Annotated in this window: 46 protein-coding genes and 1 pseudogene (1 of these 47 only partly in view); 23 read left to right on the top strand and 24 right to left on the bottom strand. The window is 72.3% G+C overall.

Translation table 11 applies throughout. The annotated features are described in order from the left end of the window. Nucleotides 1-260, bottom strand: partial view of an ACT domain-containing protein gene (locus AB0B76_RS44975; RefSeq protein ID WP_360387845.1) — the 5' portion only. It extends 265 nt beyond the left edge of the window; 260 of the gene's 525 nt are visible here — the first part of the coding sequence; its start codon is at nt 258-260; its stop codon lies off the left edge, out of view. Further along, nucleotides 257-1015: an amino acid-binding protein gene (locus AB0B76_RS44970; RefSeq protein ID WP_360387843.1), complete on the bottom strand. Its 759-nt coding sequence runs from the start codon at nt 1013-1015 to the stop codon at nt 257-259. Before AB0B76_RS44970 ends, AB0B76_RS44975 begins: the two co-directional genes overlap by 4 nt. Before the next feature lie 210 nt (nt 1016-1225). Between AB0B76_RS44970 and AB0B76_RS44965 the strand changes: the two genes are divergently transcribed. Then, nucleotides 1226-2248: a phosphotransferase family protein gene (locus tag AB0B76_RS44965; RefSeq protein WP_360387841.1), complete on the top strand. Its 1023-nt coding sequence runs from the start codon at nt 1226-1228 to the stop codon at nt 2246-2248. Continuing rightward, nucleotides 2248-3459 (top strand): acyl-CoA dehydrogenase family protein, encoded by a 1212-nt coding sequence (locus tag AB0B76_RS44960; RefSeq protein WP_360387838.1) that lies wholly within the window; start codon nt 2248-2250, stop codon nt 3457-3459. Before AB0B76_RS44965 ends, AB0B76_RS44960 begins: the two co-directional genes overlap by 1 nt. A 193-nt stretch (nt 3460-3652) precedes the next feature. Here AB0B76_RS44960 and AB0B76_RS44955 read toward each other — a convergent pair whose 3' ends face one another. From AB0B76_RS44955 to AB0B76_RS44915, 9 genes are all read right to left on the bottom strand, one after another. Next, nucleotides 3653-4135 (bottom strand): hypothetical protein, encoded by a 483-nt coding sequence (locus AB0B76_RS44955; RefSeq protein WP_360387835.1) that lies wholly within the window; start codon nt 4133-4135, stop codon nt 3653-3655. A gap of 57 nt (nt 4136-4192) precedes the next feature. After that, the gene (locus AB0B76_RS44950; RefSeq protein WP_360387874.1) at nt 4193-5260 is read right to left on the bottom strand and encodes a LacI family DNA-binding transcriptional regulator; all 1068 of its coding nucleotides are present in this window, start codon (nt 5258-5260) and stop codon (nt 4193-4195) included. 61 nt (nt 5261-5321) lie between these two features. Then, complete coding sequence (locus AB0B76_RS44945; protein WP_360387832.1) at nt 5322-7751, bottom strand: glycosyl transferase; 2430 nt, start codon at nt 7749-7751, stop codon at nt 5322-5324. Nucleotides 7752-7773: 22 nt separating this feature from the next. Further along, complete coding sequence (locus AB0B76_RS44940; RefSeq protein ID WP_360387829.1) at nt 7774-8811, bottom strand: LacI family DNA-binding transcriptional regulator; 1038 nt, start codon at nt 8809-8811, stop codon at nt 7774-7776. Between the two features lies 1 nt (nt 8812). Then, nucleotides 8813-10216, bottom strand: coding sequence for a GH1 family beta-glucosidase (locus tag AB0B76_RS44935; RefSeq protein WP_360387825.1), 1404 nt, complete (start codon nt 10214-10216; stop codon nt 8813-8815). Further along, on the bottom strand, nt 10213-11118 hold the full coding sequence (locus AB0B76_RS44930; protein ID WP_360387871.1) for a carbohydrate ABC transporter permease: 906 nt from the start codon (nt 11116-11118) through the stop codon (nt 10213-10215). The genes AB0B76_RS44935 and AB0B76_RS44930 overlap by 4 nt, the downstream gene beginning before the upstream one ends. Before the next feature lie 5 nt (nt 11119-11123). Then, a complete protein-coding gene (locus tag AB0B76_RS44925; RefSeq protein ID WP_360387822.1) occupies nt 11124-12101 on the bottom strand; it encodes a sugar ABC transporter permease in 978 nt (325 codons plus the stop codon). An 89-nt stretch (nt 12102-12190) separates the two neighbouring features. Then, entirely contained in the window at nt 12191-13504 is a 1314-nt protein-coding gene (locus AB0B76_RS44920) for an extracellular solute-binding protein (protein WP_360387819.1), read from the bottom strand. A gap of 1486 nt (nt 13505-14990) precedes the next feature. Beyond that, the gene (locus AB0B76_RS44915; protein ID WP_360387817.1) at nt 14991-15536 is read right to left on the bottom strand and encodes a plasmid pRiA4b ORF-3 family protein; all 546 of its coding nucleotides are present in this window, start codon (nt 15534-15536) and stop codon (nt 14991-14993) included. A gap of 183 nt (nt 15537-15719) precedes the next feature. Here AB0B76_RS44915 and AB0B76_RS44910 point away from each other — a divergent pair, with 183 nt between their 5' ends. The 8 genes from AB0B76_RS44910 to AB0B76_RS44875 all read left to right on the top strand — a co-directional run bounded on the left by AB0B76_RS44910 (nt 15720) and on the right by AB0B76_RS44875 (nt 26518). Continuing rightward, nucleotides 15720-16391 (top strand): pyrimidine reductase family protein, encoded by a 672-nt coding sequence (locus AB0B76_RS44910; protein ID WP_360387869.1) that lies wholly within the window; start codon nt 15720-15722, stop codon nt 16389-16391. Nucleotides 16392-16573: 182 nt separating this feature from the next. Beyond that, nucleotides 16574-18349, top strand: a complete 1776-nt coding sequence (locus tag AB0B76_RS44905; protein ID WP_360387815.1) for an ATP-binding protein — start codon at nt 16574-16576, stop codon at nt 18347-18349. A 13-nt stretch (nt 18350-18362) separates the two neighbouring features. Beyond that, nucleotides 18363-19508, top strand: a complete 1146-nt coding sequence (locus tag AB0B76_RS44900) for an exonuclease SbcCD subunit D (protein ID WP_360387812.1) — start codon at nt 18363-18365, stop codon at nt 19506-19508. Continuing rightward, a complete protein-coding gene (locus AB0B76_RS44895) occupies nt 19505-21982 on the top strand; it encodes an SMC family ATPase (RefSeq protein ID WP_360387809.1) in 2478 nt (825 codons plus the stop codon). Before AB0B76_RS44900 ends, AB0B76_RS44895 begins: the two co-directional genes overlap by 4 nt. Further along, complete coding sequence (locus tag AB0B76_RS44890; RefSeq protein WP_360387806.1) at nt 21979-22917, top strand: hypothetical protein; 939 nt, start codon at nt 21979-21981, stop codon at nt 22915-22917. The genes AB0B76_RS44895 and AB0B76_RS44890 overlap by 4 nt, the downstream gene beginning before the upstream one ends. A 41-nt stretch (nt 22918-22958) precedes the next feature. Continuing rightward, nucleotides 22959-23801 carry a DNA-3-methyladenine glycosylase 2 family protein gene (locus tag AB0B76_RS44885; protein WP_360387866.1) on the top strand — a complete coding sequence of 281 codons (843 nt, stop codon included), beginning with the start codon at nt 22959-22961 and terminating at the stop codon, nt 23799-23801. A 33-nt stretch (nt 23802-23834) separates the two neighbouring features. Continuing rightward, entirely contained in the window at nt 23835-24953 is a 1119-nt protein-coding gene (locus tag AB0B76_RS44880; protein WP_360387803.1) for an ATP-dependent DNA ligase, read from the top strand. Beyond that, the gene (locus tag AB0B76_RS44875; RefSeq protein WP_360387801.1) at nt 24950-26518 is read left to right on the top strand and encodes an alpha/beta hydrolase; all 1569 of its coding nucleotides are present in this window, start codon (nt 24950-24952) and stop codon (nt 26516-26518) included. The genes AB0B76_RS44880 and AB0B76_RS44875 overlap by 4 nt, the downstream gene beginning before the upstream one ends. Nucleotides 26519-28504: 1986 nt before the next feature. Here AB0B76_RS44875 and ligD read toward each other — a convergent pair. Beyond that, entirely contained in the window at nt 28505-29518 is a 1014-nt protein-coding gene (gene ligD, locus AB0B76_RS44870; RefSeq protein ID WP_360387799.1) for a non-homologous end-joining DNA ligase, read from the bottom strand. A gap of 434 nt (nt 29519-29952) precedes the next feature. Between ligD and msrB the strand changes: the two genes are divergently transcribed. Beyond that, nucleotides 29953-30360 (top strand): peptide-methionine (R)-S-oxide reductase MsrB, encoded by a 408-nt coding sequence (gene msrB, locus AB0B76_RS44865; protein ID WP_360387796.1) that lies wholly within the window; start codon nt 29953-29955, stop codon nt 30358-30360. Here msrB and AB0B76_RS44860 read toward each other — a convergent pair. The 6 genes from AB0B76_RS44860 to AB0B76_RS44835 all read right to left on the bottom strand — a co-directional run bounded on the left by AB0B76_RS44860 (nt 30338) and on the right by AB0B76_RS44835 (nt 35545). Then, nucleotides 30338-30775 carry a GNAT family N-acetyltransferase gene (locus AB0B76_RS44860; RefSeq protein ID WP_360387794.1) on the bottom strand — a complete coding sequence of 146 codons (438 nt, stop codon included), beginning with the start codon at nt 30773-30775 and terminating at the stop codon, nt 30338-30340. The genes msrB and AB0B76_RS44860 overlap by 23 nt on opposite strands. Continuing rightward, on the bottom strand, nt 30772-32133 hold the full coding sequence (locus AB0B76_RS44855) for an FAD-dependent oxidoreductase (protein ID WP_360387792.1): 1362 nt from the start codon (nt 32131-32133) through the stop codon (nt 30772-30774). The genes AB0B76_RS44860 and AB0B76_RS44855 overlap by 4 nt, the downstream gene beginning before the upstream one ends. Beyond that, nucleotides 32130-32597 carry a GNAT family N-acetyltransferase gene (locus AB0B76_RS44850; RefSeq protein WP_360387790.1) on the bottom strand — a complete coding sequence of 156 codons (468 nt, stop codon included), beginning with the start codon at nt 32595-32597 and terminating at the stop codon, nt 32130-32132. Before AB0B76_RS44850 ends, AB0B76_RS44855 begins: the two co-directional genes overlap by 4 nt. Nucleotides 32598-32602: 5 nt before the next feature. Then, the gene (dgt, locus tag AB0B76_RS44845) at nt 32603-34117 is read right to left on the bottom strand and encodes a dGTP triphosphohydrolase (RefSeq protein WP_360387787.1); all 1515 of its coding nucleotides are present in this window, start codon (nt 34115-34117) and stop codon (nt 32603-32605) included. 12 nt (nt 34118-34129) lie between these two features. Beyond that, nucleotides 34130-34720, bottom strand: a complete 591-nt coding sequence (locus AB0B76_RS44840) for a methyltransferase domain-containing protein (protein WP_360387785.1) — start codon at nt 34718-34720, stop codon at nt 34130-34132. Between the two features lie 78 nt (nt 34721-34798). Next, nucleotides 34799-35545: a TetR/AcrR family transcriptional regulator gene (locus AB0B76_RS44835; RefSeq protein WP_360387782.1), complete on the bottom strand. Its 747-nt coding sequence runs from the start codon at nt 35543-35545 to the stop codon at nt 34799-34801. Between the two features lie 35 nt (nt 35546-35580). Between AB0B76_RS44835 and AB0B76_RS44830 the strand changes: the two genes are divergently transcribed. The 3 genes and pseudogenes from AB0B76_RS44830 to AB0B76_RS44820 all read left to right on the top strand — a co-directional run. After that, the gene (locus tag AB0B76_RS44830; protein WP_360387779.1) at nt 35581-36552 is read left to right on the top strand and encodes an ATP-binding cassette domain-containing protein; all 972 of its coding nucleotides are present in this window, start codon (nt 35581-35583) and stop codon (nt 36550-36552) included. Continuing rightward, complete coding sequence (locus tag AB0B76_RS44825) at nt 36545-37306, top strand: ABC transporter permease (RefSeq protein ID WP_360387777.1); 762 nt, start codon at nt 36545-36547, stop codon at nt 37304-37306. Before AB0B76_RS44830 ends, AB0B76_RS44825 begins: the two co-directional genes overlap by 8 nt. A 15-nt stretch (nt 37307-37321) precedes the next feature. Beyond that, a pseudogene (locus AB0B76_RS44820) lies at nt 37322-37498 on the top strand (GH25 family lysozyme); the annotation flags it as partial. A 111-nt stretch (nt 37499-37609) separates the two neighbouring features. Here AB0B76_RS44820 and AB0B76_RS44815 read toward each other — a convergent pair. The 3 genes from AB0B76_RS44815 to hemG form a co-directional block, all read right to left on the bottom strand. Further along, entirely contained in the window at nt 37610-40816 is a 3207-nt protein-coding gene (locus AB0B76_RS44815) for a GH92 family glycosyl hydrolase (protein ID WP_360387774.1), read from the bottom strand. 84 nt (nt 40817-40900) lie between these two features. Then, on the bottom strand, nt 40901-41596 hold the full coding sequence (hemQ, locus tag AB0B76_RS44810) for a hydrogen peroxide-dependent heme synthase (protein ID WP_360387771.1): 696 nt from the start codon (nt 41594-41596) through the stop codon (nt 40901-40903). Between the two features lie 4 nt (nt 41597-41600). After that, complete coding sequence (gene hemG / locus AB0B76_RS44805; RefSeq protein WP_360387768.1) at nt 41601-42920, bottom strand: protoporphyrinogen oxidase; 1320 nt, start codon at nt 42918-42920, stop codon at nt 41601-41603. Between the two features lie 22 nt (nt 42921-42942). On the opposite strand from hemG, the gene AB0B76_RS44800 reads away from it, so the two are divergent. Both AB0B76_RS44800 and AB0B76_RS44795 read left to right on the top strand, forming a co-directional pair. Then, a complete protein-coding gene (locus tag AB0B76_RS44800) occupies nt 42943-43701 on the top strand; it encodes an SDR family oxidoreductase (protein WP_360387765.1) in 759 nt (252 codons plus the stop codon). A gap of 117 nt (nt 43702-43818) precedes the next feature. Next, nucleotides 43819-44886 carry a HEAT repeat domain-containing protein gene (locus tag AB0B76_RS44795; protein WP_360387763.1) on the top strand — a complete coding sequence of 356 codons (1068 nt, stop codon included), beginning with the start codon at nt 43819-43821 and terminating at the stop codon, nt 44884-44886. Here AB0B76_RS44795 and hemE read toward each other — a convergent pair. Then, entirely contained in the window at nt 44880-45887 is a 1008-nt protein-coding gene (gene hemE, locus AB0B76_RS44790; RefSeq protein WP_360387760.1) for a uroporphyrinogen decarboxylase, read from the bottom strand. The genes AB0B76_RS44795 and hemE overlap by 7 nt on opposite strands. 78 nt (nt 45888-45965) lie before the next feature. Here hemE and AB0B76_RS44785 point away from each other — a divergent pair, with 78 nt between their 5' ends. Continuing rightward, nucleotides 45966-46517 carry a DUF3000 domain-containing protein gene (locus tag AB0B76_RS44785; RefSeq protein ID WP_360387757.1) on the top strand — a complete coding sequence of 184 codons (552 nt, stop codon included), beginning with the start codon at nt 45966-45968 and terminating at the stop codon, nt 46515-46517. A 41-nt stretch (nt 46518-46558) separates the two neighbouring features. On the opposite strand, the gene AB0B76_RS44780 is transcribed toward AB0B76_RS44785, so the two are convergent. Both AB0B76_RS44780 and AB0B76_RS44775 read right to left on the bottom strand, forming a co-directional pair. Beyond that, nucleotides 46559-47506, bottom strand: coding sequence for an OmpH family outer membrane protein (locus AB0B76_RS44780; RefSeq protein WP_360387754.1), 948 nt, complete (start codon nt 47504-47506; stop codon nt 46559-46561). Between the two features lie 97 nt (nt 47507-47603). After that, a complete protein-coding gene (locus AB0B76_RS44775) occupies nt 47604-48644 on the bottom strand; it encodes a trypsin-like peptidase domain-containing protein (protein ID WP_360387751.1) in 1041 nt (346 codons plus the stop codon). Between the two features lie 277 nt (nt 48645-48921). Between AB0B76_RS44775 and AB0B76_RS44770 the strand changes: the two genes are divergently transcribed. From AB0B76_RS44770 to AB0B76_RS44745, 6 genes are all read left to right on the top strand, one after another. Then, entirely contained in the window at nt 48922-50190 is a 1269-nt protein-coding gene (locus AB0B76_RS44770; protein ID WP_360387749.1) for a ribonuclease D, read from the top strand. Between the two features lie 77 nt (nt 50191-50267). Continuing rightward, a complete protein-coding gene (locus tag AB0B76_RS44765; RefSeq protein ID WP_360387746.1) occupies nt 50268-51461 on the top strand; it encodes a thiolase family protein in 1194 nt (397 codons plus the stop codon). After that, nucleotides 51458-53530, top strand: a complete 2073-nt coding sequence (locus tag AB0B76_RS44760; RefSeq protein WP_360387744.1) for a 3-hydroxyacyl-CoA dehydrogenase NAD-binding domain-containing protein — start codon at nt 51458-51460, stop codon at nt 53528-53530. The genes AB0B76_RS44765 and AB0B76_RS44760 overlap by 4 nt, the downstream gene beginning before the upstream one ends. A gap of 126 nt (nt 53531-53656) precedes the next feature. After that, nucleotides 53657-54796, top strand: a complete 1140-nt coding sequence (locus AB0B76_RS44755) for a peptidoglycan DD-metalloendopeptidase family protein (RefSeq protein WP_360387742.1) — start codon at nt 53657-53659, stop codon at nt 54794-54796. Between the two features lie 308 nt (nt 54797-55104). Beyond that, on the top strand, nt 55105-55809 hold the full coding sequence (locus AB0B76_RS44750; RefSeq protein WP_360387740.1) for a Clp protease N-terminal domain-containing protein: 705 nt from the start codon (nt 55105-55107) through the stop codon (nt 55807-55809). After that, entirely contained in the window at nt 55806-57098 is a 1293-nt protein-coding gene (locus AB0B76_RS44745; RefSeq protein ID WP_360387738.1) for an asparaginase, read from the top strand. The genes AB0B76_RS44750 and AB0B76_RS44745 overlap by 4 nt, the downstream gene beginning before the upstream one ends. The last annotated feature ends 573 nt before the right edge of the window (nt 57099-57671 follow it).

Below are 57671 nucleotides of genomic sequence, written 5' to 3'. Positions count from 1 at the left end.
GTCGGTTCGTCGATCAGCCCGCGCACGTCGGCCGGGGCGATCCACGGGTCCCGCCCGCGGCCGCGCTGCACCGCGTCGGCCAGGTCGGCCCGGGTGAGCTCGTCGGGCGCCTCGACCAGGAAGTCGTCCACGGCGCCGGTCTCGGTGGTGTGGACCTGCACGGAGAGGATGTTGACCTTGCGCAGGGCCAGGCTCGCGGTGAGCACGGAGAGGAAACCCGGGCGGTCGTCCACCGTCGCCCGGATTCGCCAGAGTGTCATCTTGTGCCGGCGGGAGCGGGGGCCCCGGTAACGGAGCGCCCCGCCTCACCCGGTTCCGCCAAACCGGGCCCCGCCAGCTTTTCCCCCAGCACAGATGCGGTTGCACCGACCAGCTGCGCCAGCCGTTCCACCTCGGAACCGTGGAAGGGTGGTGCTCCCGCGTCGCCGTCCGCCCCGCCGCGGCCGACAACAAGGACCAGACCACCGCGCTGGAAAGGCGCGACAGCGAGATGAACGCCGTCAGCTGCACTCAACGCACGGGGCCGGAGTGGTGCGATGTCCACCTGTGGGGGGACATCCGGAGCTCGCCAGCTCGCGCTGACCACCGTTGAGCCGGACCAGGCCTGAGTGCGCGCGCCGCCGCCCGCCCAGTCCGATCCGACCAGGATCGCCACCGCCCAGTCCGCGCCGAACAGTGCGGGCGTCGCGTCCACGACCGTCGCGAGGCCGTGATCCGGGTTCGCCGCCACCTGTCCGATCAGCGCGACCTCGCGGCCGCTGCTCGGCTCCGACAACTCGGTGCCGCGCCACACACCGTCCACGCGAACGCCTGGGATCGCCGCGAGGCCGGTGAGTACGCGATCGACCGGGGCCGAAGCCGGCCATACCACGGTGAAGTCGTCCACCGCACGACCGCTGACGCGTTCCAGTACAACTACCGAAACGATGTCCGCGCCGACCACACCCAGCGTCCGGGCAACCTGCCCGAGTGAGCCGGGACGGTCGGGCAGCGCAACCCGCAGCCTGAGCAGCATGTGAGTCGACCTCCCGTTCGTCCTTGGCTTGAGGTGCACGCCGCCGTTGGTGTACGCCTTGCTCTCCGGTACTGCCAACAGGTTGCCGAGATCGAGTTTCCGCGCCGTTTCGCCGCGGTGTCGGCGCCGGAACGTTTCAGAGGGCGCCGAGACCGACAAATCGGACCAGGCGGCTTGACAGAGAACGTGTCTCAACCATGGACTGATCGGATGACCACCCCGCCCGGTCTCGACCTGCCCCGCCTGCGGACCTACCTGGAGTCGAAGGCCCCCGGCCTGGTCGGCGCGCCGCTCACCGCCGAGCTCGTGGCCGGCGGCCGGTCCAACCTGACCTACGTCCTCAACGAGGTCTTCGTCCTGCGCCGCCCGCCGCTGGGCCACGTGCTGGCCACCGCGCACGACATGGCCCGCGAGTTCCGGGTCATCTCCGCGCTCGGCCCCACCGCGGTGCCCGTGCCCGAGGCCCTGCTGCTGTGCGAGGACGACTCGGTGCTCGGCGCGCCGTTCTACCTCATGGCCCGGGTGCCCGGGGCCGTGCTGCGCCACCGCGAGCAGACCGACCCGCTCGGCCTCGACAACCGCCGCAAGGTCGCCTTCGCGATGATGGACACCCTGGCCGAGCTGCACCTCGTCGACCCGGCCGAGGTCGGGCTGGCAGAGTTCGGGCGGCCCGAGGGCTTCCTGGAGCGCCAGGTCCGCCGCTGGAGCAAGCAGCTGGAGCACTCCCGCAGCCGCGACCTGCCCGCGGCCGACACCCTGCGCGAGCGGCTCGCCGCCACCATCCCCGCCAGCCCGCGGCCCGCCATCGTGCACGGCGACTACCGGCTCGACAACCTCATCGTCGACCCGGACACCCTGCACGTCGCCGCGGTCCTGGACTGGGAGATGGCGACGATCGGCGACCCGCAGACGGACCTGGGGCTGCTGCTGGCGTACTGGAACGTGCTGGACCGCATCAAGACCGGCCGGAACCCGATCGCTGACGGCCTCGGCGCCGCGGCCGGGTTCCCCAGCGGCGACGAGCTGCTCGAACGCTACGCGGCCCGCGCCCCGCTCAGCGACGACCTGCACTGGTACGTCGGCCTGGCCTGCTACAAGCTGGCCGTCGTGCTCGAGGGAATCCACTACCGGTACACGCACGGCCAGACCGTCGGGGCCGGCTTCGACGAGATCGGCGATCTGGTTCCGCCCCTGCTCGAAGAGGGCATCGCAGCGATCAACGGAGAGAGCTGATGGACTTCGGATTCGACCAACGCACGGCCGAGCTGCACGAGAAGCTCACGGACTTCATGGACGAGGAGGTGTACCCCGCGGAGCCCGTCCTGGAGCAGCAGATGGCCGAGGCCGCCGACCCGTGGGCCCGCCCGCCCGTCATCGAGGACCTCAAGCGGTCCGCCCGCGAGCGCGACCTGTGGAACCTGTTCCTGCCCGACGCCGAGCACGGGGCGGGGCTGACCAACCTGCAGTACGCGCCGCTGGCCGAGATCACCGGCCGCAGCCCCAACCTGGCCCCGGAGGCCGTCAACTGCGCCGCCCCCGACACCGGCAACATGGAGGTGCTCGCCCAGTTCGGCTCGCCCGAGCAGCGCGACCGCTGGCTCAAGCCGCTGCTGGACGGCCAGATCCGCTCCGCCTTCTGCATGACCGAGCCCGACGTCGCCTCCTCGGACGCCACCAACATCGCCACGCGGATCGAGCGCGACGGCGACGGCTACGTGATCAACGGCCGCAAGTGGTGGTCGTCGGGCGCGATGAACCCGAACTGCCGCCTCTTCATCGTCATGGGCAAGACCGACCCGGAGGCCGAGCGGCACCGCCAGCAGAGCATGGTGTGTGTACCGCGGGACGCCCCCGGCATCACCGTCAAGCGCGGCATGCACGTCTTCGGGTACACCGACGCCGCCCACGGCGGGCACGCCGAGGTCGTCTTCGACAACGTGCGCGTCCCGGCCGACGCCCTCATCGCCGGCGAGGGCCAGGGCTTCGCGATCGCCCAGGCCCGCCTCGGCCCGGGCCGCATCCACCACTGCATGCGGCTCATCGGCATGGCCGAGCGGGCCCTGGAGCTGCTCTGCGGCCGGGTCAGCCAGCGGGTCGCCTTCGGCCGCCCGCTCGCCGAGCAGGGCGTGATCCAGGAGTGGATCGCGGAGTCGCGGGTGCGCATCGAGCAGGCCCGCCTGCTGGTGCTCAAGACCGCGTGGCTGATGGACACCGTGGGCAACAAGGGCGCCCACACCGAGATCCAGTCGATCAAGATCGCGGTGCCGTCGATGGCCGAGTGGGTCATCGACAAGGCCATCCAGGCCTACGGCGCCGCGGGCGTGAGCCAGGACACCCCGCTGGCCGCCCTGTGGTCGGGCGCCCGCACGCTGCGCCTCGCCGACGGCCCCGACGAGGTCCACCGCGCGTCGCTGGCCCGGCGCGAGCTGCGCAAGTACAGCTGAGTTTCCCCGCTTTGCTCTTCTTGGGGGAGCTCCGCTCCACCCGAACCCCCTCCCACACGTGGGTCGCGGTCCGGGGCGAAGGGGCCGGGAGTGTTGTGCTTGCGGCCGCCACGGACCGCACCAACTCCACGAGGAAGGGCCGGCGCCCCGCACGGCGCCGGCCCTTGACTTCTCCTGGGGGATGTCTGCGGGGTCAGGGCGTCGGGGGTACCACCGGCCGGCCCGGCACGACCGGAACGACCGGCTCGTAGGGGGCCGGGGCGTCCGCCGTGCTCGAAAGCTCGTCGGGGTCGTCCAGGTAGAGCCGGTCGCTCGCGGCCTGGATCACCTTCGGCGCCGAGGCCGCCACCGCCCAGCCCAGCGCCACGCCGCCCAGCGCCGCCACCGCGATCCAGCCCCACGGGGTGCGCGAACGGCGGCCGGACAGCGCGTCGAGGGCCAGGTTGGCCCGCTTCCACGCCTCGCTCGAGACCGAGTTCACACGATCCGACGCCGTGCTGTACCGGTCCGACGCCTCCCCGGCCAGGTCGCCGGCGCGGTCCTTGAAGTCGTACGCGCGGTCCTTCACGGCGCCGCCGAACGAGCGGGCGTTGTCAAGGGCCGAGACCAGGTGGTCCCAGGCCTCCTCGGCCACGCTCTCGGCGCGCCGCTTCCGCTTCTTCCACTCACTGCTCATCGAAATCGCCACCTCCTCCGATGTTCCTGCTGCCCGGAACGGATGAAGTGCAAACGCTCAGGCGGAGGCGCGGCGGACCAGGTGCGTCTCGACCATCACGGAGGAGGACGCGGCGCCGCCGATGCGCGCGATGAGCAGCCGCGCCATCTCCCGGCCCATCGCCTCGACCGGCTGGTGCACGGTGGTCAGCGGCGGGTCGGTCTGGCGGGCGATCGCCACGTCGTCGAAGCCGACCAGGGCCACGTCGTCGGGGACGCGCTTGCCGATGGTCCGCAGCGCGCGCAGGGCGCCGACCGCCATGAGGTCGGAGGCGGCGAAGACGGCGTCGATCTCCGGGTCGCTGTCGAGCAGCTCGCGGACCGCGCGCTCGCCGCTGGCCTCGGAGAAGTCGCCGTACGCGATGAGCTTCTCCTCCACCGGAATGCCCGCTCGCTCCAGGGCCTCGCGGTAGCCGGTCAGCCGGGACACGCCCACGGCCATGTCCTGCGGGCCGGCGATCGCGGCGACGCGCCTGCGCTGGCGGTCGAGCAGGTGGCCGACGGCGATGCGGGCGCCGCCCTCGTTGTCGGCGTCCACGTAGGAGAGCTGCGACAGCTGGGCCGTGAAGTTGAGCTGCTCGTCGTCGGCGAGCATCTGGGCCGGCCGGCCGCCGAGCACGACCGGCAGGCCCCGGCGCTCCAGCAGCAGCGGCAGCGGGTCGGCGTCGTGCAGGGAGAGCAGCATCACGCCGTCGACGTGCTGGTTGGTCAGGTGGTGCTCGACGCGCTCCCGCTCGGCCGGGGACTGGGCCATCGCCAGCCAGAGCTGCAGCTGGGTGTCGGCCAGGGCCGAGCTGATGCCGCGGACGATGCCGGCGAAGAAGGGCTCGCCGAAGACGCGCTCCTCCGACTCCGACACGACGAGCGCGACAGAGTCGGTGCGCTGGGTGACGAGCGCGCGGGCGGCTCGGTTGGGCACGTACCCCAGCTCGTCGATCGCCTTCTGCACCGCGGCGCGGGCCTCGGGGCTCACCTGGGGCGAGCCGTTGACCACACGCGAGACGGTGCCGCGGCCGACACCGGCGCGCGAGGCGACCTCATCGAGCGTGGGCCGGCCGGCGGAGCGCGGGCGACCCGGGGACGGGATGTTCACGCCTCATTGTGCGCACATCCCGTCACCGGGCTACCCGGCGGCCCGACGATCTTTTTCAGGAAACCGTCAAGTTCACCTCAACGACCGAGCCTTCGGGGGCCAGCGGGAGGACGCCGTCGGGGTCGAACGACGCCCCGTCGACGGTCAGCGCGCGGGCGTCGCCGCGCCGCACGGTGATGTTGTACGTCGCCCCGCGGAACCGGCGGACCGCGGTGAACCCGGGCCATTCCCCCGGAATCACCGGCGCCACCCGCAGACCGGTCAGCTCGGGTCGGATGCCGAGAATCCACTGCGTGATGGCCGCGTAGTTGTACGCCGCCGTGCCGGTCAGCCAGGAGTTCTTCGCCTCGCCGTGGGTCGGCGCGTCGCGGCCGGCGATCATCTGCGCGTACACGTACGGCTCGCACCGGTGCACCTCGCTGATCGCCTCCCGGGCCGAGGGCAGGATGCGCTTGTAGTAGTCGAACGCCGCGTCGCCGTTGCCCACGATCGCCTCGGCGATCATGATCCACGGGTTGGTGTGGCAGAAGATGCCGGCGTTCTCCTTGTACCCGGGCGGGTAGGACGAGATCTCGCCGAGCTCCAGCCGGTAGGAGCTGTACGCCGGCTGCTGCAGGACCACGCCGTGCGGGGTGGCCAGCCGCTCCCGCACGCTGGCCAGGGCCGTGACGGCGGTGCCGTCCTCGACGCCGACGCCGCCCATGATGCACATGCCCTGCGGCTCGATGAAGATCTGCCCCTCGTCGTTGGAGGCCGAGCCGATGACGTTGCCGTGGAAGTCGTACGCCCGGCGGAACCAGGCCCCGTCCCAGCCGTGCTCGGCGATCGTGCCGGCCATCTTCTCGGCCGCGTCGAGGTACTCCTGGGCCGGCTTGCCCACGCACAAGGCGATCCCGGCGAGCTCCTTGGCCGCCAGCACGAACTGCCCGGCGATGAACACCGACTCGGCCACCCCGCCGGTGGCGTTCTCGGTGGTCTGGAACGGCTCGCCCGGAGTGTCGGAGAAGCAGTTGAGGTTGAGGCAGTCGTTCCAGTCGGCCCGCCCGATCAGCGGCAGGCCGTGCGGGCCCAGGCGCTCCAGGGTGTACCGCAGGGAGCGCTGCAGGTGGTCGTAGAGCGGGGCCTCGCTCCCCGGCTCGTTGTCGAACGGCACCGGCGCGTCGAGGATCGACAGGTCGCCGGACTCCTTGATGTAGGCCGCGACGCCGAGGATGAGCCACAGCGGGTCGTCGTTGAAGCCCGAGCCGATGTCGTTGTTCCCGCGCTTGGTCAGCGGCTGGTACTGGTGGTACGCCCCGCCGCTGGCCAGCTGGGTCGCGGCGATGTCGAGGATCCGCTCGCGGGCCCGCTCCGGGATCATGTGCACGAAGCCGAGCAGGTCCTGGTTGGAGTCGCGGAAGCCCATGCCGCGGCCGATCCCGGACTCGTAGAACGAGGTCGAGCGGCTCATGTTGAAGGTGACCATGTTCTGGTACGCGTTCCAGATGTTGACCATCCGGTTCGTGTCCCCGTCCGGGGTCTCCACCTGCAGGCCGCCGAGCAGCCGGTCCCAGTTCTCGCGCAGCGCGGCGAAGCCGGCGTCGACCGTCTCCTGCCGCAGCCAGCGCTCGATCACCGGGCGGACCATGTGCTTGTTGATGGTCTGCGAGCCGGGTGGGTCGAACTTGGCGTCCTTCGGGTTCTCCCAGTAGCCGAGCACGAAGCCGATCTCGCGGGTCTCCCCCGGCTCCAGCGTGACGCGCACGTGGTGCGAGCCGTGCGGCTGCCAGCCGTGCGCGACGGAGTCCGAGGAGCTGCCCCGCTCGACGGCGATCGGGCGGTCCCAGGAGCGGTACGGGCCGAGGAACGCCTCGCGGGCGGTGTCGAAGCCGGCCAGCGGCTCGGAGCAGGCGAAGTACGCGAAGTGGTCGCGGCGCTCGCGGTACTCGGTCTTGTGGTAGATGACCCCGTCGACGACCTCGACCTGGCCGGTGTTGAAGTTGCGCTGGAAGTTCGTCGCGTCGTCCTGGGCGTCCCAGAGGCAGAACTCGACCGAGGAGAACAGCGAGAGCTCGGCGGGGACGTCGCGGTCGTTGGTCAGCCGCGCCCGCCAGACCTCCAGCGTCTCGCCGAGCGGCACGAAGTACGACACCTGGGCCTTGATGCCGCGATAAGCGGACGAGATCCGGGTGTAGGACATCCCGTGCCGGCACTCGTACTCGTCCAGCTCCGTCTGCGTCGGCTGCCACGTCGGCGACCAGAAGTCGCCGTTCGCCGCGTCGCGCAGGTAGAGGTAGCGGCCGCCGAAGTCGAAGGGGGCGTTGTTGTACCGGTAGCGGGTGAGGCGGCGCAGCCGCGCGTCACGGTAGAACGAGTAGCCGCCGGCAGTGTTGGAGATGATGCCGAAGTACGCCTCGGTGCCCAGGTAGTTGATCCAGGGCAGCGGGGTGTCCGGCCGGTCGATCACGTACTCGCGACGGTCGTCGTCGAAGTGGCCGAAGCGCACGTTTTGCCTCCTGCGGGGTGGTCTAGGCCGACTCGCGCACCACGAGGTGCGTGTCCAGCACAGTCGAGTGCGCCGGCCCGCCGGCGATGCGGGCCAGCAGGAGCCTGGCCATCTCGCGACCCATGCCCTCCACCGACTGGTGCACGGTGGTGAGCGGCGGCAGGGTCTGCCGGGCCACGGCGGAGTCCTCGAAGCCGACCACGGCGACGTCCGCCGGAACGGCCCGGCCCTGCTCGCGCAGGGCTCGGATGGCCCCGGCGGCCATCAGGTCGGAGGCGGCGAAGACGGCGTCGAGCCCCGGGTTGAGATGCAGCAGGCGGTTCATCGCTTCGGCGCCGCTCGCCTCGCTGAAGTCGCCGTAAGCGACGAGACGGTCGTCGAACGGGTGGGACGCGCCGCGCAGCGCCTCGCGGTAGCCACGCAGCCGGGCCTTGCCGACCCCCATGTCCTGCGGGCCGGCGATCGCGGCGACGCAGCGGCGGCCCAGGTGGAGCAGGTGCTCGACGGCCAGCCGGGCCCCGCCCTCGTTGTCGTTGTCGACGAACGAGACGGTGTGCCCGTTGGCCTGGCCGTCGATGGTGCCCGTCTCGAGCATGTGCGCGGTGCGCCCGCCCAGGACGGTCGGCAGCCCACGCCCGGCCAGCAGGCCGGGCAGCGGGTCGTCGTCGTGCAGCGACAGCAGCAGGACGCCGTCGACGTGCTGGTCGTTGAGGTGACGCTCGACCAGCACGCGCTCGGCGACCGACTGCGCCATCGCGAGCCACAGCTGCATCTGGGTGTCGGCCAGGTGCGAGCTGACGCCGCGGACTATTCCGGCGAAGAACGGCTCACCGAAGACCCGCTCCTCGGACTCCGAGACGACAAGCGCCACGGAGTCGGTGCGGCGGGTCACGAGCGCCCGGGCGGCCCGGTTGGGCACGTACCCGAGCGCGTCGATCGCCTTCTGCACCGCCGCGCGCGCCTCCGGGCTCACCTGGGGCGAGCCGTTGATGACGCGGGAAACGGTGCCGCGCCCGACACCGGCCAGGGCAGCGACCTCGTCAAGTGTCGGGCGGTGCACGCTACTCGGCCAGGCCGTTGCGCTTGATGACCTCGCGGTACCGGTGCCCGCTGGTCTTCAGGGTGCGCGCCTGGGTCTCGTAGTCGACGCCCACCAGGCCGAAGCGCTTGGTGTAGCCCCACGACCACTCGAAGTTGTCCAGCAGCGACCAGGCGAAGTACCCCTTGAGCGGGGCACCCTGCTCGATCGCGGCCAGGCCGGCGCGGAAGTGCGCGTCGAAGTAGGCGGCGCGCTCGGTGTCGTCGATGTCCCCGGCGTCGTTGCGGGTGTCGACGTACGCCGCCCCGTTCTCGGTGATGTACAGCGGGACGGCGGGGTACTCCTGGGCGACCCGCACCAGGGTCTCGGTGAGCCCGGGCGCGTCGACCTCCCAGTCCATGTCGGTCACGGGCACGCCGGGCCGCTTGTGGAAGCGCACGTGCTCGCTGCCGGGCCAGGACGTGGAGGCCCGCCAGTAGGGCTCCGCGGGCACGTCCGGGTCGGGCGCGCCGACCACGTGCCGGCTGTAGTAGTTGATGCCGAGCAGGTCCAGCGGCGCGGAGATGACCTCCAGGTCGCCGTCCCGGACGAAGCCGAAGTCGCTGACCCCGGCCAGGTCCTGCCGCACGTCCTCCGGGTAGGTCCCCCGCAGTACCGGATCCAGGAAAATGCGGTTGGCCAGGCCGTCGATGCGCCGCACGGCGTCGTGGTCGGCCGGGGACTCCGGGTCGGCCGGCGAGATCGCGTAGAGGTTCAGCGTGATGCCGAGCTGAGCCTGCGGGTCGTTGGCGCGGATCGCCTGGACCGCCTGGCCGTGGCCGAGCAGCAGGTGGTGCGTCGCGGCCAGCGCGTCGGGGGCGTGCTTGCGGCCCGGGGCGTGCACGCCGGAGGCGTAGCCCAGGAACGCCGAGCACCAGGGCTCGTTGAGCGTGGTCCAGTTCCGGACCCGGTCGCCGAGCGCGCCGTGCATCAGCGCGGCGTACTCGGCGAACCGGGCGGCGGTGTCGCGCGCCGGCCAGCCGCCGGCGTCCTCGAGCTCCTGCGGGAGGTCCCAGTGGTACAGGGTGACCCAGGGGGTGATCCCGTGCTCCAGCAGCTCGTCCACGAGCCGCCGGTAGAAGTCGAGGCCCTTCTGGTTGATCGACCCGCGGCCGCCCGGCTGCACGCGGGGCCACGCGATGGAGAACCGATAGGAGCCAAGCCCCAGGTCGGCCATCAGCGCGACGTCCTCGCGGTAGCGGTGATAGTGGTCGCACGCCACGTCGCCGGTGTCGCCGCCCTTCGTCCGCCCGGGGGTGTGGCTGAACGTGTCCCAGATCGAGGGCGTGCGGCCGTCTTCGGCCGCCGCCCCTTCGATCTGGTACGACGCGGTCGCCGCCCCCCAGAGGAATCCGGGTGGGAACGTCAGCGGGTCGATACTGGTCACGCCTTGACCGAACCTTCCATGATGCCGCCGATGATCTGGCGGCCAAATGCGATGAACACGATGAGCAGCGGCACGATCGCCAGGGCTGTCCCGGTAAAGACTTGCACGTAGTCCGTCTTGTAGTAACCGGTGGCCAGAATGTTCAGCGAGACCTGGACGGTCGGCGTATCACCGTTGAGCACCACGTAGGGCCACAGGAAGTCGTTCCACGTCTCCATGAACGTCAGCAGGCCGAGGACGGCCGCGGCCGGGCGCAGCGCCGGGAGCACGACGCTCCAGTAGGTGCGCCACGTCGAGGCCCCGTCCATCCGCGCCGCCTCGATCAGCTCGTCGCTGATCGCGGACTCCGCGTACTGCCGGATCATGAAAACGCCGAAGCCCTTGACCAGGAAGGGCACGATTACCGCCTGCAGCGTGTTGGTCCAGTCGAACTTCACCATCAGCAGGTACAGCGGAATGATGTTGACCTGTGTCGGGATCATCATCGTCAGGATGATGATGAGCAGCAGCGCGTTCTTGCCGCGGAACTTGAGCTTGGCGAACGCGAAGCCGGCCAGGGTCGAGAAGAACACCACCGACAGCGTGACGCAGCTGGCCACGATGGCCGAGTTGATCAAGCCGTAGACGAAGTTGGCGTCGGTGTTCTCCAGCACCCGCTGGGCGTTGTCGAAGAAGTTCGGGCCCGGGGTGAGCGGCGGCGGGATGTCCGTCACCGCGCTGTTGTCCCGCGAGGCCACGATGAACGACCACACGATCGGGAAGATCGACAGCACGATCGTGAGGATCAGGGCCAGGTACGTCAGCGGGCTGGCCTCCCACAGGGACGCCGAGGCGCTGCGGACGCGGCGGGACCGCTTGGGAGCCGGGGCCGGAGTGGTCCGGCTGGGCCGGGCGGGGGTCATGGTGCTCATTGCGTCTGCCCCCTAACCGAGCGTCGCACCAGCACGAAGTTGATCAGGGCGAAGACGAGGATGATCATGAAGAGCAGCCAGGAGATCGCGGAGCCTCGGCCCACGTTGAAGTTGTTCGTGAACGTGGTCTCGTAGATGTACATCGCGACCGTCTGGAACTCGTTGAGCGATCCGCCCTGGATCCGGCCGTAGTTGAACAGCAGCGGCTCGGTGAACAGCTGCATGCCGCCGATCGTCGAGATGATCACCGTGAACAGGATCGTCGGCTGGATGAGCGGCACGGTGATCCGCCAGAAGCGGCGGAAGGCCGAGGCCCCGTCGAGGGAGGCCGACTCGTACAGCTCCTTCGGGACCGCCTGCATCGCGGCGAGGTAGATCAGGGCGTTGTACCCCGTCCAGCGCCAGTCGACCATGAAGGCGATGGCCGTCCACGAGGACCAGCGGTGGTTGCGCCACTCGACCGGGTGGAAGCCGACGGTCTGGATCAGCCAGTTCGCCAGGCCGTAGCGGTCGGCGAAGATCAGGCCGAAGACGATGCCGACGGCGGCCACGGAGGTGATGTTCGGGATGAGCACGCCCATGCGGATCGCAGTGCGGGCGCGCATCTTCTTGTTCAGCCAGCTCGCGATCATCAGCGCCAGGATCAGCTGCGGCACGGTGGCAACGATGAACAGGCCGAACGTGTTGCCGATGACCGTCCAGAAGTGCTCGTCAGAGAGCACCTTGGTGTAGTTCTCGAAGCCGACGAAGCCCTGGTCGCCGCCGGTGAGCGTGTTCTTGCGCAGCGACAGGATCGCGGTATAGACGAGTGGGTACGCGCCGAAGACCGCGAAGAGCAGGAAGAACGGCGCGACGAACAGGTACGGCGAGTACCTGATGTCCAGCTTGCCGAAGCGCGATGAGCGCCGCCGCGGCGGCGTCACCGGGTCCCTCCGCCCGTGGCGAGGCCCGGCGACCTCGACATTGGTGGTCATGGTTGGTGGTCCTTCTTCCGTAGCCGGTCGCTGGCGAGCGGAGGTGGCGAGTTGCCGCCACCTCCGCCCGGTGTCGATCGGGGAACCGATCAGCCTTCGGCCAGCGCCTTGCTGTCCTTGATGGCCTTGTCCCAGCCCGCCTGAGCGCTCAGCTTGCCCTGCTCAGCGGCCTGCATGGCCGGCTCGAAGGCGTTCTCCCAGAGGGCCTGGTGCTTCGGGCCCAGGTAGATCGGCTTGAGCGTCTTCGCGGCGTCGACGTAGATCTTGCCGACCGGCGCGTTGTTGAAGTAGTCGTTCGTCGCGCCCGTGATCTGCGGGTCCGACAGGGCCGACTGCGACGACGGGAGCGGGCCCGCCTCCTTGAAGGCGTCGATGCCGCCCTGCTTGCCGGTCAGGAACTTGATGAGCTCGAACGCGGCCTTCTTGTTCTTGCTCTGCTCCGGGATGGCCAGGTACGAGCCGCCCCAGTTGCCGCCGCCACCGGGGATGGAGGCGATGTCCCACTTGTTCTTGCCGGCGTCGCCGGCGCGCTCCTTGATGACACCCGTGTACCACGGCGGGCACGGCACGGTGGCGAACGCGGCGTTCTTGAACGCGGCGTCCCAGTCCGCGGCCCAGCGCTGCAGCTTCGCGGTCAGGCCCTTGGAGGCCATGTCGAGACCGAGGTTGTACGCGGTCTTGACCACCGGGTTGGTGTCGCCGATGTACTTGTCGCTCTTGTCGTAGAACCAGGTCTCGCTGTTCTGCATGATGTACGGCTGCATGATCGACGTAGCCGAGTCGAGCCACGCCGCGCCGGTGTTCTTCGACTTGAAGGTCTCACCCTGCTTGATGTAGTCCGCCCACGTCGGCCAGAGCTTGCTCACGGCCTCACGGTCGGTCGGCAGGCCGGCCTTCTGGAACAGGTCGGTGCGGTAGCACATGGCCAGCGGGCCGACGTCGGTGCCGAGACCGACGAGCTTCTTGCCGTCCGCGGTGAAGGCGTTCTTCCACTTGAACGGCAGGTACTCGCTCTCCAGCGACTGCGCGCCGAGGTCGAGCAGGTTGGCGAAGGGCTTGTTGTCCTTCAGGTACTGCAGGAGCATGCCCTCTTCGAGCATGACCACGTCACTCGCGCCGCTGCCCGCGGAGAGCTGCTGGGCCAGCTTCGGCACGAAGTCCTTGGTCTGCCCCTCGTTCTTGACGTCCACCTTGATGTTCGGGTTCGCGGCCTCGAAGTCCTTGACCGCCTGGGTGAACCCGGGCGTGCCGAAGTAGGACAGCGAGATCGTGACCGGGCCGCCGGAGCTGCCGTCGGATCCAGCATCGTCCTTCTTGGCACTGCAGGCGCCGATGCCGAGGGCGAGCCCGACGGTCAGCGCGGCCGCGGCGACGGATCGCATGCGGCGCGAGGTGAAGCTCATCCTGACCCCTCTCTCAGGTCGTGATGGGTGTGGGTGGTGTGTGGGGTGTTGATGCGTACGGCGACGGGCATGCAAAAGCCCCGCCGGCGCGGTAAGGCGGACATGCGAGTTGATGTCTCCCACGGCCGCGGGGTGTGTCACCGGCCACAGCCGCGGGAGCGCTCCCATGAGACTGGACCGCGAACGGCAGCGTGTCAATGGGGCAATGGGAGCGTTCCCATTTCGTTACCGCAAGATTTCTAAGGGAGCATTTCGCCGGATTGGCGGCTTTTCTAGGGCCGGAAAACCTCTACTGTGCGTTACCGGTGCTGGTTAGGGCCCCATGTGAACTGAAAGTTACTTGTTTAGGACCCCTGAGAGCTGGGACACCGCCACCGATTCCCCCCAAACGGCCGCGCCGCGAGGGCACCGCGCGGAGGCGGAGGCGCGGGCAGGGCGCGGCACGAATGCACGCGCGGAGGCACGGCGCGGAGGCGCGGACACCGGGCACGAAGCCACGCGCGGAGGCGCCGGCAGTGCAGGGCGTGGAGGCGGAGGCGGAGTCACGCGCGGAGGCGCGGGCACTGCAGGGCGTGGAGGCGGAGGCGGAGTCACGCGCGGAGGCGCGGGCACTGCACAGCGCGGAGGCGCCGGCAGTGCAAGACGTGGAGGCGGAGTCACGCGCGGAGGCGCGGGCACTGCACTGCACAGCGCGGAGGCGCGGGCACTGCAGGGCGTGGAGACGGAGACGGAGTCACGCGCGGATACGCGGCACGGCGCGGAGACCTATGGAGGCGCGGGCGCGGCGCAAAAGGACGCGTGGAGGCAAGGAGCATGGCACCGCGCGGCGCGGACGCGTGGGCACGGCACGGCACGGAGGCGCGCAAGCCCAGCACGGCGCGAAGGCACGCGCGCGGGCACGAGCACGGGCACGGCGCGGCACGAAGGCACGCGCGGAGGCGCGGGCACCGCACTGCACGGCGCCGAGGCGCGGGCACGGCGCGGCGCAAAGACACGTGGAGGCTCGGAGCATGGCACTGCGCGGCGCGGAGGCGCGGGCACGGCACGGAGGTGCGGAAGCCCAGCACGGCGCGAAGGCACGCGCGGAGGCGCGGCACGGTGCGGAGATGCAAGGCAAGCGCGGAGGCGCGAGCACGGCGCGGAAGCCCTGCACGGCGCGGAGGCGCGAGCACGGCGCGGAAGCCCTGCACGGCGCGGAGGCGCGAGCACGGCGCGGAAGTACGCGCGGAGGCACGGCACAGGCGCGGAGACGCGACGGCACGCGCGGAGGCGCGGCGCGGATGCGGTGGTGCGATTCGGAGGCGCGCGGATGCGAAAGCACGGTGCGAAATCGCGTCCGGAGGGGGATGCGGTGGCGCGGCAGTGAAGGCCTTAAGTCGAACGAGCCCGGCCCCTTCGCCCCCGGACGGCGACCCACGTGTGGGAGGGGTTTGGGTGGAGCGGAGCTCCCCCAATGGGGAGCGACCGAAGGGAGCGCGAAAAACAGCTACGTCATGCGCCGCAGCAGGGTGGTTGCCCGCGCCGGGTCGAAGTCGGCCGGGTCGAACTCGCGGTCCAGCCACGATCGCATCGTCTCGTGGTCGGCGTGATGTGGGTCTGCGTACGCGGCCAGGAAGTCGTGGTAGCCGCCCGGTCCCCCGACGTCGTCCGGCGGGCAGGCGCGCTCCCCGCCCGTGCACATCGGGTACCGGATGCCCAGGTCGGCCGGGACCACGTCCTCGACCGCCAGGTCGTGCTCCCACCAGTCGCCGAAGTCGTACGTGTACCGCAGCCGCTCTCCTTTGCCCGCCACCTCGTCCAGCCGGTGATCGAGCTCGTCGCGGACCTCGAGCAGACCGTCGGGATCGGGCACGCCGTACTGCACCCCGTCGACCTCGAACACGTGCAGATGCCGGTCGCCCCAGCCCATCGCCAGCTGGACGATACGGTGCACGCGGTCCAGCGTGAAGCCGCCGGGCACGAGCACGCGCCGCCAGACGGGCGGTTCGACGGCGTCCAGCGCGATACGCAGCTGATAGATCATGCGAGCCATGGTCCAGCCATTGTGGGGTGCGCCCCACCCGCGGCGCAGCCCTACGATCCGATCTCCCCACGTCCGAACGAAGCACGTCCGAACGAAGCACGTCCGAACGAAGCACGTCCGAACGAAGACCGAGCGCCGCAGTAAAGTCGGCCGGTGCAGCAGCTCTGGCCCGTCCCCGTCGCCGAACCCGATCTGGTCGACCTCTATCGAACCCCGCCCGGGCCCTGGCTGCGGATGAACTTCGTCTCCAGCCTCGACGGCGCCGGGCACGTCGACGGGCGCAGCGCCCCGCTGTCCGGGCCGGCCGACAAGCGCGTCTTCGGCGTCCTGCGCATGCTCTGCGACGCGCTCGTGGTGGGCGCCGGCACCGTCCGCGAGGAGGGCTACCACGCGCTGCGCCTCGACGCCGACCGCCGGGCCTGGCGGCGGGCGAACGGCCTGCGGGAGTACCCCACCCTCGTCATCGTGTCCGGGCGGCTCGATCTGGACCCGGCGCAGGATGCCCTGGCCGCGGCGCCGGTCCGCCCGATCGTGCTCACCCGGGCCGGCAACGACCCCGGGCGGCTGGCCGGCGTGGCCGAGATCATCACCGTGGGTGAGGACGAGGTGGATCTCGCGGCGGGGCTGGCCGCGCTGCGCGGGCGCGGGCTCGACCACGTGCTCAGCGAGGGCGGTCCGCGCCTGTTCGGCTCGCTCACCGCGGCCGGGCTCGTCGACGAGCTGTGCCTGACCCTCTCGCCGCTGCTGGCCGGCCCGGGCGCGGGCCGGATCACCGGGGGCCACTCGGCCGGCGCCCCGCAACACCTCACTCTCCGTCACGTCCTGCTCGACGACGAGTTGCTGTTCCTCCGGCACGCTCGTTAACCACAGGACCGTCCACAGGCCTGTGGACAAGGCGGCGTAAGCCTGTGGACAAAGGGGAGTTCGTCCGGGTTTGTCCAGATGAATAGGACACTCATCCATCCACCGTGGCGTGGTGCCTTCGCCCTGATGGCCGGCGTGGGGCACGATGCACAGGCGAACACTTGTACTGGGGGTCGAACCGCATGGAGGACGAGTCCGCCGCCGCTTCGAGCGGCCCGGTCGTCGGGCGCGTGCTCGGCACCGCCGACGCCACGCCGCTGACGTTCTGGGTCGCCGTCGAGGACGGCGCCTACCTCCAGCTCGACGACGTCGTGGTGACGCAGCGTGACCTTCCCGGACACGACCCCGTGACCATCGCCGGCGTGGTGACCGCGGTCCGGGCCCGCCACGAGGGCGTCGTCTTCGACTCCGACGTGTTCCTGGTCGCCGACGGCACGCTGCCGGCCACCATCCAGGAGGCCGCCGAGATCACCACGACCCGGGTCGACCCCGAGGTGTACGTCCCCCCGACCCCGGGCGCGCTCGTCCACCGGGCCCAGGGCGACGCGCGGGCCGGGGCGCTCTACTTCGACCGGATGGACCGCACCATCCCGATGGGCTTCGGCCGCGACGGCGCCGCGATGTTCCTCAACGCCGACTTCCTCGACGGCAGCCGCGGCGCCCACGTCTCCATCTCCGGCATCTCCGGCGTGGCCACCAAGACGAGCTTCGCGACCTTCCTGCTGTACTCGGTCTTCCGCTCCGGCGTGCTCGGCGGCGCCGGCGAGACCGCGAACACCCGCGCGCTCATCTTCAACGTCAAGGGCGAGGACCTGCTCTTCCTCGACCATCCCAACAGCCGGCTCAACCAGGCCACCGAGGACGCCTACGCGCGCCTCGGGCTGGTCGCCGGGCCGTTCCCCGACGTGCGGGTCTACGCGCCGCCGCGGGCCGGCGACTCCTCCGGCACCCCGGACGTGAGCAGCCGCCTGTCCGGCGTCGACGCCTTCTACTGGACGCTGACGGAGTTCTGCGCCGACCGGTTGCTGCCGTACGTGTTCGCCGACGCCGATGACGAGCGGCAGCAGTACACCATGGTTGTGCACTCCGTCACCGCGCACCTGGCGCGCGTGGCGCAGCCGGCCGAGGGCGGGGTCGCGGTCGACGGCACGCGCCTGAACTCGTACGCCGACCTCGTCGACTATCTCGTCGACCAGCTCAACGACGACGCGACCCGCGGGCAGTGGGCCGGCAACGCGATCGGCCTCGGCACCGTCAACGCGTTCGCGCGCCGGCTCATCGGCAGCAAGAAGGACCTGTCCCGGCTCATCCGCGGCGACCTCGCCCAGCGCAAGCCGCACCAGATCAACACCGCCGAGTCGGCCCAGGTGACCGTCGTCGACCTGCACAACCTGCCCGACCGGGCGCAGCGCTTCGTCGTCGGCGTCACGCTGCGCACCGAGTTCGAGCGCAAGGAGAAGGCCGGCACGGCCAAGCCGCTGCTGTTCGTGGTGCTCGACGAGCTGAACAAGTACGCGCCGCGGGAGGGCACCAGCCCGATCAAGGAGGTGCTGCTCGACATCGCCGAGCGCGGCCGCTCCCTCGGCGTCGTGCTCATCGGCGCGCAGCAGACCGCCAGCGAGGTGGAGCGGCGGATCGTGGCCAACTCGGCGATCCGGGTCGTCGGGCGGCTCGACCCGGCCGAGGCGTCGCGGCCGGAGTACGGCTTCCTCCCGCCTGCCCAGCGCCAGCGCGCCCTGCTGGCCAAGCCCGGCACCATGTTCGTGTCGCAGCCGGAGATCCCGGTGCCGCTGTGCATCGAGTTCCCGTTCCCCTCGTGGGCGACGCGGCCCGCGGAGGCCGGCCCCCCGCCCGCCGCGACGCTGCGCTCGATCGCCCAGGCCGCGGGGGCGGACCCGTTCGCGGTCGTGGCCCGGGTCGGCGCCGGCGGCATCAGCGACGACGAGATTCCTTTCTAGGAAGGGAAAGCTTTTGCGGGTACTGCACACCTCCGATTGGCATGTCGGCAAGGTCCTCAAGGGACAGTCGCGATCGGCCGACCACATCGCGGCGATCAACGGGCTCGTCGACGTGGCGAAGGCCGAGCAGCCCGACCTGATCGTCGTGGCCGGCGACCTCTACGACACGGCGAGCCCCACCGCCGAGTCCACGAAGATCGTCACCCGCGGCCTCTCGGCGCTGCGCAAGACCGGCGCCGACGTGGTCGTCATCGGCGGCAACCACGACAACGGCAAGGCGCTCGACGCGCTGCGCCCGTGGGCCGACGCGGCCGGGATCACCATCCGCGGCGCGATCGGCCGGCCCGAGGAGCACCTCATCCCGGGCACGACCCGCGACGGCGAGCAGTGGCGGCTGGTCGCCCTGCCGTTCCTCTCCCAGCGCTACGCGGTGCGGGCCAGCGAGATGTTCGACCTCACCGCGGCCGAGATCACCCAGTCCTACGCGCACTACATCGGCGACCTCATCAACCACCTCGCGCAGGGCTTCGCCGCCGACACGGTGAACCTGCTGACCGCCCACCTGACCGTCATCGGCGCCACGATGGGCGGCGGCGAGCGGGAGGCCCACTCGATCATGGGGTACGCGGTCCCGGCCACCGTCTTCCCCTCCTCCCTGCACTACGCGGCGCTCGGGCACCTGCACCGCGCCCAGTCGGTCGCCGGCCCCTGCCCGATCCGCTACAGCGGCAGCCCGCTGCCGATCGACTTCGGCGAGGAGGAGAACCTCGTCTCGGTCGCCGTCGTCGACGTCACCGCGGGCATCGCGGCGCGGGTGCGGGAGGTGCCGCTCCCCGTCGTGACGCCCCTGCGCACCGTGCGGGGCACCCTCGCTCAGTTGTCCACACTGGACACCGGCGATGCCTGGCTGCGGGTGTACGTCCAGGAGTCGCCCCGCGCCGGCCTGCGCGAGGAGGTGCAGGACCTGCTGCCCAAGGCCCTCGAGGTGCGCATCGACCCGAAGCTGCTGCCGGGTCCGGGCGCCGGGCCGGGCGAGGCGCCGCGCGCGGGCCGCTCCGCGGGCGAGCTCTTCGCCGACTACCTCGACCAGCGCGGGCACGCCGACGAGGCGACCGTGGCTCTGTTCCACCGGCTGCACGACGAGGTGATGCACTCATGAGGCCCGTGCGCCTGGATCTCGACGGCTTCACCGTGTTCCGCGAGCCCACCACCGTCGACTTCACCGACACGGACTTCTTCGCGCTGGTCGGGCCGACCGGCTCGGGCAAGTCGACGGTGCTCGATGCCATCTGTTTCGCGTTGTACGGCACCGTGCCCCGCTGGGGCGACCGGCGCGCGATCGCCAACGCGCTGGCCCCGTCGGCCGCGGAGGCGCGGGTGCGGCTCATCTTCGAGTCGGCCGGGATGCGGTACGTCCTCACGCGCGTCGTCCGCCGCGACGCCAAGGGCGCGGTGACCACCAAGCACGCCGGTCTGGAGATGCTCGCCCCCGGGCTCGACCTGGCCAAGCTGGAGTTCGGGCTCGAGCAGGACGACATCGCCGAGGTCCTCGCCGGTACCCCGGGCGAGGTCGACACCGCCGTGCTGACCGTCGTCGGGCTGCCGTACGAGCAGTTCACCAAGTGCGTGGTGCTGCCCCAGGGCGAGTTCGCCGCGTTCCTGCACGCCAAGCCGGCCGAGCGGCAGAAGATCCTGGTCAACCTGCTGGGGCTGGAGGTGTACGGCAAGATCCGCGAGCGGGCCCAGGCCGAGGCCACCACCGCCGAGGCCCGGCTCAAGGTGCTCGACGACCAGCTGCACGCCCTCGCCGACATCGACGACGCCGCCCTGGCCGCCGCCTCGGCGCGGGTCGAGGCGCTGGGCCGGGTCACCGCCGCCGTGGACGCCATCGTGCCCCGGCTGGCCGACGCCGACCGGCTCGCCGGCCAGGCCGCCACCGCGCTGGCCGCCCTCGACGCGGAGATCGGCCGGCTCGCCGCGGTGACGGTACCGCCGGACGCCGCCGGCCTCGCCGCCTCCGCCGCCACCGCGCGCGCCGCGGTCGCCGGGGCGATGGATGCCGCCCGGGCCGCCGAGGAGCGCGAGGAGAAGCTGCGCGGCGAGCTGCAGTCGGCCGGGGACGCGACGGCCCTGCGCCGCCTGCTCGACCACCACGCCGCGCGGGCGCGCCTCGTCGCCGAGTCCGGCTCGGTCCGCGCGACCCTGACCGGCGCGGAGGCCGAGCACCGCAAGGCCGCCGCGGCGCTGGAGTCCGCCCGCGCGGACGCGCGTTCGGCCCTGGCCGAGCTCGAGGCCGCCCGCGAGGCCTACCAGGCCGCCGTCGCCGCCGACCGCGCGGTCGCCCTGCGCCCGCACCTGCGGGTCGGCGACGCCTGCCCGGTGTGCACCCAGACCGTCCACGAGCTGCCGACCGTCCCGCACGAGCCCGCCGTCGCCGCCGCGGAGGCCGCCGGCAAGCGCGCGCGGAAGCGCAGCGAGGCCGCGGACAAGGCGGTCGAGGAGCGGGACCGCTCGGCGCGCGACCTCGACCGGGCGCTCGCCACCGCGCGGGCCCACGCCCAGCAGCTCGAGCGGCGGCTGGCCGAGCTCGACGCCGAGCTGGAGGGCGCGCCCGCGCCCGAGGCGCTGCAGCGCGACCTCGACGGCATCGCCGCGCTCACCCGCCGCCTGGAGCAGGCCGGCGCCGAGGTCCGCAAGGCCCGCGAGGCCCAGCGCGGCGCCGCCCGGCAGGCCGACACCGCCGAGGAGCGGCTGCGCAGCGCCTGGCGCGCCTTCGACGGGGCCCGCGACGGGCTCGCGTCCTTCGGGCCGCCGCCGGCCAACCGCGACGACCTCGCCGACGCCTGGGCGACGCTGCACGGCTGGGCGACGGGCGAGGCGGGCCGCCGCCGGGCCGGGCGCCCGGCGGCCCAGGACGAGGTGAGCGCGGCCCAGCGGGGCGTCGCCGGCATCCGCGACGAGCTCGCCGCCCGGTTCACCGAGGCCGGGCTGCCCGCGCCGGGCGGCGACCCGGCCCGCGACGCCGCGGTCGCGCTCGAGCGCGCGGACGCGGCCCGGCGCCGGATCGAGGAGCGGCGCGCGGACGCCGCGCGGATGCGCGAGCAGCGCGACGAGGTGGGCCGCGAGGCGCAGATCGCCAAGGCCCTCGCCCAGCACCTGCGGGCGGACCGGTTCGAACGCTGGCTGCTCGCCGAGGCGCTCGACACGCTCGTCGAGGGGGCGTCGCGCACGCTGCGCGAGCTGTCCTCCGGGCAGTATGACCTCGGGCACGAGAAGGGCGAGTTCTTCGTCGTGGACCACCACGACGCGGGCCTGCGCCGGGCCGTGCGCACCCTGTCCGGCGGGGAGACGTTCCAGGCCTCGCTCGCCCTGGCGCTGGCCCTGTCCGAACAGCTCGCGGGGCTCTCGGCGGCTTCGGCGAGCCTGGAGTCGATCGTGCTCGACGAGGGCTTCGGCACCCTGGACACCGCGACGCTCGACACGGTCGCGGTGACGCTGGAGAACCTGGCGGCGCGCGGCGACCGGATGGTCGGGGTCGTCACCCACGTGGGCGCGCTGGCCGAGCGTATCCCGGTGCGCTTCGAGGTACGCCGCGACGCGCGTACCGCCCGGATCGAGCGGGTGGGCCTGTGAAGCTGTTCGTCGACGCCTGGGACCCCGGCTACGGCCAGTCGTTCGAGGCCGGCGAGTCGGGCCCGCAGGCGCCGAGCACGGCGCAGGTCGAGCCCGGCGTGGAGCTGCCCGCGGACGCGTGGCGGCCGATCGACCCGCCGCCCGGGCTGGCGCCGCCGGCCACGGTGCTCATCGTCGACGGGGTGCAGCGCATCGACGCGCGGGTCTGGATCACCGACGACGAGGGCGCCACGCACCCGGGCATCGCCGCCTCCTACGCCGCCGGGGTCGTCCGCTGCGAGCTGGACCGGGGCGCCGCGCAGATCGCCACCACGCGCATCGAGCGGGGGCTTTTCACGCCCGCCGAGAACGTTCCGGCGGTCGTCGCAGGCAACATCCGGTACCCCTCCCGGCGCATTTCCCGCGGTGAGCCGAAGGACCTCGCGCTGGGCGTGCAGCGGCACATGCGGGCGCTGGAGGTGGGCGTCTCCGGCGAGGAGCGCGCCGACGGCGACCTGCTCATCGTCGACGGGCCGCTGCAGGAGCGGGCGCACCTGCCGCGGGCGCTGGGGTACATCAAGACGCACCGGGTCGAGTACCTGCCGGCCGAACTGACCGCCGTCGTCACCGCGCTGCGGGGCGGCCAGCGCACGCCGGTGTTCCTGCTGGGCACCTCGTGGAACCGGTTCGCGTGGTACCTGCGGCTGCCCGGGCCCGCGGGCGCGCCCTGGTCCGGCATCGTGCGGGCGGAGTGCTCGGCCGATCTGACGTACGCGGACGCCGTGGCCCTGGCGCACCTGTCGGCGGTCACGCTGCCGCGGTTCGCCTCGCAGGCGTACAAGGACCCGCGGGCGCCGCAGAACCTGGTGCCGATCGCCGGGCTGGAGCGTAAGCTGCGCGCCATGCTCGGCGACCCCCGGTTGCTGCACCGCGCCCTCTCGCGGGCCGCGGCGTGAAGGTTCCACCGCGCTACGACCTGGCCGGCACCTTCCGCGGCCTGGCCGTCGTGCAGGGCGACATCACCATGGCCATCGGCCACCGGGAGTCCTGGTTCGCGACTCGTACCCCCTCCGGTCCCGGGACGATCGCCTATCTGCTCCAGGGTGATGATCTTGTTTTCGAGGCGTTCGGCCCCGGCGCTTCCTGGCTGCTGGAGCGCGCGGACGCGATCGCCGGGCTGCGCGACGACGTCACCGGCTTCGCCGAACTGGCCCGCGCCCACCCGCTCGTGCACCGGCTCAGCCGCGAGCACGCCGGGCTGCGCATGGGCGCGACCGGGCGGGTCTTCCACCACCTGCTGCCGGCGATCCTCGGGCAGAAGGTCAGCGGCAAGGAGGCGCACGACGGCTACGTCCGCATCGTGCGCAAGTTCTCCGAGCCCGCGCCCGGCCCGCGCGCCGGGCTCTACCTGCCCCCGGAGCCCGAGATCCTCGCGGCCACACCGTACTGGGCGTACCACCCGCTCGGGGTGGAGCAGAAGCGGGCCGACACGCTGCGCCGGGCCGCGGCCCAGGCGGCCGCGCTGGAGCGCTGCGCGGACGCGGTGAGCTGCACGGCGCGGCTGGTGAGCATCGCCGGGATCGGGCCGTGGACGGCGGCCGAGGTGACCCGGGCCGCGTACGGCGACGCCGACGTCGTGTCGGTCGGCGACTACAACATCAAGAACAGCGTGGCGTTCGCGCTGACCGGGGCCCCACGGGGCACCGACGAGCACATGCTGGAGCTGCTCGCCCCGTTCGCGCCCCACCGCGGCCGGGTGTGCGGCCTCATCGCCCGGGCGGGAATCGGCGCTCCGCGGTTCGGCCATCGGATGCCGATCAGGTCCTTCGCTCGGTTCTGAAACTTGTCGTACCCGTGTGGTTGACTTGGCCTCGTGGAGCTGCCAGTCCTGCCGCCAGTCGAGCCGATGCTCGCCAAGAGCATTCCCAGCCTGCCCAGCGCGCCCGGCATGAGCTATGAGCCGAAGTGGGACGGGTTCCGTTGCATCGTGTTCCGCGACGGCGACGAGGTCGAGCTGGCCAGCCGTGGGGGCAAGACCCTGACTCGGTACTTCCCCGAGGTGGTCGAGCAGGTCCGCGCCCAGCTGCCGCCCCGCTGCGTGGTCGACGGCGAGATCATCGTCATCCGCCGCGGCTCGGGCGAGCCGAAGCTCGACTTCGAGCTGCTGGGCCAGCGCATCCACCCCGCCGCCTCCCGGGTGAAGCTGCTCGCCGAGCAGACGCCGGCCTCGTTCGTCGCCTTCGACCTGCTCGCGCTGGGTGACGAGGCGCTGGTCGAGCAGGGGTATTCCGTGCGCCGCGCCCGCCTCGCCGAGGCCCTTGGCGACGTCAAGCCCCCGATGCACGTCACCCCGGTGACGACCGACATCGCGGTGGCCCAGGACTGGTTCGAGCGCTTCGAGGGCGCCGGCCTCGACGGGGTCGTCGCCAAGCCGGCCGACGGGTTCTACGAGCCGGGCAAGCGCACCATGTTCAAGATCAAACACTCCCGCACGGCGGACGCCGTCGTGGCCGGGTTCCGCTGGCACAAGGACGGGCCGATCGTGGGATCGCTGCTGCTGGGGCTCTACGACGACGACGGGCGCCTGCACCACGTCGGGGTCGCTGCCTCCTTCACCCGCGAACGCCGGGCGGAGCTCGTCGAGGAGCTCGCGCAATACCGCGAGAACGTCGTCGACCACCCGTGGAACTGGGCCGGCCAGATCCCGGGCAGCGCCGCGCAGAGCCTCGAGTCGGTCCCGGCCGGCGACGCCGCGACGCGCCTCCCGGGCGGGGTGAGCCGCTGGACGGGCAAGAAGGACCTGTCGTTCGTGCCGCTCCGGCCTGAGCTCGTGGTCGAGGTCGGCTACGACGCCATGGAGGGCGACCGCTTCCGCCACACCGCCCAGTTCAAGCGCTGGCGGCCCGACCGCGACCCCGGCTCCTGCACCTACGAGCAGCTGGAGCGCCCCATCCGCTTCGACGTCGAGTCCGTCCTGGCGGGCCGTCCGTGACGCGTCTTCGCCGGTTCCTGCCGTTCCTGCTGGTGGCCGCGCTCGCCGCGGGGTGCACGTCGGGCACGCAGTTCACCACCCCGACCTCGGGCCGCCCGCTCGCCAAGCCGTCGACCGGCGCGTCGGGCGGCGGCGCCGCGAACAAGTCCGGCGGCCTCGACATCCCGGCCGCGGACTGGAAGGCGTGCCCGGACGCCTACAAGGGGGTGTTCCCGACCCCGCCGCAGAACGTGGAGTTCACCTGCGCGACCGTGAAGGTGCCGCGGGACTGGAACAACCCGAAGGACTCGGGGACGTACGACATCGCCATGGTCCGCGGCCGCTCCACCTCCCAGCGCGACCGGGTCGGCTCGCTGTTCATCAACCCGGGCGGCCCGGGCGGGTCCGGTTTCGACTACGGGGTCTACCGCTCGGTCTACCTGCCGGCCGAGATCGTGCGCCGCTTCGACATCATCGGCTTCGACCCGCGCGGCGTCGGACGCTCCTCGCCGGTCAAGTGCTTCTCCGACGCCGACCTCGACCAGAACTTCGGCATCGACCCCGACCCGGTCAGCGACCAGGGCTACCAGACCACGGTCAGCCTGACCCGCAAGCTGGCGCAGAGCTGCGGCGACAAGCTCGGCGACCAGCTGCCGCTGTTCTCCACCGAGCAGACCGCCCGCGACCTCGACGCGCTGCGGGCCTCCGTCGGCGAGGCGCAGCTGACCTACCTCGGGTACAGCTACGGGACGCTGCTCGGCGCGGTGTACGCCCAGCTGTTCCCGAAGAACGTCCGCGCCTTCGTCCTCGACGGCGCCGTCGACCCGACCCTGTCGATGCAGCAGGCCGCGGAGAAGCAGGCGGCCGGCTTCGAGCTGGCCTTCACGAACTTCAGCAAGTGGTGCGCGAGCAACGCGTCGTCGTGCCCGATCGGCCCCGACGCGCGCGGCGTGGTCATGAAGGCCATCGCCGACGCGCGCGCCAACCCCGCCCAGGGCGCCGGCGGCCGCAAGGCGACGTCGGGCTGGGTCTTCACCGCCGTCGTGTCCTCGCTGTACAGCGAGTCGTCCTGGCGCCTGCTCGCCCAGGCCATGGACGACCTGCGCAACGGCAAGCCGGCCAAGATGTTCCAGCTCGCCGACGCCTACGCCGAGCGCGGCCCGGACGGCCACTACTCGAACATGTTCGACGCCAACTCCGCGATCAACTGCGCCGACTCCGACAACACCCCGACGGTCGAGCAGGACCGAACCCTGCAGGGCCAGTGGCGCCAGAAGTACCCGCTGTTCGGCGGCCCCCTGGCCCTGAACCTGATCTGCGCCCAGTGGCCGGGCAAGCGCGACCCCTACCCAACGGGCGCAGCAACGGGCTCAGCTCCCATCGTGGTAATCGGCACCCTGGGCGACCCCGCCACCCCGTACGAGCAGGCCCCAGCCTTGGCCAAAATGCTGGGCGTGGGCACCTTGGTAACTTGGAAGGGCGAGGGCCACACCGCCTACCCCCAGACGGGCTGCATAATCGACGCCGTAAACCGCTACCTGATCGACCTAAAGGTCCCCCCAACAGGCACAACCTGCGAAAAGTAGCGCCAGCGCCAACCCAGGAACCCACCCACCGCCCGGCCGCCACCGCCCGGCCGCCCGCCGCTCGGCTGCCCCACCGCGCGGCCACACGGTGCCCGACCCACCGCGCGGGCTGCCCCACCGCTCGCCCGCCCCACCCACCGCTCGCTGCCCACCGCGCGGCCACACGGTGCCCGACCCACCACGCGGCCGTACGGTGCCGACCCGCCACTCGCCCGCACGGTGCCCGACCCGCCACGCGCCCGCCCCACCCACCGCGCCGCTCGCTGCCCACCGCGGCCACGGTGCCCGACCCACCGCGCGGCTGCCCCACCGCTCGCTGCCCACCGCGCGGCCACACGGTGCCCGACCCACCACTCGCCTGCCCCACCCACCGCACGGCTACCCCACCGCTCGGCTTCTGGCCGCCGAGCGACCCGACCTCTGACCTCCACCGCCAGGGCCGAACAAAAGCACTCCGCAGCGCACCGGTCTCGGCGCCGACGCACCGCCCAACCGACGCGACCAGCACCCTGCGACAGAACCACATTGCGCCGAGCGTGCAGTGTCGCTCCGCGCAAGACGTAGCCAGAACGCGCGTCACCGGGGCGCGAACCGAGGCGTAGGCGCTTTCAGTAGAACACCTTCTTAATCAGCAACCGACGATTTGGGACTGGCGGCCCGTTGGAATAGTGGTCGACTGACGCCGATTTTCGTGGGCCTCGACGGATCCGCCGGCGCGGGCCCTGATCGTAAATTCCGCATCTTGGCGAACCGTCATGCCGACACGATCGTGATGGCAGTGCAGCGCGGGGTGAATGCGCATCGCCGGGCCGTTCGTCGCTGTCCATACTTTGCTGTGGCGCGGGATCGCCGTCATTGTCGATGATGCCGAGTTCAATGGGGTGTCGATCCGCCGGAACAGGAAGTCCGACCTGCTCAACCGGCGGGACCGGACACCCTTCCAACCCAGCCGACGGAACCGGCAGGACTGGGCATCCGGGCTGCTCAACTGGCGGGACCGGCGGGACCGGCGGAACGGGCGGAACGGGCGGAACGGGCGGAACGGGCGGGACCGACGGGACCGACGGGACCGCACACGCGGCCCTTACGACCGGCGCAACCCGCGAGACCGCACACGCAGCCTGGGCAACGGGCGGAACCGCACATGCGGCCCGAGCAGCCGACGGAACCGGCGGGACGGGACATTCGGGCTGCTCAACCAGCGCAGCCGGCGAGACCGACCGCTCGACCTGCTCAACCGACGAAACCGACCCGCCTGACGCAACAGCAACAGCAGCCGCAGCCGCAGCCGCAGCCGCAGCCGCAGCCCGCTGCTCGTAGCCTGCCTTCGCCTCCGCCGCCCGCCGCGCAAAGCTCGCATACCCAGCCGCCTCACTGCCATACTCCCGCCGAAGCTTCTCCGCATACCGCCGCCGCAGCCCCCAGTAACGACGCTCCGCATGCTCCCGCCGAAACGCATCCCGAGAAGGCGACCAATTCCGCGCCCGAGTCCGATCCCGCATAGAAGCCACTTGCGCCCGACTGAACAACGATATCTGCCCCACCACCCATCAATTATCCCAACCGACTCCCGAAACCCGCCGCCCCACTTCATATAGCGCACAAATCCGGGACCACCGAATGACGACCCGCACGAACCCGCCGGTGAAACGCGGCCTAGAGGAATAACCGTGCGCAACAACGAACCGGGACCACGCTTACACGTTGCGGGAGCGCAAGCTCCCGCCACCATCGGCCGAGCGTCGTTGGACAGCCCCAAAGTCCAAGTAAGCCGGCACTCGTGCCACGGCGGACCAGCACGCCACCACCGCACCCGAGCCGATCGACGCCCCAGCACGAGGCGGCTCATGCTCCCGGTCGCACCTCCGGCCCCGCGCGGCGAGGTCGAAACCCGGCCCGAGGCCGCCCTGGTCGAAGCCGGATGCGAAGCCTCGTAGCTCCCGATCAAGCCCGACCCGCGGCCACAGAAGCGCCAACGGCGACCGGTCAAGACTCCTGTTTGCGCGCCCGGCTGGGCTGGACCCGCATGGGCTCGCCGTCCATTTTCGGGTACTCGGGCGGGTACGGCATGTCGCCCTCGCCGTTCGTCGCGTCTCGCGCGGACCAGTCGAGCAGCTCGGAAATGTCGTGGGCCACGTCGTCGATGCCGGCGTGCGGGTCGCCGATCTCGGCGATGCGGGCCGGTACCGTGCGCAGGTCGAAGTCGTCCGGCTCGACCGAACCGAGCTCGTCCCAGCGCAGCGGTGTGGAGGCGGTCGCGCGGGGGTTGGCGCGCAGGGAGTACGCGCAGGCGATCGTGCGGTCGCGGGCCATCTGGTTGAAGTCGATGAACACGCGCTCGCCGCGTTCCTCCTTCCACCACCTGGTGGTCGCCCGGTCGGGTGCGCGGCGTTCGACCTCGCGGGCCAGGGCGATCACCGCGCGGCGGGCCTCGACGAAGGTCCATTGGGGCTTGATCCGGACGTACACGTGCAGGCCGCGGCCGCCGGAGGTCTTCGGCCAGCCCGTGAGACCGAGCTCGTCGAGCACGGTCTTGAGCACGCCCGCGGCCTCGGCCGCGTTGCGGAAGTCGGTGCCGGGCTGGGGGTCGAGGTCGATGCGCAGCTCGTCGGGGTGGTCCACGTGCGCCTTCCGCACCGGCCAGGGGTGGAACACGATGGTGCCCATCTGGGCCGCCCACGCGACGTGCGCGAGGTCGGCCGGGCAGAGCTCGTCGGCCTTGCGCCCGCTGGGGAAAGCGATCTGCGCTGTTTCAATCCACGGTGGTACCCCACGAGCCGGCACCCGCTTCTGGAAGAACGCCTCGCCGTCGATCCCCTCGGGGAAGCGCTGCAGCGTGGTGGGCCTCTCCCCCAGGGCGCGCATGATCCCGTCACCGACGGCAAGGTAGTACTCGAACACGTCCCGCTTGGTGAACCCCCGCTCGGGAAACACCACCCGATCCGGACTCGTGAGCCGCACAGGCCGCCCCGCGACCTCGACCTCCAGCGCATCGGCCATGCCAAGGACCTTACGCCGCACCCGCCCCGCGCGCGGCCACCAAGCCGCGCCCACCCCACCCGCGCCGCGGCAACCCGGCCACGCGGCCGAGCCCAACCCGAGCGCACCGCCGAGGCCGGCTCGACCCGAACGATGCCGGCCCCGACAAAGAACCCGACGCCCGTCTCCCGCCGCGCGCCCGGGCCGCAGATCAGCGCATGCGGCGGGACGGCTGCGGCCGCGGCCGGCGTCCCGAAACGCCCTGCACTTCCTCGTCGTCGGCGGCGCGCCGGCGGTTACGCGGTCCAGGCACCCGATCGCCGGTTACGCCACAAAAGTCCGAATCGTGGGCTTTCGTGGGGCCAACGAGCCAGGTCCGGGGATGATTCGGCGTACCGGCATGAAGTTCGCAGCCCGTAATGGTCGGTGCGGGAGGTGCGGCCTACCTTTGAGGCATGACTGAGCCACTCGTCACCCTGCCCACGAGCGACACCGAATGGCGCGCGCGGCTCACCCCGGACGAGTTCCGCGTGCTGCGGCTCGCCGGCACCGAGGCGCCGTTCAGCGGGGAATATGTGAACACGAAGACCGAGGGCACGTACCACTGCCGGGCCTGCGGCGCGCAACTGTTCGACAGCGACACCAAGTTCGACTCGCACTGCGGCTGGCCGAGCTTTGACGACGCCATCCCCGGCACCGTCAAGGAGATCGAGGACAGCAGCCACGGCATGGTGCGCACCGAGATCCGGTGCGCCCGGTGCGACTCCCACCTCGGGCACGTGTTCCGAGGCGAGCGCATGACGGAGAAGAACACGCGGCACTGCGTGAACTCCCTGTCGATCAAGCTGCAGCCGAAGGCCTGAGCATCGGCACGTGCTCGATGCCGTCGTCGTCGTAAGCCGGCCCGGTCACCGTGAAGCCGAAGCGCGAATAGAGCCCGGTCGCGACGGTCTGGGCGTCGAGCACCGCCGCGCGGCCCGGGCCGATCTGGTCCAGGGCCGCCGCGAGCAGCTTGCCGGCCAGGCCCTGACCCCGCGCGGCGGGCGCGGTGACCACCCGGCCGATGCGGGCCGAGCCGTCCGGCTCCGCGAGCACCCGCAGATACGCCGCGATCGAGCCGTCCGGGGCCTCCAGCCACAGGTGCAGCGTCTCCGGCTCCGTGTCCCGCCCGTCCAGCTCCGGATACGGGCAGTGCTGCTCCACCACGAAGACGTCGCAGCGCAGCTTGAGGATCCGGTACAGGTCGATTGTCGACAGGTCGGCGAACGAAGAGATCACGAGAAGGAACCTAGCGCCTCCGCCGCCTTCCGCGCGGCGATCAGCACCGGGTCCCACACCGGCGCGAACGGCGGCGCGTAGGAAAGGTCCAGCGAGGTCATCTCCTCGACGGTCATCCCGTTCCAGAGGGCCACCGCAAGCGCGTCGATCCGCTTGGCCGCGCCCTCCTCGCCGACGATCTGGGCGCCGAGCAGCCGGCCCGACGTACGTTCGGCGATGATCTTGGTTTTGATCTGGCGTGCGCCCGGGAAGTAGCCCGCGCGGGTCGTCGACTCGGTGACCACGCTGAACGCGGCGAAGCCGGCGCCCGCGGCCTCGGCGGTGGACAGCCCGGTGCGGGCCACCTCCGTGTTGCAGAGCTTCGATACGGCGGTACCGACGACGCCCGGGAACGTCGCGTAACCGCCCCCGATGTTGATCCCCACGGCCCGGCCCTGCTTGTTGGCGTGCGTGCCGAGCGCGATCGCCACCGGCCGCTGCGAGACCCGGTGGAACGTCTCGACGCAGTCCCCGGCCGCCCAGACCCCGTCCGCCGAGGTCCGCATCCGCCGGTCGGTGCGGATGCCCCCGGTCGCGCCGATCTCGATGCCCGCGGACCGGGCGAGGTCGCTGTTCGGGCGGGTACCGAGGCCGAGGATCACCAGATCGGCCGGGATCTCGCCGGCGTCGGTGTGCACCGAGATGACCCGGCCCGCCCGGCTCGCGAAGCCCTCGAGCCGCTCGCCGAGGCGCAGGGTCACGCCCTCGGCCCGCAGCGCGTCGGCGACGAGCCCGCCCATGTCGGGGTCGAGGGTGCGCATCGGCTGGTCGGCCGCGTCGACCAGCACGACCTCGAGCCCGTGCCGGAGCATCGCCTCGGCCATCTCCAGGCCGATGTACCCGCCGCCGACCACCACCGCGCGGCGCGGCGAGTGGCGGTCGAGGTACCCGAGCAGCCGAATCCCGTCCTCGAGCGTCTGCACCCCGTGGATGCCGGCGGAGTCCGCGCCGGGCACGTCGGGCCGCGCGGGCACGCCCCCGGTGGCGATCACGAGCTGGTCGAAGGGCTCGCGATATTCGGACGAATCCGACCTGACACTAATAAATCGCTGGTCAACATCGATCGAAGTGACGAACGACGACAAGCGCACATCGATCTCCATCCGAGCGAACTCCGCCGGATGCCGCGCCACCAGAGCGTCCGGGGCAGCGACGTCCCCGGCCACGAGGTAGGGGATGCCACAGGCCGAGTACGACACGTGCTGCCCGCGCTCGAAGGCCACGATCTGCAGGTCCGAGGCCGGCCGCCGCCGCCGCGCCTGCGACGCCGCGCTCATCCCGCCCGCGTCCCCGCCGATGACGACCAGCCGCGTCGTCACGCCAGGTCCTTCGCCATCGAGAGCGACTTGATCTCGTACCCGAGCGACTCGTACAGCTGCCGCGCCCCCGGGTTGTGCCCGAACACGTTGAGCCCGAGCGCCCCGATCCCGCGCGAGCGCAGCACGTCCTCGGCGGCGAGCATGAGCGCCCGCCCGTGGCCGCGGCGGCGGAAGGGCTCGTCGACCTGCACGTCGTACACCCACGCCTGTGCGCGCTCGTCCGTCGGCAGGCCGAGCCAGATGTACCCCACCACCACCCCGGCCTCGTCGACCCCGCTGAACAGCAGCTGCCCGGGGCTGGAGGCGCCTTCGGGCAGGAGCCGCTCCAGCAGCGCCGCGACGTTGGCGTGCACGGTCTCGGGCGTGTCGCGGCCGGAGCGCAGCTCGTCCTCCGCATATTCCCGCTGGAGCACGGGGAGCCGGGCGTCGAGCTCGTCCTGGGTCATCGGTCGCAGTCGAAGCATGAGATTCACAATACGAAGGCGTCCGTCCACAGCTGCCGCGAACGGCCCGACAGCGCCTCCAGCAGCCCCACCGCCTGCCCGTCCGTGAGCGCGGCCACGAAGTCCACGATCGCCCGGCCGCGCGCCATGGCGACCACGTCGAGGCGCTCCAGGCCGTAGTCGGAGGGCGAGAGCCCGGCGGTCTCGGCCTCGGCCAGCTCGACCAGGTCGTGCAGCCGCCGCGGCAGCCGCGCCTCCTCCCCCGGGTCGGTCAGCCACGCGTGCAGCGCCTCCACCAGGCTGGACAGCAGCCGCGCCTGCCCGCGCTGGTGCAGGGCCAGGTCGGGCCGCTCGAGCACGAACCGGTGGTGGATGAACTTGAGCACCTGCACCTCGTGCCACTGCGCGGGCGCGAGCAGGATGTGCCCGGAGCGCACCGGCGGGTCGGGCCGCACGTGGACGGCGTCGATGAGCCGGCGCGTCCAGCGGGCCGAGAACCGGGCCACCGCCTGCTCGGCGTCGATGGAGCCGTCGAAGGGCGCGGCGAGCAGCCCGTCGGCGAGCTCGGTGCGCACGTGGGCGACGGCGGCCGCGAACGCCTCGTCGTCGCAGATCCAGTCGTCCTTCTCCCGCAGCCGGCGGCGCAGCGCCTCGACCGAGCGGCCCGGGCGGCGGCCGGTGGCGCGCAGCTGCACGTCGCCGAGGGCGCGCAGGTCGTCGGCGTCGCGCAGCCAGGCGACGAGCTCGGCCGCGACAGCGCCCTGCTGGAGCACGCCGACGCGGTGGAAGTCCTCGAGGTCGTGGATGGCGTAGGCGATGTCGTCGGCGGTGTCCATGACGGACGCCTCGGCCGTCTGCTGCCAGTCGGCGAGGCGGCCGGCGAACGGGGCGCGGGCCTGGCGGACGTCGGCGAGCTCGGTGACGTACGCGCCGAACTTGCCCGATCCGACCGCGGGGTCGCCGCCGGCGCCGCGCGGCGTCGGGTTCATGTGCATCGGGTGCGGGTCCGGGTACGTGCGCCGGGTCCACGGGTATTTCAGCAGCGCCGCGCGCACCGCCGCGGTGAGGTCCAGCCCGATCGCCGCGCCGCGCACCTGGGTGCTGGTGACGATGCGGTACGACTGGGCGTTGCCCTCGAACCCGTCGGGCAGCCCGAGCCGCTCCCGGGCGAGCCGGTCCAGCACGTGCTCGCCGAGGTGCCCGAACGGCGGGTGGCCGAGGTCGTGGGCGAGCGCGGCCGCCTCGACGACGTCGGGGTCGCAGCCGCCGAGCTTGTCCAGCAGCGCCTGCGCCTCCACCGAGGAGCCGAGCTGCTCGACGATGCCGCGGGCGACGCTTGCCACCTTCAGGCTGTGCGTGAGCCGGTTGTGCACCAGCAGCCCGGAGCCGCCGGGGCTGATGACCTGGGTGACGCCGGCGAGGCGGGCGAAGAACGGCGAGGCGACGATCCGGTCGCGGTCGACCCGGTACGGGCTGGAGGTGAGATCGCCGGGAGCCACCACGGCCCCGCCGAACAGTCGTCGCGAGCGCAGATCTTCCATGCTGCAGTTCTATCAAGCGGCCTTGCGGACCTCGATCACGAACCCGCTCGCCGCCGCAGATGCCATCGGATGGTGTACCTCCGTGTACCGCTGGAAGTCGTACGGCGAGGCGTGGAACGGCTGCATGAACGGCACGAACACGAGCATCCGGCCGCCCGGGCGTAGCACGCGGTGCATCTCGGCGATGTGCACGGCCGGGTCCGGCACGTGCTCGAGCACGGCGATGCTGATCCCGCCGGCCAGGCTGTCGCCGGCCAGCGGCAGGCGGCGCAGGACGGCGATGCTGATCCCGCCGGCCAGGCTGTCGCCGGCCAGCGGCAGGCGGCGCAGGTCGGCGACGATGTCGACATTGCCGTACGAGCCGCCGTCCATGCAGACGACCCGCTCGTCGCGGCGGTGGGTGCCGCAGCCGAAGTCGGCGACGAGCTCCCGGTCGAGGTCGAAGCTGCGCAGGAACGGGTTCAGCGGTATGTGGTGCTTGGCGTCGCCGATGAGCGCGAGGTGGAACGGCGAGTCGGCGTCGGGGCTGAGCATGCCGGGCTCAGGCGAGCACGAGCAGCGCCAGCCCGGCGGCGCGAGCCGGGAGTCGACCGTTGCTGTCACCCGCCACGCTCCGCTCTCCCGAGATGCCTGTCGCAACGTATGCAACGTCCGACGAGCGGGGGAAAACCACCCGAAAGGCTATTTTCGGGTGCTCATCAGCGCCTCGAGGCCGTCCAGGAACCGCTCGACGCCGAACTCGAAGTCGTCGTCGGGCCGGGACTGCGAGGTCTCCAGGATCCGCGACCGCAGCAGCTCGCCGACGGCGGGGAAGCGCACCGGGTCGGCCAGCAGGTGCAGCAGCCGGCCGTACTCGTACATCGCCTGCTCGGTCGTGCCGCCCTGGGACTTGGCCGCCGCGTCGATGTCGGCGGTGGTCAGCGCCCAGTTCCGGGCGATGCCGCTGACCATCATGATCGTGGAGAGCCGCTCGTCGTGGCGCAGGTTCGTGTCCCGCATGACCGCCAGCCCGTGGTTCATCCAGGCGATCTGGTTGGGCGTGATCGGCGGGGTGTTGATCGGCACCCGCAGCACCCACGGCTGGCTGCGCAGCAGGCCGAGGTAGCTGTCGGCGAACCCGCGCAGGCCGGCCCGCCAGCCCAGCCCGGGCTCCGGCTCCGGGGGCAGGCCCATGGCCGCGTCGACCATGAGGTCGAGCAGCTCGTGCTTGGCCGAGACGTACCGGTACAGCGACATCGTCGCGGCACCGAGCTCGCTCGCGACCCGGCTCATCGAGACCGCGCCGAGGCCCTCGGCCGCGGCGATCTTCACCCCCGCGGCGACGATCCGGTCGAGGGTCAGCCCGGGCTTCGGCCCCTTGCCCGGGCGCTCACGCAGACCCCAGGCCAGCGCCAGCGAGTTGGGTATGCCGTTTTCCTGTTCGCTCATTGACTCGACATTCTACTTCTGCGTATAACGTACGCATGGAACGTACGGCATACGCAGAAGAGCGTACCGCATACGCAATCGAGGCGACCGGCCTCACGAAGTCCTACGGCAAGGTCGGCGTGCTCACCGGCGTCGACCTGCGGGTGCCCGCCGGCACGGTGTTCTGCCTGCTCGGGCCGAACGGCGCCGGTAAGACCACCACGGTGCGCATCCTCGCCACGCTGACCCGTCCCGACGGGGGCAGCGCCCGGGTCGCCGGTCACGACGTGGTCCGCGACCGCGCGCGGGTGCGCCGCGCGATAAGCCTCACCGGGCAGTACGCCGCGGTCGACGAGCTGCAGACCGGGGCGGAGAACCTGCGCATGATGGGCCGGCTCTCGGGCCTGTCCCGGCGCGACGCGCGCGTCCGCGCGGACGAGCTGCTCGCGCGCTTCGACCTGACCGCGGCCGCGCACCGGCGGGCCGGGCAGTACTCGGGCGGCATGCGCCGCCGCCTCGACCTCGCCGCCGGCCTGGCCGGCCCGGCCGAGGTCATCTTCCTGGACGAGCCGACCACCGGCCTCGACCTGACCAGCCGCCAGGCCATGTGGGAGGTGGTGGACGGGCTCGTCGATGCGGGCCGCACGGTCTTCCTGACCACGCAGCACCTCGAGGAGGCCGACCGCCTCGCGGCCCGCATCGCCGTCGTCGACCACGGCCGCGTGGTCGCCGACGGCAGCCCGGCCGAGCTCAAGCGCCGCTTCGGCGACCAGCGCCTCGACCTCGACCTGGCCGACCGCGCGCGCTACGACGCGGCCGCGGCCCGGCTCGGCGCCCGCGTCGTCCAGCGCGACGACGCGAGGCTGACCCTCGGCGTCACCACCGACGGCAGCGCCGCGCACGTGCGCTCGGTGCTCGACGAGATCGACCCGGCGGGCTCGGGGGTGCGCCGGTTCTCCCTGCACAGCGCGACGCTCGACGACGTCTTCCTGTCCCTCACGTCCCGCAAGGAGTACGCCGGTGTCTAGTACCGCGATCACGCAGTGGACCGTGCTCGGCGGGCGCTCCCTGCGCCTCGGCCGGCGCAACGTCGAGGCCCTGATCATGTCCATCGCCCTGCCGGTCATGCTCATGGTCGTCTTCGTCTACCTCTTCGGCGGCGCGATCCAGACCGGCACCGAGTACGTCACCTACGTCGTGCCCGGCGTCATGCTGCTGTGCGTGTCGTTCGGCTCGGCGATGACCGCCGTCTCGGTCGCCAACGACCTGCAGGGCGGGATCGTCGACCGGCTGCGCTCGCTCGACGTGGGCGGCGCCGCGGTGCTCTCCGGCCACGTCGTGGCCAGCCTGGCCCGCAACGTCGTGGCCAGCGCACTGGTGCTCGGGGTCGCCTTCGCGCTCGGCTTCCGGCCGCACGCCGACCTCGGGCAGTGGCTGGCCGCGCTGGGCATCCTGCTGCTGACCATCGCCGCGGTCTCGTGGCTGTCGGCCTGCATGGGCCTGCTGGCCGGCTCGCCGGAGAGCGCGAGCGGCTACACGTTTGGCATCACGTTCCTGCCGTACGCCAGCAGCGCCTTCGTCCCGATCGGCACGATGCCGTCGTGGCTGCGCGGCTTCGCGGGCAACCAGCCGGTCACCCCGATCACCGAGAGCCTGCGCGGGCTGCTGCTCGACCAGCCGGTCGGGGACGCGCCGTGGCGCGCGGTGGCCTGGTGCGTGGGCATCATGCTCGTCGCGATGGTCGGTGCGGCCCTGCTGTTCCGCGGTAAAACACGGACATAGCACGACTCGAAGACGCTGGTGCCCTTCGTCGACCTCGAGTGGCCGTACTTCCAGACCGCGATGCGCGCCTGGATCCAGGCGTTCCTTGACCAGGTGCAGGCGCGCATCCGCCGCAAGGCGATGATCTACACCGCGGCGAACTGGTGGAACCAGTGCGTCGGCAGCACCACCCAGTTCGCCTCGTACCCGCTGGACGTCGCCCGAGAACGGCCAGGCCGGCAACTACGACAAGGACGTGTCCGACGGCAACCTCGTCACCCAGCTCTGGCTGCGCGGGCTCGGTGTGGTCGGGCTGGTCGAACATCATGCAATGAGCTGCCACTCGGCGAGCTGGGTCTCGGCGGCGCCGTGGTTGGCCGTGATCTGGAGCCGGTACCGCGAATAGGAGCCGCCGCCGCCGACCACGAACGCCCGCGTCTCGCGGCGGTCGCCGAAGTCCACGTCGCTGCGGGAGTCCACCGTCGTCCAGGTCACCCCGTCGTCGGAGCCCTGCAGCGTCCAGCTCTTCGGGTCCCGGGCCGGGAAGTCGTCCGCGCTCGTCAGCGTGTACTGCCGCACCGCCGCCGCCCCGGCGAGCTGGTCGGTGAGGGTGGCCGTGGCCGCGAACGTGAGCCACTTCGTCAGCGAGGTGTCGTCGGTGAGCTTGTCCCGGGCCTCGCCGGGGCCGTTCTCGCCGCTGACGGTCAGCGTGCCGCCCGTGGCCCGGTCGGTGAGGCGCGCGGGCGCGGCGGCGCCGGAGGTCAGCGACGGCGGGATGTCGGCCGCGCCGGTCCCCCACGACGACGGGCTCGGGCCCATCGTGAACGTCAGGGTGCCGCCGGCCGTCAGGTCCGCGTGGGTGAGGTAGTTGCGGGTGTACGGCACGCCGTTGAGCGTGGCGCTCTGGATGTACCGGTTCGTGTCGCTGACCCCGGGGGCGTTCACCGTCAGGGTCCGGCCGCTCTCCAGCGTGATCGTCGCCTTGGGCAGCAGCGGCGCGCCGATGGTGTAGTCGGTGCTGCCCATCCGGGCCGGGTAGAAGCCGAGCGCGCTGAAGACGTACCACGCCGACATCTCGCCGTTGTCCTCGTCGCCGAGGTAGCCGTTGCCGGTGCCGGCCCCGGAGTCGTAGAGCCGGGTGAGCACGGTGCGCACCTGGTTCTGGGTCTTCGCGGGGGTACCGGCGTAGTTGTACATGTAGAGCATGTGGTGGATGGGCTCGTTGGCGTGCGCGTACTGCCCCATGTCGCCGTCGTAGGCCTCGCGCATCTCGTGGATGACCCCGCCGTAGCAGCCGGTGAGGTAGTCGCGCGGCGCGGCGAGCACCGCGTCGATCTTCGCCGCCAGCTGCGCCCGGCCGCCGTAGAGGTTGGCCAGGCCCTGCGGGTCCTGCGGGGCGCCCATCGCGTAGTGCCAGGGCGCACCCTCGGTGAACTCGCAGCCCCAGAGGTTCGCCCGGAAGTCGGCGTCGCCGGTACGCCAGGCGCCGTTGCTCTGCTTCCCGCGGAACATGCCCACGCCGGGCGAGTACAGGTTCACGTAGTCCAGCGCCCGGTTGCGGAAGTACGCCGCGTCCTCGCCCTTGCCCAGGGCCGTGGCCAGCTGGAAGATGCCGAAGTCGTTGTTGGCGTCCTCGAGCGTCCACGACGCGGACTCGTTGCGCACGTCGGTGGGCACGTAGCCCTTGAACGTGGAGACCTCGATGCCCTGGCGGCCGTTCGGGTCCCAGCTCGAGTAGACCATCGCATTCTTCACCATCGAGGCGTACGCCGCGTTGTAGTCGAAGTTCCGCACGCCCTTGACGTAGGCGTCGGCGAAGGCCAGGTCCTGGTTGGAGCCGACCATCGCCCCGACGTTGCCGGGCCCCGACCAGCGCGGGGTCCAGCCGCTCTCCTTGTAGGCGTTGACGAAGCCGTCGAGCATCTGGCCGGTGCGGGTGGGGGCCAGCAGCGTCATGAGCGGCCACTCGGCCCGCGAGGTGTCCCAGAAGCCGTTGTTGACGTACATCTGCCCGTCGTGGAGCTGGTTGTCGTACGGGCTGAAGTGCCGGCGCACTCCGCCCACCATCTCGGCGCGGTTGTTCGGGTACATGTTCGCCCGGTACAGGTTCGAGTAGAACGTCACCAGCTGCGCGTTCGTCGCGCCCTCGAGCCGCACCCGGCCGAGCACCGCGTCCCACTGCGCCCGCGCCTCGGCCTTCACCGTGTCGAGCGTCTTCGCCCCGACCTCCTGGCCCAGGTTCGCCGCGGCCTGGGCGACGCTGATCCACGAGGTGCCGATGCGCAGGGTCACGGCCTGGTTCGCGGTCGTGGCGAAGCGGACCCAGCCGGTGCCGCCGGTGCCCGACGCGGCGATCGCGGTGTCGACGGTGGCGGAGAAGTAGAGCTTCTGGCCGCGGTGGTCGGCGTACCCGGAGATGGTCCGCGCGGCGGTGTCGACGGCGAACGAGCCGCCGGCGCTGTCGATGACGTCGAACAGGATCGTCGAGTCGGACGCGGCCGGGAAGGTGAAGCGCATGACCCCGGCGTGGTCGGTCGGGGCCATCTCGGCGGTGATGCCGTACGTGTCCAGCCGCGTCGAGTAGTAGTGCGCCCGCGCGATCTCGTTGGCGTGGCTGAAGGTGGACTTGCGCGCGTCCGGGCTCGTCTTGACGCCGCCGGTCATCGGCATCACCTGGAGCTGGCCGTAGTCGCCGATCCACGGGCTGGGCTCGTGGCTGACGGCGAAGCCCTGCACCGTTGCCGCGTTCCACTGGTACAGCCAGTTGTCGCTGTTGCCGTTCGTCACCGGCGTCCAGAAGTTGAACCCGTTGGGCACGGTGGCGCCCGGGAAGGTGTTCCCGTGCGAGTAGCCCGGGTCGGAGTTGGAGCCGCGGCGGGTGTCCACGTAGTCGGCCAGGGTGCCGGCGGTGATGCTCAGGTCGTCGAGGTACCCCCGGAACGTCCCGGTGCCCTCGGGCTTGTCGTAGCCGATGAGGATGCGGTCGATCGTCCGGCCGGCCGCCGCGCCGCCGATGTCCGAGGTCACGAAGTTCCAGGTGTCGAAGGACAGGACCGAGCCGCTGCCCTGGTACTGCGGGTGCAGCCGGACGCCGTGCTGGTCGACGGCCCCGGAGTCGCGCAGGTAGGTGCCGTCGGTGAACGCGAGGTCCACGGCCACGTCGAGGTTGCCGCCGCTCTGCGGGAACACCCAGTACGACAGCGTGGTGCCGGCCCCGACCGCGATGTCCACGTCGAACACGCGGTTGTAGGAGTAGCTCGTCGTCGCGTTGTTGTCGGAGCCGGAGTACATCAGCGCGTTCGCGCCGGTGTGCGCCGTCTCCGTGCGCGTGCCGCTCTCCATCCCCGTCAGGCCGCAGCAGTACCCGCCGACGCCCGAGCTGCGCTCGACGCTGTCCGACCAGGTGGGCTGCGGGTCGCCGGCCTCGAACGAGGTCGAGAAGTCGCCGGGGGCGGCCGCCGCGGGGGTGTTGATCGCTGTCAGCAGGCCCGCGGCGAGCACCGCGACCGCGAACCACCGGAGTCCGGACATGCGCAACCTGCCGTTTCGTCAGCCCTGGGCTTTCACGAACGTCTATGAGCAGGTTCGGACCTTGGAACGGGTTATGTCAATATTTTATGGAAGGTTTGCTACGAGATCCGCGATGTCGCGGCGGCGGCCCGTGTAGAACGGGACCTCCTCGCGCACGTGGCGGCGGGCCCGCGACGCGCGCAGCTCACGCATGAGGTCGACGATCCGGTGCAGCTCGTCGGCCTCGAAGGCGAGCATCCACTCGTAGTCGCCGAGGGCGAAGCTGGCCACGGTGTTGGCCCGCACGTCGGGGTAGCCGCGGGCCTGCTTGCCGTGCTCGGCGAGCATCGCGCGGCGCTCCTCGTCGGGCAGCAGGTACCACTCGTAGGAGCGGACGAAGGGGTACACGCACAGCCACTCGCGGGCGTGCTCGTCGGCGAGGAACGCCGGGATGTGGCTCTTGTTGAACTCGGCCGGGCGGTGCAGGGCCATCTGCGACCACACCGGGGCCAGGCGGCGGCCCAGGTCGGTGCGGCGGAACCCGGAGTACGCCTCCTGGAGGGCCTCGGCGCTGGGCGCGTGCCACCAGATCATCAGGTCGGCGTCGGCGCGCAGGCCGGCCACGTCGTAGGTGCCGCGGACCGTCACGTCCTTGGCCGCGAGGTCCGTGAGGAACGCCGACACCCCGGCGGCGTCGCGGTGCTGGTCGCCGTAGGGCGTGGCCAGCCGGAAGACGGACCACATGGTGTACCGAATGGTGTCGTTGAGCTCCTTGATGCGTGCGGCGTTCGGGTTCGTCATGCCCTCAGTCTCCCAGCTTGGCGAGGACGGACTCCGCGGCGGCCCGTCCGGACGTGATGCACGCCGGGATCCCGACGCCGTCGTAGGCCGCGCCCGCCACCGCGATCGCGGGCTGCCCGTCGAGCCCGGCGCGCAGGGCGGCGACCCGGTCGCGATGGCCCGGCGCGTACTGCGGCAGGGCGCCGCCCCAGCGGTACACCCCCCGGTCCAGCGGCTCGGGCAGCGCGTCGACGCCGATGAGCCGCGCGACCTCGGCCCGCACCACGTCGACCAGCGCGTCGTCGGTGCGCTGCAGCTGCGCCTCGTCGCCGTACCGGCCGACCGACGCGCGCAGCACCGTGAGCCCGGGCCGGCGCAGGTGCGGCCACTTGCGGTCGAAGAACGTGACCGCCTTCACCGCGAGGCCCTCGGTCGCCGGCACCAGGAAGCCCGACAGCTCGGGCAGCTTGGTGGCGGGCAGCGCCAGGGCGACGAGGGCGATCGAGGCGTAGTCGAGCTCGAGCGGGTTGTCCTGGTCGAGCAGGCGCGCCGCCGACGCGGCCGGGACGGCGAGCACCACCGCGTCGGCCGCCTCGACGCGCTTGTCCTTGCCCACGCGGACGTCGAGCTCCCAGCCCGGCCCGCCGCGCCGCATCGACTGGACGGTCGCGTTCGTGCGCACGTCCGGGAGGGTCCGCACGATGGCGTCGACGAACCGGCTCATGCCGCCCTCGATCGCGCCGAACACGGGCGCGCCCGGCTCCCGGCGGCCCGCCCCGGCCGCCTCGGCCAGGGCCCCGGTCAGCGTGGCGTGGTTCTCGGCCGCCGCAGCCAGGGCCGGCAGCGCCATGCGCAGCGAGAGCCGGTCGGCGCGGCCGGCGTACACCCCGCCGAGCAGCGGATCGACGTAGTGGTCGACGACGTCGTCCCCGCGCCGCGGCCGCACGAGCGCGCCGACGGTCACGTCCTCGCCCGGCTGCAGCAGCCGCGGCCCCGGCGGCTCCTCGGGGCCCCGCAGCGGGATGCCCATCAGCGTGCCGGCCGGCAGGTCCTGCAGCACCCCGCCGATCGCGACGGCGGCCTTCGCCCCGCCCGGGTGCACGATCGCGTCGCCGAGCCCGACCTCGCGGGCCAGCTGCACGGCCGCGCTGGGCCCGCCGACCAGGAACGACTCGGCCCCGCGCTCCACCGGGTGCCCGGCGAGGGCGCCGGTCGACAGCTTTCCGCCCGGCCGCTCGCGCTGGTCCAGCAGGACGACGTCCAGGTCCGGCCGCTGGGTGTGCAGCCGGTGCGCCGCGGCGAGCCCGGCGATGCCCCCACCGACGACCACGACGCGCTTTGTCATACCCGGAGTCTATTGTCGCGGCATGGGTGACCAACGGGTGGCAGTGATCACGGGGGCGGCGCAGGGCATCGGCCGCCGGACCGCTGAGGTCCTGGCCGGGGAGGGCTATCTCCTGGCCGTCATCGACCGGCAGCCGGTCGCCGGCTTCGACGTGCTCTCCTTCGTCGGCGACGTCGCCGACGAAGACGACGTGGAGCGGTTCGCGACCGAGGTCGAGGCGCGCTACGGCCGCGCCGACGTGCTGGTCAACAACGCGGGCATCGCGTCGATCGCGCCCGCGGAGGAGACGACGGCGGCCCAGTGGCGCCAGGTCATCGACGTGAACCTGACCGGCCCGTTCCTGCTGTGCCGGGCCTTCGGCCGGCGCATGCTCGTGCGCGGCACCGGCTCCATCGTGAACATCGCCTCGGTGGCCGGCCTCATGGGCGTGGCCGACCGGGTCGCGTACAACGCCAGCAAGCACGGCCTGATCGGGCTGACCAGGACGCTCGCGGTGGAGTGGGGCGGGCGGGGCGTGCGCGTGAACGCCGTCTGCCCGGGCTGGGTCAAGACCGAGATGGACGACGAGTCCCAGGCCACGGGCGCCTACATCGACACCGACATCACCGAGCACGTCCCGATGGCCCGCTTCGCCCAGCCCGACGACATCGCCCGAGCCGTCGCTTTCCTCGCGGATCCGGACAAGAGCGGATTTGTCAACGGGGCCGCCCTGTCGGTGGACGGCGGCTGGGCCGCGGACGGCTCCTGGCCCTCGCTGCGGTTGTCGAGCCGCGGGCGCTGATCGGCTCCCCATCTGCGGCGATATGTCAGCGACTAGGGTGATCGTCCACCCCGTGTTGTCCTTCTGAGGGGCGAACCCCCCTGGAAGATCTCCGCTAAGGCGCGCACACTCTCGGAGATGAGCGACCTCGCGTCCTCCCGACCCGTGCCGGATGAGCCGCCGGACCCGCGCCCCGGTGGCCCGGCCGACGTGTCCGGGCTGTGCCCCAGCTCGGCGGAGCTCTTCGTCCCCGCGGCGCGGGAGCCCTCGGACCTGGACGAGCTGGCGCCCCTGGCCGAGATGATCGCCGACCTGGCCGACCTGCGGGGCCGCGGCGGCTTCGAGGGCCCGCTCCCCGGCACGGAGGACGCGGAGCCGACCGCCGGCAGCATCGCGAGCCTGCTGGCCTCGCCCGCCACGTCCGCGGCCGAGCTCGCCGACGCGGTCGCCTGGTGCTACGACGACACCGCGCTGCCCCTGCTGCTCCCGCTGGCCCGCCACCCCGACCCGGGCGTGCGGCGGGCCGTGGCCCAGGCCCTGCCGAGCGTGCTCGGCGAGGCGCCGCCGGACGACACCGTCCACGCCCTGATCCTGCTCAGCGCCGACCGCGACGCCGACGTGCGGGACTGGGCCTGCTTCGCGCTCGGCACCCAGCTGTCCGAAGTGGACTCGGCGACCGTGCGCGACGCGCTGGCCGCGCGCCTGGACGACCCGCACGACGACACGCGCTGCGAGGCGCTGCTGGGCCTGGCCCGCCGCCGCGACGCGCAGGTGCTGCCGGTGCTGCACGAGCGGCTGGCGCGCGACAACGTGTACTCGCTCGAGATCGACGCCGCCGGAGCGCTCGGGCACGCCTCGCTGCACACCCTCGTGCGCGGGCACCTGTCCGGCTGGGACGACGACGTGGTCGCCCGGGTCTGCGCGGCGCTGCGCCTCACCGACCCCGACGGCGTGGGCGACGACCTGCTCGACGGGCTGGCCGACTGGTTCCGGGCCGGCGCACCGCACGCGACGGACGAGGACCGCTACTGGTGGGCGGTGACGCTGCAGCTGCTCGAGCACGCCGAGTACCGCGCCCCCGAGATCGCCGAGCAGGTGCACTACCGCCTGCAGTCCGCGGAGCCGGCCACCGCGCTCATGCTCGGCTCGCGGCTGTCGCAGCTGGCCGGCGACCACGGCTGGCCGCGCTGGAGGCCCGGCTACTGACCGCCGTGCACCAGCTCGACCAGGCGCGTCAGCATGTCGGGATCGGTCTCGGGCAGCACGCCGTGGCCGAGGTTGAAGATGTGGCCGGGGGCCTTCGCGCCCTCCGCCAGCACGCGGCGCGTCTCCGCCGCCACGACCTCCCACGGGGCCAGCAGCGTGCACGGGTCGAGGTTGCCCTGCAGCGCCTTGCCCGGGACCCGGCCCGCGGCCACGTCCAGCGGCGTGCGCCAGTCGACGCCGACCACGTCCGCGCCCGCCTCCGCCATGGCCGGGAGCAGCTCCCCGGTACCGACGCCGAAGTGGATCCGCGGACACCCGTCGAGCCCGTCGAGCACCGCCCGCGAGTGCGGGAGCACGAACCGGCGGTAGTCCGCCTCGGACAGCGCCCCGGCCCACGAGTCGAACAGCTGGACGGCGTCCACCCCCGCCTCGATCTGCACCTGCAGGAACGTCCGGGTGATCTCGGCCAGGCGGGAGCACAGGGCGTGCCAGACGTCGGGGGCGCCGTACATCAGGGCCTTGGTCTTCGCGTGGTGCCGCGACGGCCCGCCCTCGACGAGGTAGCTGGCCAGCGTGAACGGCGCCCCGGCGAAGCCGATGAGGGCCGTGGACCCCAGCTCGGCCAGCAGCAGCCGGATCGACTCGGCCACGAAGGAGACGCCGGACGCCTCCAGCGGGCGGATCGCGGCGACGTCGGCCATCGTGCGCACGGGGGCGGCCACCACCGGGCCCGTGCCGGGCACGATGTCCAGGTCGATGCCGGCGGCCTGCAGCGGCACGACGATGTCGCTGTACAGGACCGCCGCGTCGACCTTGTGCCGGCGCACCGGCTGCAGCGTGATCTCGCAGACGAGGTCGGGACGGCGGCAGGACTCGAGCATGCCGATGCCGGCCCGCAGCTCGCGATATTCGGGCAGGGAACGGCCCGCCTGGCGCATGAACCAGACCGGGACATGGGGCACGGACTCGCCCCGCGCGGCGCGCAACAACAGCTTCGTCATCGGGTCCATCGTTTCACTCACTGTGCACGGGCGGCGCGGCGGCACCCCTTGCGCGCGTTTCGGTCTTAGTCTTCCGTTATGGCGCCATCGACCGCGACTCCCCCCACGTTCACCCGGGCGGTGGAGGATTTGCGCGCCGTGACCACCAGGCCGGAGATCAGCCTCGAGGAGGTCCCGGCGCCGCAGCGGCTGGCCCCCTTCGCCCACGCCATCAGCGGCACCGTGCTCCGTCACGGCGACGAGGTGGCCACCGGCCGGCTGATCCTCCTGCACGACCCGGCCGGCCACGATGCCTGGGACGGCACGATGCGGCTGGTGACGTACGTGACCGCCGAGCTCGAGGCCGAGCTGGCCACCGACCCGATGCTGCCCGGCGTCGGGTGGAGCTGGCTGGTGGACGCGCTCGACGGGCACGCCGCGGCCTACACGGCGATCGGCGGCACGGTCACGCAGACCATGTCGACGCGCTTCGGTGACCTGGCGGGTCCGCCGGCCGCCGCCGACCTGGAGATCCGGGCCTCGTGGACGCCCACGACCGAGGACATGCAGGCCCACGTGCACGCGTGGTGCGCGCTGCTCGCCTCGACGGCCGGCCTGCCGCCGCCGGGCGTGACCGCTCTCCACACATGACAAAGCGCCCCTTTCCTCCGGAAAGGGGCGCTTTTGCCGAGTTAGATGCCGAGGATGACCTGCGCCTCGTTGCAGGGCTTGTCCATCTCGTTGATCTTGTTCTGGGTCGTGGTCTTGTCGCCGGCGGCCGAGGCGTCGAGGGCCTCCAGCAGCAGCTTCAGGCACTGGCCGATGACGTCGCGCTGGCGCTTGGCCTCGGTGCTGTCGGCCTGGGTGCCGCGCAGGTCCTGCTGCGACTTGCTCAGCTCGTCGGCCTTGGCCTGCAGGTCCTTCTTGGTCTGCTCGAAGTCCTTGTTGGTCTGGTCGAGCGAGGCCTGGCGCTGGTTCGACGTCGCCTCGGACCGGTCGAACTTGTTCGACTTGTCGACGTACAGGCCGACGAACACGCCGGCGGCGATGACCGCGAGGGCCAGCAGGCTCGCCAGCAGCGGCACCGCGATGCCGCGCTTCTTCGGCGGCGGCCCGACCGGCGGGTAGCCGATCGGCTGGCCGGGGAAGCCGCTGGTGGGCGGGCTGGAGACCGGGCCGTACGCGACCGGCGGGCCAGACATCGGCGGGCCCGACATGGGCGGCGCGGACATCGGCGGGGCCGGCTGCTGCATCGGCGCGGTCGGCGGGGCCGAGACCGACGGGTCCAGGCTGTAGGACGACTCGCCGCCGTACATCGGCAGCTGGGACGTGCCCTGGTCGTGGGTCGGCTGCGGCTGCGGCGGCACGGGCTGGCCGTACTGCTGCGGCTGCTCGCCGTACGCCGGGCCGGGCTGGCCGTACTGCGGCGGCTGCTCACCGTAGGACGGGCCCGGCTGGCCGTACTGCTGCTGTGGCGGCTGCTGCGGCTGCTCACCGTAGGGCGACACCGGCGCCGCCGCGGGGTAGCCGCTGACCGGGGCCTGCTGGGGCGGCGGCGGGTACGCGCCGGGCGCCGCGTTCTGGTCGGGGTAGGCGTATCCGTCGTTCGGGTTCCCCTGGGGGTTGCCGGGGTATGTCATGTTCTCTTCCTCCTGGTGGCCCCGCTGGGCAGCGCCCCGGCGGGAGTCGTACGACCGGCGCTTCCGGGGGCGTCGGCGGTGGTGCGTTCGCGTCTGCTCAGCAGACGGACGGGACGGTGTCGCAGACCACGGAGATCGGAATGGCCAGGCCGATGCCCTCGGCCTGCTGGGCCTTCAGCGTTGCGACGCCCACCACCTCCTTCTTGGCGTTGAACACGGGGCCGCCCGAGTTGCCGGGGTTGATGGCCGCGTCGAACTGCATCAGCGCCTCGCCGTTGAGGGTGCGGAACGCGCTGACGACGCCCGTGGTGACGGTGTCCTCGAGCCCCATCGGCGAGCCGATAACGAGGACCGGGTCGCCGACCTTCGGCACCGCGGCGGCGGGTGCGAGCTTGGCGAACTCCTCGTCGGTGTGCAGCACGGCGAGGTCCTTGTCCGGGTGGACCTCGACGATCTTGCCCGGGAAGCGCTGGTCGGTGCGCTCCAGGTTGACGTCCTTCTCGCCCTTTTCGTAGGCGTCGGCGACAACGTGGTAGTTGGTGATCAGGTTGGTGCCGCCGCCCGCTGGGGCCTTGCCCAGCGCGAAGCCGGTACCGATGGCGTATTTCGTGGTGACCCGGAAGACGCTGGGGCGCACGGACTCGGCCACCGCGGCCGCGTCGAGGCTGCCGCCGGTCTTCTGCTCGAGCTTGTCGGCGCGGTCCTCGATCGCCTTGAACCGGGAGGCGTCACCGGTCGCGGCGGCCTTCACGGCGGCGTCGGTCTGGTCGACCTTGTGCTGGAGGCTGACGATGAACGCCGCCTCGACGCCGGCCACGATCAGCAGCAGCACGGCGAGGGCCAGCGCGACGGCGGCCAGGGGGCTGCGGCGCTGGACCGGCGGGGCCGGGGGAACGCTGTGCGGCGGCGGGCCCGCGGAAACCGGCCACGAGCTGGTCGGCTGGGGCGGGATGCTCACCGGCGGGGTGGCGACCGGCGGCGGGATGGAGTGCGTGGGGATCGACCCGGTCTGGGTGATCCGAGGGGGAAGTGGACCGAGTCGTTCCGAGTCGTCGCCGGCCGCGTGCCGCGGACGGTCGTCGTACCCTTCGGAACTGCCGGAAGCCACCGGGTTGGAGGGGTCATACCCGGCCGTCATGCTTCTCGTATCCTTCCTGTCACGGTTTCCACCCGTCTGCCGGGAAAGCACAGGGCTTCCGGCGACACCGCGGTCGGCCCTCAATCTAGACGCCGGGCACAAGTGCCGCGACCTCCGACGCAGCGTCTGTACATAACCGGACCGCCTGCGCACGCGAACCGTACCGGCAACAATGGGGACCTGTCCGTCCCGTTCACCGTGTCCCAACACACTCAAGAACGCCGACGCGCCGGACCGGCTGCACACAGGGACCTATGCCGCAACGTACGGTTGTCGCGTGACCGACGAACCCCCCGCGCGGCGTCGGGACGAGGAATCAGACAGTCCGGACAACCCGGACCACAAGACCGAGCCCGTCCTGCTGACCGCCCCCCGAGACGGGACCCCCGAGCCGATCGCCGATCGGACCGAGCTGGCGCGCGCCGTCGAACGCTTCGCCCAGGGCACCGGCCCGGTGGCCGTGGACGCCGAGCGCGCCTCCGGCTACCGGTACACGCACCGCGCCTACCTGGTGCAGCTGCGGCGGGCCGGCTCCGGAACGGTGCTCATCGACCCGCTGCCGTTCGGCCAGCTGCCGGAGCTCGACGAGGTGATCTCTTCGACCGAGTGGATCCTGCACGCCGCCAGCCAAGACCTGCCGTGCCTGACCGAGCTCGGCCTGCGCCCGACCCGGCTGTTCGACACCGAGCTGGCCGCCCGGCTGTGCGGGTTCGAGCGGGTCGGGCTGGCCGCGCTGACCGAGCTGCTGCTGGGGTACACCCTGGAGAAGCACCATTCGGCCGCCGACTGGTCCACGCGCCCGCTGCCGGCGTCCTGGCTGACGTACGCCGCCCTCGACGTCGAGCTGCTGCTCCAGCTGCGCGACACCCTCTCCGAGGAGCTGGCCAAGCAGGGCAAGACCGAGTGGGCCGCGCAGGAGTTCGCCGCGCTTGTCGCCTCGGCCGGCGACCCGCCCCGCGTGCGCGCCGACCCCTGGCGGCGCACCTCGGGCATCCACCGGGTCCGCGGCGCCCGCGCCCTGGCCCGCGTCCGCGCGCTCTGGACGGCCCGCGACGAGATCGCCCAGCGCCGCGACGCGAGCCCCGGCCGGGTGCTCGCCGACGCCGCCATCATCGCCGCGGCCGAGGCCGACCCGAAGGACGAGCGCTCGCTGCTGACCCTGGCCGGGTTCGGCGGGCGCTCGGTGCGCCGGCTGGCCCCGACCTGGCTGACCGCGCTCGCCGACGCCCGCGTGCTGTCGGACAAGGAGCTGCCGACCACGCCGGCCTCGGAGGGCCCGCCCCCGCCGCACCGGTGGGCCGAGCGCGACCCGGTCGCGGCGGCCCGGCTGGCGCGGTGCCGGGAGCTGGTGACCGGGCTCGCGGCGGCGAACCAGCTGCCCCCCGAGAACCTCATAACCCCGGATTCGGTACGCCGGCTGGCCTGGTCACCCCCGGAGGAGCTCACGGAGGAGGCGGTGGCCGCGGTGCTCGCCGGCTACGGCGCGCGCCCGTGGCAGGTCGGTCTCGTCTCCCCCGGGCTGACGGAGGCGCTCCGCCCGGTCTGAACGGTGAAAGGGTTCACAGCTCCCGGCGACCTACTGGCGAGTAACATTGCCGGTACTTAGTCGCTAGGAGGACACCCGTGCCCCGTGCTGTCCGCGACGTCGTCTTCGTCGACGGCGTGCGCACCCCGTTCGGCAAGGCCGGTGGGATGTATGCCAACACTCGCGCCGATGACCTGGTCATCCGCTGCATCCGTGAGCTGCTGCGGCGCAACCCGCAGCTGCCACCGGAGCGGGTCGACGAGGTGGCCATCGCGGCCACCACGCAGATCGGCGACCAGGGCCTGACCATCGGCCGGACCGCCGCCCTGCTCGCCGGCCTGCCCAAGACCGTGCCCGGCTACGCCATCGACCGCATGTGCGCGGGGGCCCTGACCGCGGTGACCACCGTGGCCGGCGGCATCGCGTTCGGCGCCTACGACGTGGCCATCGCCGGCGGCGTCGAGCACATGGGCCGCCACCCGATGGGCGAGGGCGTGGACCCCAACCCGCGCATCATCGCCGAGAAGCTCGTCGACCCGTCCGCGCTGGTGATGGGCTCCACCGCGGAGAACCTGCACGACCGCCTGCCCGGCGTCACCAAGGAGCGGGCCGACCGGTTCGGCTACGCCTCACAGGTGAAGACCGCCGCCGCCTACGCCGCCGGCAAGCTGCAGCCCGACCTGGTCAGCATCGCCACCCGCGACCCGGAGACCGGCTGGGGCCTGGCCACCGTCGACGAGGCGCCGCGCGACACCAGCCTGGAGAAGCTCGCCACCCTCAAGACGCCGTTCCGCCCGCACGGCCGGGTCACCGCGGGCAACGCGGCCGGCCTGAACGACGGCGCCACCGCGTCGATCATCGCGGCCGAGGAGGTGGCCCGCGAGCTCGGGCTGCCGGTCGGGATGCGGCTGGTGTCCTACGGCTTCGTCGGCGTCGAGCCCGAGGTCATGGGCTACGGCCCGGTGCCGGCCACCGAGAAGGCGCTGCGCCTGGCCGGCCTGAGCATCGGGGACATCGGGCTGTTCGAGCTCAACGAGGCGTTCGCCGTGCAGGTGCTCGCCTTCCTCGACCACTTCGGCATCGCCGACGACGACCCGCGGGTCAACCCCTGGGGCGGCGCGATCGCGGTCGGCCACCCGCTCGCCTCCTCGGGCGTGCGGCTCATGACGCAGCTGTCGCGGCAGTTCGCCGAGCGGCCCGACGTGCGCTACGGCCTCACCGCCATGTGCGTCGGCATCGGCATGGGCGCGTCGGTCATCTGGGAAAACCCCAACTGGGAGGGTGGCAAGTGACCGCAGCTCTGACGAACCCGAACGAGGTCGTGACCAAGGCGCTGCTGCGCTTCGTGACGCTGCCTTCGCGTGAGCGCGCCGCGGTCATCACGCTCGACAACGGCTTCGACCACACCAAGCCGAACTCGTTCGGCCCGGGCGGCCTGGCCAGCCTCGAGGCCGCGATCGACGAGGCCGTCGCGGCGGCGCCGAAGTTCATCGCGCTGACCGGCAAGCCCTACATCTTCTGCGTCGGCGCCGACATCACCGGCATGCCGCTGCTGTCCGAGCGGGCGCAGGCGGTGGAGCTGGGCCGGTACGGCCACCGGGTCTTCAAGAAGTTCAAGGACTCGCCGGTACCCACCTTCGCCTTCATCAACGGCGCGGCGATGGGCGGCGGCCTCGAGGTCGCGCTGCACTGCCACTACCGGACCGTCTCGTCCGGCGCCGCGGCCCTCGCCCTGCCCGAGGTCGCGATCGGCCTCGTGCCCGGCTGGGGCGGTACGCAGCTGCTGCCCAACCTCATCGGCATCGCCCCGGCGGCGCAGGTGATCCTGCAGAACCCGCTGACCCAGAAGCAGCTCAAGCCGGCCCAGGCGCACGAGTTCGGCATCGCCGACGCGATCTTCGAGCCGGCCGACTACCTCGAGCGGTCCCTGGAGTGGGCCGAGGGCGTGGTCGACGGCACGGTCACGGTGACCCGCCCGGAGATCGACCGGGACATGTGGGACGGCGTGCTGTACTTCGCCCGGCACCAGCTCGACGAGCGCCTCCACGGGGCCGTGAACTCGGCCAACCGCGCGCTCGAACTCCTGGCGGCGGCCAAGTCCGCCACCTTCGAGGAGGGCACCGCGCTCGAGGACGAGGCGCTCGCCGACCTGATCATGGGCGACCAGGCGCGGGCCAGCCTCTACGCCTTCGACCTGGTGCAGCGGCGCGCGAAGCGGCCCGCGGGCGCCCCGGACCGGAACCTGGCCCGGGACGTCAACAAGGTCGGCATCGTGGGCGCGGGCCTGATGGCCTCCCAGCTGGCGCTGCTGTTCGTGCGGCGGCTCGAGGTGCCCGTCGTGCTCACCGACCTCGACCAGGAGCGCGTCGACAAGGGCGTCGGGTACGTCCACGCCGAGCTCGACAAGCTGGTGGGCAAGAAGCGACTGGACCCGGGCAAGGCCGCGAAGTACAAGGGGCTCATCGGCGGCTCGGTCGACAAGGCCGCGTTCGCCGACGCGGATCTGGTGCTGGAGGCGGTCTTCGAGGACCTCAAGGTCAAGAAGCAGGTGTGGGCCGAGGTCGAGGCGATCGTCCGCGACGACTGCGTCCTGGCCACCAACACCTCCTCGCTGTCGGTCACCGAGCAGGCCGCGGACCTCGCCCACCCGGAGCGGGTCGTCGGGCTGCACTTCTTCAACCCGGTCGCGATGATGCCGCTGCTGGAGATCGTGCGCGCCGGCCAGACCGACGACGCGACCCTGGCGACCGCGTTCGCCGTCGGCAAGGCGCTGAAGAAGTCGTCGGTACTCGTGAAGGACGCCCCGGCGTTCGTGGTCAACCGGCTGCTGACCCGCTTCCTCGGCGTGGTCACCGCCGCGGTCGACCGCGGCACCCCGATCGACGTCGCCGACTCCGCGCTCGACCCGCTCGGCCTGCCGATGCGCCCGATGGCGCTGCTCACCATGGTCGGCCCGGCCGTCGCGCACCACGTGGCGGAGACGCTGCACCACTCGTTCCCGGACCGCTTCGGCGTCTCGGCGAACCTCGCCAAGGTCGTCGGGGCCGGCAAGCGCGGCTTCACCGACGCCGAGGGCAACCCCGACCCCGAGGTGCTCGCCCTGCTCGAGGTCGGCGACTCGCCGTCGACCGCCGAGCAGCTGCGGGCCGAGGCGACCGAGGCGCTGGCCCGCGAGATCCGGCTCATGCTCGACGAGGGCGTCGTCGCCGACGCGCGCGACATCGACCTGTGCATGATCCTGGGCGCGGGCTGGCCGTTCCACCTGGGCGGCGTCACGCCGTACCTGGACCGGGAGGGCATCTCCACCCGCGTCACGGGCGCGCGGTTCCTGCCGGACGGCGCGGCAAACGTACCGCAGTAAGGTTTTCACCCACCAAAGAGTGAATATCACCGGATATTCCATCCCGGACCCCGCCGGCGCCTAGCGTTGGCGGGGTTCGCGGTCCCCCCGGCCGAGTGCGGAACCATCTCGTCCCGGGGGAGCACCATGCGCAAAACGATCTTCGTCGTGGCCGGCGTCCTGGCTTTTGCGGTGGTACCCCCATCAGCCGCCCAGGCCGCGAGCACCGCGACGGTCGTCTCGCCCAAGCGCCCGCTGAACGTCCGCGCGGGCGCGGCGGCCTGGACCCGCTCGCTGCGCACGCTGCCCGACGGCGCCGCGGTGGCGATCGAGTGCCAGGTCAAGGGCCAGCTCATCGACCAGGGCCCGGTACGCGTCACCGACCAGTGGGACCGCCTCACCGACGGCTCGTTCATCAGCGACGCGTGGGTCAGCCGCCCGCCGGCCGCCCCGCCGCCGTGCTCCCCGCCGCAGCAGACCGCGGCCCCGGCGGCGGCCGCGAGCGCCCCGACGACGGCGGGCACCGTGGCCTCGGGCACGACCGCCCTGAAGACCCGCGGCGGCCCGGCCCGCAGCGCCGTCCTCTACAGCGGCCTGCCCAACGGCACCGCGCTGAACATCGCCTGCCAGACCCAGGGCGAGCCGATCACCGGCACCATGCGGGCCACGGCCATGTGGGACCGCCTCGACTCCGGCGCGTACGTCTCCGACGCCTACGTCAACCGCGCCGCCACCCCGCCGTCGTGCACCGCGCCCGCGGCCGCCCCACCCGCGGCCGCCCCGGCCCCCGCGGCCGCGGCCGCGGCCCAGACCCAGGGCGTGCCCGAGGCCGGCCGCTGGGTGAGCCCGCTGCCCGGCTTCTCGGCCCGCCCCGGCTTCCGCACCCCGACCAACCCCAGCCACGCGGGCGTCGACATCATGTCGTTCGTCGGCACCCCGATCCACGCCGCCTCGGCCGGCACCGTGGTCGAGGTCGTGTGCAACATCGAGGCGGGCCACAGCTGCGACCAGACGGGAAGCGCCGCGATCGACGGCTGCGGCTGGTACGTGAAGATCCTCCACGCCGGCGGCGTCTCGACCCTCTACTGCCACATGGTGCACCGGGGCGTGGTGAAGCCGGGCCAGAAGGTCGCGGCCGGCCAGGTGATCGGCTACGTGGGCAGCTCGGGCAACTCGTCGGCCCCGCACCTGCACTTCGAGGTCCACGTGAACACACCGCCCACGTCACCGGGCAACGCCATCGACCCCCTACCGTTCATGCGGACCCACGGCGCAGCAATCGGCTGAGGCTGCATTTACTGCATTTACTGCTCGCTGGCGCTCGCGGGTGGGGGAGCTACGCTCCACCCACACCCCCTCAAGATCCACGCCGGCTCGTACGGGCACGGACAGTGGCACGGTTCCATCGCGCCGGCCGGACGCCCACATCGGCGAACACTCACCGTCCACGAGCCGCCCGCCGCGCTACGGCGCTCTCCGTGAGCCCCGCACGACGGCAACCGCGGCGCCCGACCGCGAACTCGCACCCTCCACGAGCCACCCGGCGCGGACGTGGCCGACTCGACGTATAACCCCGATGGGGGTATACCTGAGGCGTGCCGAAAATCAACGTCTACCTGCCCGATGAGCTCGCGGAGGCGGTCAAGGCCGCCGGCGTACCGGTCTCGGCCATCTGCCAACGCGCCCTGGAGCAGGCCGTCCGGCGGGTGACCGCGATCCGCGAGACGGTCCTGGGCGACCTCGACGACGCCGCCCTGGCCGCGCGGCTGCCGCACTTCACCGCACGGGCCCGCACCGTGCTGCGCCTGGCTTCCGAGCGAGCGACCGCCGAGGCCGCCCCGGCGGTCGGATCGGCGCACCTGCTGGCCGGAATCCTGGCGGAGGGCGGCAACCTGGCCCTGCACGTCCTGCGCGCGATCGACATCGAGCCGCCCCGGATCACGGCTGCCCTGGCCGCCCAGTCCACAGTGGAGGCACCGGCGTCCGTCGCCCCGACCGCGGGCGCCCTCCGCTTCAGCACCCCCGCCGCGGCGGCCCTGGAGCTGGCGGTGACCGAGGCGACCGCGCTCGGTCACAACTACGTCGGCTGCGAACATCTCCTGCTGGGCCTGATCTCCGAGCCCGACGGGGCGGCCGGGCAGGTGCTGCGCTCACTGGGCGCCGAGCTGCGCCTGACCCGCCGCGCGGTGACGGCCGCCCTGGCCGGCTACGTGCACTTGCAGGCCCAGGCTCCGTCGCTGGACTCCGCCTTGGCCCCGCTGCTGGAGCGCATCGAGCGGCTGGAGGCCCGCCTCCAGTGAGCCGCCGGGTCCTGCTGCTGGCGACGAAGGACACCATCGCGTACCGCACCGGCTCGGTGGCCACGGGTGCCGAACTCCTGGCCGCCGCGAGAGCCGCCGACACCGACGCGACCCGCGAGGCCGAGGCCAACCCCAGGCCCGACGCGGCCCGCGGAGACGCGGCCCGCGGACTCGACGCGATTTCTGGGACCGACTCGGCCCGCGGAGACGCGCCTCACGGACTCGACGCGATTTCTGGGACCGGCTCCGCCCGCGGAGACACGACCCACGGACTCGACTCGACCTCCGGGACCGACTCGGCCCGCGGAGACGCGCCTCACGGACTCGACGCGATTTCTGGGACCGACTCGGCCCACGGAGACACGACCCACGGACTCGACTCGACCTCCGGGACCGACGCCGCCCGCGGGACTGACGCGTCCCCCGGGGACGATTCGGCCGGCGGGGTCGACGTGGTCGTCGAGGACGTGCTGGCCGAGCCCGGCTGGGACGCCTCCCCCGCGACGATGGCCGCGACCGCGCGCCGCGTCCGCGCGGCGCTGGGCGAGGAGGGCTTCCACGGCGTCGTCGTCACGCACGGCGCGGACACCATCGAGGAGGCCGCCTACCTCACCGACCTAGTCGCCGGCGCGGCCGCGGCCCGGGGCGCGATCGTCTACACCGCCGCCCTGCTCCCCCTCGACGCCCCGGACAGCGACGGCCCCGGCAACCTGGCCGCGGCCCTGACCGCGGCGGCCGACCCGGCACTGACCGGCCTCGGCGCGGTCGCCTGCCTCGACGGCGAGCTGCACGCGGCGCGCTGGGTCCGCCAGGCCGCCACGTCCGGCCCGGGCGCGTTCACCTCCGCCCCGTACGCCCCGCTCGGCCGCGTCACCGGCGGTCGCATCACCCTGACCGGAGCGCCGCCCCCGCGCCCGCCGTCCCCACCGGGCGAGCCGGAGACGAATGTGGCATTGATCAGGGTGTACCCGGGGATCGAGCCCACGCTGCTCACCGCGGCCACCGACGCCGGGGCGCGGGGCATCGTGCTGGACGGCACGGGCGCGCTCAACGTCCCCGTCTCCCTCCTGGCCGCGATCACCGACCTGGTGGCGTGGGACATCCCGGTCGTCGTCGCCTCCCGCGCGCACGCGACCGCGCCCCCGCGCCCGCCCGACGGCCTCGCGGCCTCGGTGGGCGCCATCCTCGCGCCGGGGCTGACCGCCGGAAAGGCCCTGGCCGCGCTCATGGTGGCCCTGGGCGCCGAGGGAGGCGTCGCGGCCGCGCGCGACTACTTCGCGAGAGCCTGAACCGCGCCCGCGCGCGACTACTTCGCGGAGACTGAACCGCGCCCGCGCGCCACAACCTCGCGAACGCGAGACGCCGTGCCCGCGCGGACGCCACAACCCACGCCGAGCCATTGAGCCGCACGCGCCCGCGCGCCGCAACCTCGCGAACGCAGACGCCGCGCCCACGCCCGCGCACCGCACGTCGGGGCCGAGCGCGCCACAACCTCGTGAACATGAGACGCCGCGTCGCGCCCGAGCGCCGCGTCGCGCCCGAGCGCCGCACCTCGCGGCCGAGCGACGCACACTGCGCCCGAGCGACGCACACCGCAGCCGAGCGCCGCAGCCGCACACCGCAGCCGAGCGCCGCATACCGCAAGTCGCGGCCGAGCGCCGCACCTCGCACCCGAGCGCCGCACCTCGCACCCGAGCGCCAGACCTCGCGGCCGAGCGCCGCATACCGCAAGTCGCGCCCGAGCGCCGCACCTCGCACCTCGCACCTCGCGCCCGAGCGCCGCACCTCGCACCTCGCACCTCGCGCCCGAGCGCCGCACCTCGCACCTCGCACCTCGCGCCCGAGCGCCGCACCTCGCACCT

This window comes from Dactylosporangium sp. NPDC049140 (assembly GCF_040648435.1).
This window is presented reverse-complemented; position numbering and strand designations above follow the sequence as displayed.

Coding starts and splice junctions, on each gene's coding strand:
- AB0B76_RS44970 (WP_360387843.1), bottom strand. CDS start 1,015: ATGCTGCTCAGGCTGCGGGTTGCGCTGCCCGACCGTCCCGGCTCACTC.
- AB0B76_RS44965 (WP_360387841.1), top strand. CDS start 1,226: ATGACCACCCCGCCCGGTCTCGACCTGCCCCGCCTGCGGACCTACCTG.
- AB0B76_RS44960 (WP_360387838.1), top strand. CDS start 2,248: ATGGACTTCGGATTCGACCAACGCACGGCCGAGCTGCACGAGAAGCTC.
- AB0B76_RS44955 (WP_360387835.1), bottom strand. CDS start 4,135: ATGAGCAGTGAGTGGAAGAAGCGGAAGCGGCGCGCCGAGAGCGTGGCC.
- AB0B76_RS44930 (WP_360387871.1), bottom strand. CDS start 11,118: ATGACCCCCGCCCGGCCCAGCCGGACCACTCCGGCCCCGGCTCCCAAG.
- AB0B76_RS44925 (WP_360387822.1), bottom strand. CDS start 12,101: ATGACCACCAATGTCGAGGTCGCCGGGCCTCGCCACGGGCGGAGGGAC.
- AB0B76_RS44920 (WP_360387819.1), bottom strand. CDS start 13,504: ATGAGCTTCACCTCGCGCCGCATGCGATCCGTCGCCGCGGCCGCGCTG.
- AB0B76_RS44915 (WP_360387817.1), bottom strand. CDS start 15,536: ATGGCTCGCATGATCTATCAGCTGCGTATCGCGCTGGACGCCGTCGAA.
- AB0B76_RS44905 (WP_360387815.1), top strand. CDS start 16,574: ATGGAGGACGAGTCCGCCGCCGCTTCGAGCGGCCCGGTCGTCGGGCGC.
- AB0B76_RS44895 (WP_360387809.1), top strand. CDS start 19,505: ATGAGGCCCGTGCGCCTGGATCTCGACGGCTTCACCGTGTTCCGCGAG.
- ligD (WP_360387799.1), bottom strand. CDS start 29,518: ATGGCCGATGCGCTGGAGGTCGAGGTCGCGGGGCGGCCTGTGCGGCTC.
- msrB (WP_360387796.1), top strand. CDS start 29,953: ATGACTGAGCCACTCGTCACCCTGCCCACGAGCGACACCGAATGGCGC.
- AB0B76_RS44850 (WP_360387790.1), bottom strand. CDS start 32,597: ATGCTTCGACTGCGACCGATGACCCAGGACGAGCTCGACGCCCGGCTC.
- dgt (WP_360387787.1), bottom strand. CDS start 34,117: ATGGAAGATCTGCGCTCGCGACGACTGTTCGGCGGGGCCGTGGTGGCT.
- AB0B76_RS44835 (WP_360387782.1), bottom strand. CDS start 35,545: ATGAGCGAACAGGAAAACGGCATACCCAACTCGCTGGCGCTGGCCTGG.
- AB0B76_RS44830 (WP_360387779.1), top strand. CDS start 35,581: ATGGAACGTACGGCATACGCAGAAGAGCGTACCGCATACGCAATCGAG.
- AB0B76_RS44815 (WP_360387774.1), bottom strand. CDS start 40,816: ATGTCCGGACTCCGGTGGTTCGCGGTCGCGGTGCTCGCCGCGGGCCTG.
- hemQ (WP_360387771.1), bottom strand. CDS start 41,596: ATGACGAACCCGAACGCCGCACGCATCAAGGAGCTCAACGACACCATT.
- hemG (WP_360387768.1), bottom strand. CDS start 42,920: ATGACAAAGCGCGTCGTGGTCGTCGGTGGGGGCATCGCCGGGCTCGCC.
- AB0B76_RS44800 (WP_360387765.1), top strand. CDS start 42,943: ATGGGTGACCAACGGGTGGCAGTGATCACGGGGGCGGCGCAGGGCATC.
- AB0B76_RS44795 (WP_360387763.1), top strand. CDS start 43,819: ATGAGCGACCTCGCGTCCTCCCGACCCGTGCCGGATGAGCCGCCGGAC.
- hemE (WP_360387760.1), bottom strand. CDS start 45,887: ATGACGAAGCTGTTGTTGCGCGCCGCGCGGGGCGAGTCCGTGCCCCAT.
- AB0B76_RS44785 (WP_360387757.1), top strand. CDS start 45,966: ATGGCGCCATCGACCGCGACTCCCCCCACGTTCACCCGGGCGGTGGAG.
- AB0B76_RS44780 (WP_360387754.1), bottom strand. CDS start 47,506: ATGACATACCCCGGCAACCCCCAGGGGAACCCGAACGACGGATACGCC.
- AB0B76_RS44775 (WP_360387751.1), bottom strand. CDS start 48,644: ATGACGGCCGGGTATGACCCCTCCAACCCGGTGGCTTCCGGCAGTTCC.
- AB0B76_RS44755 (WP_360387742.1), top strand. CDS start 53,657: ATGCGCAAAACGATCTTCGTCGTGGCCGGCGTCCTGGCTTTTGCGGTG.